Source organism: Sphingopyxis sp. CR5, assembly GCF_059693785.1.
This window is the reverse complement of record NZ_JCATIE010000011.1, coordinates 1-57,671: the sequence shown is the minus strand read 5'-3', so window position 1 is coordinate 57,671 and position 57,671 is coordinate 1. Positions and strand designations below refer to the sequence as shown.

The following is a 57,671-nucleotide window of genomic DNA, read 5'->3' as shown; positions in this document are numbered from 1 at the left end:
CTCGTTCCCTAAGTTCGACTGCGGGCGGAAATATAAATTGGTCTGTCCAATTTTGCTTACAAAATGGTTGACAGAAAATAAGTTGTGTTCGACCATATTGGTCAGAACAGAATCACGGTATTCGAGGGAGAGACGGCGTGAAGGTTCAGGATGAGGCTCGTATTCGTGCGCTCCGTGCGGGGTTGATGGCGGGGGCCGGGCCGCTGCTGTTGCTCGCAATGCCGGCGGCGGCGCAGGAAGCCACCGGTGCTGCCGAAACCGCGATGACCGAAGAGGATGCAATCGTCGTCACCGGTATCCGCGAGACGATCCAGAATTCGATCAATGTGAAGCGCCGCGAAACGGCGATCGTCGATGCGTTGTCGGCGGACGACATCGGCGACCTTCCAGCCCTGTCGGTCGGTCAGGCGATTCAGACGATCACCGGCGCGACGACGCACCGCGAGAAGGGCGATGCGTCCGAAATCGCGCTTCGCGGTCTCGGCCCTTTCCTGTCCAACGCAACCTTTAACGGCCGCGATGCGACCAATGGCAGCGGCGACCGTTCGGTGAACTTCAATCAGTTTCCGTCCGAACTCGTCAACAATATCAAGATCTACAAGACCCAGCAGGCCAATCTGGTCGAAGGCGGGGTTGCGGGTACGATCGAGATCGGCACGCTGCGCCCGCTCGATTTCGGCAAGCGTCGCATTCAGGGCGAGATCAAAGGGCAATATAACCCCTATGGCGACCGGATCGTCGGGTCGGGCGGCACCGGCTGGCGCGGGACGCTGAGCTATGTCGATCAGTTCGCGAACGACACGATCGGCATTTCGATCGGTTTTCAGCGCAACGACACGAACAATCCTGAGGAAACCTATGCCGCGAGCTCGACGTGGAGCGCGTGCCGTGCCGACATCGTGGTTCCGAGCAACAATTGCACCGAACTCGCGCGCGAGGATTATGGTAGCGGCATTCCCTATTATCTGATTCCGAACAGCCGCATCTTTCGCCAGATCAGCGAGACGGACCAGCGCGACGCCGCTTTCGGTGCGATCCAGTGGCGCCCGTCGGACCAGATCAACGTGAACCTCGACGTTCAATATTCGGACCGCACCTATGTCGAGAGCCGTCGCGATCTGACGCTCTCCGAAGCGCGGCGGAGTCTCGTGAATGTCGAATATGATGCGGACGGCATCGTTCGCCATCTGGAAGGCCAGAGTTCGCTCGAATCCAATGGGTCCGAACTTTCGCGGTCGGAAGAATATCTGGGCGGCGGCCTGTCGGTCGAATGGAAGCCGAACGACCGGCTGACGCTGACCGCCGACGGCAGCTATTCGCGGACGATCCGCAAGGAAATCGAGCGCAACTTCCGCCTCCGCACCGATCCGACCGACGTCAACGGCGTGCGCACCGTTTTCAACAATATGCGCATTCCCTACACTTATGATCTTGCGCCGGGCAGCTTCGTCCCGACGATCACGATCGATCCGCGCTTCGATCTCGACAACCACGATCTCTTCTGGGACGATGCCCGCTTCCGCCGCGACGAGGCCAAGCGCCGCAACGAGATTGTCGCCGGGCGCGTCGACGCAATTTATGAAATGGACGGCTTTTTGCGGAGCATTTCGGCGGGTGCGCGCTGGGCGCGGCTGACCTACCGCGACTATGATGTCCGCAACGGCGACTTCAACCAGAATCCGGCGCGGGCCGAGGACCAGCGGATCAACAATCTCTGCCGCCAGGCCTTCCCGCAGCGCGATTATCTGACCTCTGCCAAGGGCAATGACATCCATAGCTGGGCGACTTTCGACGCCGATTGCCTGTTCCGAGAATATCTCGGCACCGAAGATCCCGGGCTTCCCGACGATATTCGATCGGTTGCGAACCGGGACGTCACCGAACATACGCTCGCGGGCTATGTGATGGCCGAATATGAAAGCGATCTCGGCAATCTTCCGATCCGCGGCAATTTCGGCGTTCGCGTGGTCAAGACCGATGTCACGTCGAACGGGCAGCGGAGCGACCTGATCATCATCGACAATGGCGACGGGACCATCCGGCTTGATGACAGCGGCGAGTTCGACACGGTCACGATCAAGAGCAGCACGACGCGTATCCTGCCCAGCGTCAACGCAATCTTTGAAGTCGCGCCCAACACGCTGCTGCGCCTCGCGGGTTACCGCGCGATGTCGCGCCCTGCGCCTAGCGCGCTTGGTGCCGGGCGGACCTTCACGCTCGAGGATGGCGGCAGCTTTACCTCGGTCCAGGACGCGATCGAAAACGCACGAGCGAACGGCAGCCCGCGCCTCAAACCCCTGATGTCGTGGAACGCCGATGCCGCGATAGAATGGTATCCGAACAAGGACAGCCTGTTGTCGGCGACCGTCTATTACAAACAGTTCACGGGTGGCTTCCAGCCGATAGTGTATGACGAAAGCTTCAGCATCGACGGCCAGGACGTGACGGTTCCGGTTATTCAGACCCGCAACAGCCCCGACAAGTCGCGCATCTACGGTCTCGAACTTACCGCAGCGACGCGTTTCAGCTTCCTGCCCAAGCCGCTCGACGGGCTGGGTGCAAAGGTCAGTTACAACTACGCCGACTCCAATTTCGAGAATCAGGATGTTCGCCTAGGCGACGTCTATGATCCCGAAACCGAAACGGTATCGCCGGGGCTGATCGCACCCGCCGGCCTGTCGGGTTACTCGAAGCACGTCCTTTCGGCGCAGGCCTATTATGAAATTGGCCCCGTATCGCTTCAGGCGATCTATAATTACCGGTCGAAATATTATCAGGACTTCGTCGGCGGCAACAGCCAGCTGCGCTATGTCGGGCCCAGCGAAACCTTCGATTTTCGCGCTTCGCTGGCATTGATGCGTGGCGTGTCGCTGCGCTTCGAGGCAATCAATATCTTCAACGAACCGAAGGCGACCTACATGCCCGTCTATGGCAGCAGCCGCCAATATCACTATTACGGGTCGAAATATTTCATCGGCATCCGGGCGCGGATCTAGCTTGTCACGCCGGTTCGCCTTCTGCTGCATCGCCGCGATGGCGGCGCTCGTGGCGCCGGGAGCGTCGGCCACCGGTGAAATCGCACCCGGTCGAATCGTCAAGGACGCCGTCTATCGAATGGCGGACGGCAGGCCGCTGCACCTAGACCTTTATATTCACTCGGCTGCTCGCGAAAGACCGGGGCCGGTCCTTATCCATTTCCATGGCGGCGGCTGGGCGCGTGGCGCGCGCCCCGAAAGCTGGACCGGCTTCCGCCCCTATATCGCCGCCGGCTTTTCGGTGGTTACCGTCGAATATCGCCTCGCCGGCGCGGCGCGGGCGCCGGCGGCGGTCGAGGATGCGCGCTGCGCGCTGCATTGGATCAGCGCCAATGCCGAGCGTTATGGCTTCGACCCCGCCCGGATCGTCGTCTCGGGCACGTCAGCGGGCGCGCATCTGGCTTTGATGGCCGGGCTGTTGCCTGACGAAAATGCCATCGATCCTGCCGAATGTCGCGGCGCCGAACGCGCGGCGGCGATCGTCGATTTCTATGGTCCGACCGATCTGACAGCGACGAAGGGCCCCTCGGGCGCGCCCCACGCCACGGTTGCAAACTGGATCGGGGAGGGGGATGGGGCCGACGCGATGGCGCGCCGCATGTCGCCGATCGCTTGGCTGCGCCGTGAGATTCCACCCATATTCATCGGCCACGGCGATGCCGACTCGGTGGTGCCGGTTGGACAGTCGATCGACCTCAAGCGGCGGCTTGACGAACTCGCGGTTCCGGCCGACCTCTTCATCGTACCCGGCGGCGGTCACGGCAAATTCGATGCGGACAGCCAGCGAATGATGACTGCGCGCGCCTTGGCCTTCCTTTGCGGCCACCGAATCCCCGACCCGCGCGTATGCGGCGAGAAAAACTGAAACGGCGGGCGTGATGGGCTTCAAACTTGTCCTACCTGATTGTATAGACTTCTTGGCATTGGAGCGGGGAGACGATTGAGTATGGCCGAACGCCGCCTTTTTGAAGAGATTGCCGACACGATCCGCAGTCTCATCCACGACGGAACCTATCCGCCCGGAACCCGCCTGCCCGGCGAACGCGAATTGTCCGAACAGTTCGAGGTCAGCCGCGTGACCATTCGTGAAGCCGAGATTGCGCTCCAGGCAACCGGGTGGATTCATATCCGGACCGGCGCCGGCGCCTATGTCGCGACACCGCTTCCCGATGATAATTCGATCTTGCCGAAGGTCAGTGCCTTCGAATTGACCGAAGCACGTTCGCTGTTCGAAGCCGAGGCGGCGGCGCTCGCTGCGCCGACCATCTCGGCCGAAACGCTCGCGAAGCTTGACGAACTGCTCAAGGCGATGGCCGACGATAGCAAGAGCGAAGAGGACGTCAGCGCGATCGATCGCGAATTTCACATGACGATTGCCGCGGCATCGAACAACAAGGCGATCATCCACGTCATCGAACGGCTGTGGCGGATGCGTCTTGAACTGCCGGAGGTGAAACAGAGCCATTCGCTCGTCTGCCGCAAGGACGGCAGCGCGCGCCAGGCCGAACATGCCGACGTCGTCGAAGCGTTGCGCCGCCAGGACGCGGCGGGCGCGCGGCTCGCAATGCGCCGGCACTTCAACCGTCTGCTCGAATCGATGCTAGACGAAACCGAAGAACGTGCGCTCGACGAGTTGCGTCGGCGTGCGGCCGAAAGCCGCGAGCGCTATCTGCTGAGCGCGAAGCTTGCCTGACGATGAGACACCCGCCCGGATGACGGTTCGACCGCGCGCCGACGATGTGGCGGCTTCCATTGTAAATGCCCGCCGACGTGGAACGGCGCTGCCGGCATTCCCGCAGCCGCTCCCGGCGTCCCTCGATGAGGCCTATGGGGTGCAGAAGCAGGTGCGCGAGGCGCTGGGAAAGCCGGTTCTGGGCTGGAAGGTCGGCCGTATCCCGGCACCCCTGGTAGAAAGCTTGGGTGCCGAACGTCTTGCCGGGCCGGTTTTGCGCTGCACCGGGATCGTGGCATCGGAAGGGCAGGCACACGTCTTTCCCTGCGGCGCGGGGGCCATCGAGGCCGAGGTCATGCTGCAGATCGACGCGGTGCCCGGCCATATGCCGTCCGCGGATCGCCTGTTCGATTATATCGGTGAGATCCGCGCCGGATTCGAGGTGGCCAGTTCACCCGCACCCGACGTCCATGATCATGCGCCCTGGTCGATCATCGCCGACTTGGGCATCAATAACGGAATATTATTGGGCCCGCCGCTCGGCCGCGACGACTTCGACCGTCTCGAAGTCGAAACCACGGTCGCGGGAACGTCTGTCGGCAGAGGGCGGGCATGCGACGTGCTCGACGGACCGCTGGGATCGGTGCGTTTCCTGATCGACCTGCATCTTCGAGGACGTATCGCACTCGAGCCGGGTCAATGGCTGTCGGCGGGTGCCATAACCGGCGTTCATCCGATCCGGGTTGGCGAGACCGCAACCGCGACCTTCGGTTCGGCGATCGCAATTGGCTGCACCGCGATAGGCGAAACCGGAATCGATTGATGGCAGCACCACCCTTTACCGTTGCCTGCTTCGGCGAAATCGTGATGCGCGTGTCGGTGCCGGACGGTGAAATGCCGCTCCAGTCGCCACGCTTCGATGCCTTCGTTGGCGGTGCCGAAGCCAATGTCGCCGTTGCGCTTGCATCTCACGGCCTGGCGGTGCGCATGATCAGCGCATTGCCCAGCGGCCCCATCGGCGATGCTGCGATCAACGCGATCCGCGCACACGGCGTCGATGCGACCCGGGTCGAGCGACGCGAGGGACGGATGGGCCTTTATTATCATATTCCGGGGGGAGCGTTTCGACCGGCAGAGGTGCTGTATGACCGCGCCGATTCTGCCTTTGCGACAATGGCGCCAGGCGACTGGAATTGGGACGACCTGCTGGTCGGTGCTGACTGGCTGCATCTGTCGGGTGTGACGCCGGCACTGGGCCCGCAATCGGCGGAGGCCGCCTTGGCGGCCGTGCAGGCGGCCCATGCGGCGGGTATCGGCATTTCCTTCGACGGCAATTGGCGCGGCCGCCTGTGGGAAAGATGGAACGATGATCCGGCTGCGATCCTTCGCCGGATTGTCGGCAAGGCAACTGTCCTGTTCGGCAATCATCGCGATGCATCGGTGCTTTTGGGGCGCGAGTTTTCGGGCGAGGGCGAATCCCGGCGCCGTGCTGCCGCGCTGGCGCTTCTCGATGAATATCCGTCCGTTCAATATGTTGCGTCTACGGCACGACGCATCGTCGGCGCGACCGATCACCGGATCGCGGCCAGGGTGGACGCGCGGGATTCTTTCGCGGCTACCGCTGAAATCAGGATGGAACCGATCAGGGACCGCGTGGGCACGGGCGATGCGTTCGCCGCGGGCGTCCTCGATGCGATCTGGCAGGGTAGCGGGCCGGAAGGCGCGGCGCGGTCGGGTCTTGCACTGTCGGCGCTGAAACATGGGGTGCGGGGCGATTTTGCACCTTTTCCCCGTGCGGTGGCGGGCGCAACGCTTTTCGAGGTGTCCGACGTCGTTCGCTAGGGTCGGCGGGCCCGCTGTCTCGGCGGCCGCACTTGCTGACCGAAGCGCTCGCTCGGTCGAGCCTTGCCGATGACGAAGCAGGTTTGACGGATCTGCCTCACCTTTTCTGGGAGCAGCGCTGCTTGTGCGGGGCGTGCAGGTGTCCGCTTCATATGCATCTTGCGCAGGCTGGCTGCGGGGAACTATCTGCGTGCCGCTGCTGTGGTGCAATCCGGACCAGAGCCGACCGCCATGTATTCGAGGAGGTTCGATGACCCGGTCCATCATCGCGATGTTGCTGACGTCGTTACTGGCTTGTGCAACTGCGGCGTCGGCCCAAACGCCTGGTCTCTTCGTCGATTCCCGAAGCACGACTGTAGAGGCGGCCAATACGCTGGAGGGCCCGGCGAGAGACGACGCACTCCGGCTCGCGAAAATTCCATCTGCATCGTGGCTGGCCTACGGATCGCCGGACGTTGTGGAAGCGAAGGCTCGCGACATCGTCGACCGTGCCGTGGTCGATGGGCGCCTTCCGGTTCTGGTGGCTTATAATATCCCTTATCGCGACTGCGCTCTTTATTCGGCTGGCGGCGCTATCGACAGTGATGCCTACCACGAATGGATCCTCGGACTTGCACGCGGGATCGGGAGGCGCGCCGCGATCGTGATCCTGGAACCCGACGGTCTTGGTGTCATTCCATGGCACCGCACGCTCGGCGGTGAGATCGAAGGCTGCCGGCCTGAAGGAAAGGACGAAGCCGCCGCGGCGCGCCGATATGAGGAATTGCGCGACGCCGTCGAAATTCTTTCGGAGCAGCCGGAGGTTCGCGTCTATCTCGACGGAACCGGTAGCAGTTGGCTCTCGCCCGGCGAGATCGCCAGCCGGCTGATGAGGGCGGACGTCGCCAGAGTGTCGGGTTTCTTTCTCAACGTCTCGAATTTCGAGAGCGACGACCGCGTCATTCCCTATGCGCGATGGGTCAGCGACTGCATCGCGCTCATCACGCGCGGCGGGCTCGATCCTCGCGACTGCCCGAGCCAGTACAGCCCGGCGACCTTCGAAGACGAGGCAACCTGGCACACGACCGACAAGGCCTATGATCGTCTGTTCGTCCGAGCAGGGCTGAAGCGCGACCCGGCACGCCAGAAACATGCGGTGATCGACACAAGTCGCAACGGCCGGGGGTCCTGGAAACCGCCGTTCGGCAAGTATCGCGATGCCGAGGTCTGGTGCAATCCGCCCGGCCGGGGTTTGGGACGGCGTCCTTCGCTGGAAAGCGGTCATCCCTATGTCGATGCCTTTCTCTGGATCAAGGTGCCGGGCGAATCCGACGGAGAATGCCTTCGCGGAAGCGGCGGGGCGGTCGATCCCGAGCGGGGCGTCAGGGCGCCGCCTGCCGGTCGGTGGTTCCCGGCCCAGGCGCGCGAACTGATCGAACTGGCCGAGCCGCCGTTACCCCCGCAGTGAGCGGTCGTCGCGGGCAGCAGATGGCGCCGCGGTTGAAGCCCGAACGAGCAATTCATGGGCATGATCGCGTGGCTCCAACGCCGAGGCCTCGTTCTTCCCGTCGAGCGCTGCAATCAACCGGTCGGCGGCGTCCCAGGACATTTGTCGAACCGGCTGGTTGACGGTCGTCAGCGGCGGCCAGGCGGTGCGCGAAACCTCTGAATTGTCGAATCCGGCCACCGAAAGGTCGCCGGGCACGGTAAGGCCCAGATCGCGGGCTGCCGCGATCGCGGCGACCGCCATATCGTCATTCTGCGCGAGAATCGCCGTCGGACGGGGTGAGTGGGCGAGAAGTGCTCGCGCCACGCGGTAGCCGACGTCGTAGGTGAAATCGCCGGTGACGATCAGATTGTCGTCGATGGCGATCCCCATGTCCCCGAACGCGCGCCGGTACCCTTCCATACGACCCTTGCTCGCCGCATGCGACGGATCGCCGAGGATGATGCCGATGCGTCGATGCCCGAGCGACAGGAGGTGCGCCGCGACCGCATGGCCCGCAGCCGCCTCGTCCATCGTGACGACGATGCCGCGGTCGAGTTCGCTGTGGGGAGTGACTCGCGCGTAGGGAAGCCTGTGCCGTTCGAGCATGTCGAGCAGCGTGGGTTGGTCGCAGGCCGGAGGCGCGAGCAGGACGCCATCGAGCCCGGCGCGGAGCAGGAGTTTCCCCAGTTCCTGGGGCCGGCTCGCGACATGATTGAAAGGAAGCACGACGAGGCGGTAGCGCCCGTCCTCAAGGCGCCCGAGCGCCCCGTTCTGCAATTCGACGACATAGCTCGGGCTCGGCCGCTCATAGGTGAGGCCGATCAGAAAGGATCGGCGGGCGATCAGGCTCTGCGCGGCAAGATTGGGATGATAGTCGAGCTGTGCCGCCGCCTCCTTGACCTTTTGCCGCACCGCCTTGCTCACATGGGGGGCGTCGTTGAGCGCGCGCGAAACAGTCTTGGGCGTGACGCCGGCAATGCGTGCGATGTCGACAATCGTGGCTCGCTTGGAAATCCGCCCCTCCGTCATCATGCAGGCCGCTGAAGCTCGCCCGATACTGCGCGATGTCCTGTCTCTTAGCGGCTCGCTTGACTTGTGTCGATGCATGACAGTAAACGTTGACCGAGAATCGGTAAACGTTGACATAACATTGGGGAGGGGGAATGAGCTTGCCGCGCGTGGATGTCATGGTGCTTGGGGTTATGTCGCTCGCGGCGATGGCTTCTTCCTATTCGATTGCGTCCGCGTCCACGCCGGCGCCCGTTGACCGCTCCGTGGCCAGCGCCGAGGCAAATCCCGGTAATTGGCCCGTGCGCGCTGCGACGCTCGCTCCCGACGCCGAGGTCGAGCGGCGCATCGACGCCCTGATCGCGGCCATGTCGCTCGAACAGAAGGTCGGTCAGATTATCCAGGCCGATATCGCCAGCGTTACCCCTGACGACGTCTATCGTTATCACCTTGGTTCGGTGCTCAACGGCGGCAACTCCGATCCCGGCGGACGCTATAACGCCCCGGCAAAGGACTGGCTGGCAGCGGCTGACGCCTTTTACGCCGCGTCGATGAAGCCGAACGGCAAGCTGCCCCGGATTCCCGTGATATGGGGCAGCGACGCGGTCCACGGCCACAACAATGTCGTCGGCGCCACGCTGTTTCCTCACAACATCGGGCTCGGCGCGGCCCGCAATCCCGATCTCATCCACCGGATCGGCGCCGCGACCGCGATCGAGATGCGCGTCACCGGGCTCGACTGGACCTTCGCCCCGACGCTCGCGGTCGTGCGCGACGATCGCTGGGGCCGCACCTACGAGGGTTTCGGCGAAACGCCGGAGATCGCGACGAGCTACGCTGCGCCGCTGATCGAAGGCCTGCAGGGCAAGGTCGGCGACAGGGAATGGCTTCGCGGTCCGCACATCATTGCCACCGCCAAGCATTTCCTCGGCGATGGCGGAACGCACGGGGGTAAGGATCAGGGCGACGCGCAGATGCCCGAAGCGGAGTTGCGCGATGTCTTCAGCCCGCCTTACCTCCCCGCGCTCGATGCCGGTGTCCAGTCGGTGATGGTGAGCTTTTCGAGCTGGAACGGGATCAAGATGCACGGCAACCGCTCGCTGCTGACCGGCGTCATGAAGGATCGCTGGGACTTCGACGGGTTCCTTGTCGGGGATTGGAACGGCCACGGACAGGTTGCGGGTTGCACGGCCACCGACTGTGCGGACGCCGCCATTGCGGGGCTCGACATGTATATGGCCCCGGACAGCTGGAAGGCGTTGTATCGCACGACGGTGGCTCACGCGCGTGATGGAAGGCTGCCCGTCGCGCGGCTCGATGACGCGGTGCGCCGGATTCTGCGCGTCAAGATTCGGGCCGGACTGTTCGAAGCCGGCAAGCCGTCCGCGCGACCCTATGGCGGAAGGTTCGAATTGCTCGGGAGCAAGGAGCATCGGGCGCTGGCGCGCGAGGCGGTTCGCGAGTCCCTCGTGCTCCTGAAAAATGCGGGCGGCCTTTTGCCGTTAAAGCCGGGTGCGAACATTCTCGTCGCCGGCGACGGCGCAGACAATCTCACCAAGCAGACGGGCGGCTGGACGCTGAGTTGGCAGGGCACCGGAACGAAGCGGAGCGATTTTCCGCATGCGCAATCGATCTGGGAAGGCATCGACGCCGAGGTGAAGGCTGCGGGAGGGTCGGCCACCCTGTCGGCCGACGGGCACTATAGTGGCAAGCCCGATGTCGCGATCGTCGTCTTCGGCGAGGACCCCTATGCCGAGTTTCAAGGCGATCGTCCGGACGTCGGTTATGACGATGCGAAGAATCTGGAACTCCTGCGCTCGTTGAAAGCCGCGGGCATACCCACGGTTTCGGTATTCCTTTCGGGGCGCGCGATGTGGGTGAACCCGTTCCTCAATGCTTCGGATGCCTTCGTGGCGGCCTGGCTTCCCGGCTCCGAAGGAGGCGGCGTCGCCGACGTGCTTTTCGGCAAGTCCGACTTTCGCGGGAAATTGCCCTACAGCTGGCCAAGATCGAGCGACCAGACCGCAGTCAACGTCGGCGATGCGGATTACGATCCGCTTTTCGCTTATGGCTTCGGCTTGACCTTCGCCGACAAGGGCGATCTCGCGCTTTTGCCCGAAACCCGTGCCCGGGTTGTGGCCGCCGATCCCGGCGTCCTGTTCGCGGCCGGAAAGCCGGGGGGCGGGCGGCGGCTTTTGCTGGGGGCGCCCGGCGCGCTTTCTACCAGTCCCGGGCCCGAGCTGATCGAAGTGCGCGGCGCCGATCGCGCCGCGCAGGAGGATTCGGTTCGCCTTCGCTGGACCGGCGCCGGCCCGGCTGTCGCCGCGATCGTTCAGGATACGCCGGCGGATCTGTCGCGCCAGTCGAATGGCGACCTCGCGTTGGAACTCGAGCTCAGGGTCGACGCGCCGCCGTCGGCTGACGTGAGCCTGATCATGGGATGCGGCTCGCGATGTGCGGGCGGCTTTCCGCTGCGGGCGATGTTTGCCGAGGCGGCGAAGACCGGGAAATGGGTGCGGATAGCGATCCCGCTCCGCTGCTTCGAGAAGGCAGGGGTCGATATGACGCGCGTCGAGACGCCGCTCAGCTTCGCCACGTCGGGAACGCTCGATCTGGTCCTTTCGTCGGCGCGAATCGTCTCGCCGTCGGGACCGGTACTGAAATGCAAATAACACTGACTCAAGGGAGGATGACATGAACAGGGACAAATTGACGCGCACCGCGCTCTTGGTGCTGCTTTCGACAACCGCGGCGCTGCCCGCCCATGCGCAAGATGCCGGAACAGGCGCTGGCGACGACCGCGACGAGATCATCGTCACCGCGAACCGCCGCGAGGAAAATATGCAGGACGTCTCAGGCGTCGTTCAGGCCCTGGGCGCCAATCAGTTGCGTCAGGACGGCATCAGCGAGCTGCGTCAGCTACAGGTCGCCGTTCCGGGACTCAGCATTGCGAACCAGGAAGGCAATGTCGAAATCTTCATCCGCGGCGTCGGCTCGGCGAATAACACCGAACTCGGCGATCCCGGAGCCGCACCGCACCTCAACGGCACTTATATCCCGCGTCCGCGGGGGCTGGGCCTGATGTTCTATGACCTCGAGCGGGTCGAAGTGAACAAGGGGCCGCAGGGCACGCTCTACGGGCGCAATGCGCTTGCCGGCACGCTCAACATCATCACTGCCAAGCCGCGGCTGGGCGAGTTTAGCGGCTATGCGCAGGCCGAGATTGCCAACCGCTCGTCCTACGGTGCCGAGGGTGCGATCAATATTCCGCTAGGCGAGGCCTTCGCGCTGCGCGCGGCGGGCTATTATATCAACCGCGACTATGGCTTCAAAAATGTCTCGACCGGCGCGCCGGCGAGCGGGCTCAAGCCCGCCGGCCTCGAAGAAAATTACGCCGGCCGCCTGTCGCTGCTCTGGGAACCGGACGACCGGCTCAGCATTTCGATCGTCGGCGATTACGGCAAGGAAACAGGGACTGGCTATCCGGGCGCCAATATCTTCAGCGCGGTCGTCGGTAGCGGCCTGCGGCCCGACAAGCTCAACCTCAAACATGTCGTCTACCGCGGGTTGCAGGGTGACATGGAGAACGAGCTATGGGGCATCCAGGGCAAGATCAACTATGATTTCGGAAGCTTCGGCGCCGAACTGACCGGCAGCTACCGCTCGGTCGATTTTTACCAGGTCAACGCATCGAGCGACGGCATCGACTATCCCGGCCGTGACCTTTCGGCGGTCCAGTATGACAATTACTCGGGCAATTTCTGGCAGACGAAATCGAAAAGCCAGGTTTACGAAGCGCGGCTGTTTGCCAATGACGACCAGAGCCTGCGCTGGAATCTCGGCGCCTTCTATTTCAAGGAAGACCAGGCGGTCGGCTACCTCGCACTCGCCGATCGCGGCTATTGCTGCTATTCGGCGACCGAGTTCGTGATGCCCGACGTGAACGGCGAAAGCTATGCCTTCTACGCCGACGGAACCTATGACGTGGCCGACCGGCTCCGCTTCCTCGCCGGCATCCGCTATACCAAGGAAAAGAAGTCGCGTTATGGCATTGGCGGCAACTGGGCGCTGACGCTCGGCGGCGAGAACTTCGATTGCTGTTTCGCGACCCGCGTCGGAACGGAAGGATTTCGTCCGGCGCTGCTCGACCGGCCCAATTTCGATGTCAGCGATATCACGACGCCGCAGGGCATGGCGCAGTTCCTGATCGAGGGGGTAAAGACGCCGGGTCTGCGCGACACATTGATCGACCAGATCGGTTCGATCGCCGACGGCACCAATCCCAATGGGACCTGCATCGACCGGCCCGACATCGACAATGGGTTCGTCAATTGCCCCGCGATCAATCCGTCGAACACCAATGGCGGCTTCAGCTATGCGAACCTGACGATCCCCGGCCAGCAGATCGGCAGTTCGAAGTTCGATTTCATCGATTGGCGGCTGGGGATCGAATATGATCTGAGCGACGACAATATGCTCTATGCAAAGGTTTCGACCGGGCACAAATCGGGCGGTTTCAACGACAGCTTCAACGGGTCGCCGATCCCCGAGACTTTCAGTCCTGAAAAACTGCTCGTATATGAAATCGGCAGCCGCAACAGCTTCGACGCTTTCGGCCGCCCCGCCATTTTCAACCTGACCGGCTTCTATTACGACTATACGAACCAGGTCTTTCAGGATCTGACCTGTATCAATCTGGACGAGACGCAGAACCCGCCGGTCTGCAACGGTTATTCGCTGGTCAACCGCAACATCGGCGCGTCGCGCATCTACGGCGCCGAGGCCGAACTGCGCATCAAGCTGCCGGGCAATTTCGGGCTCGATATCAATGCCGCCTACCTCGACACCAAGATCACGCGAGGAATCGTGGCGGATGCGCGCGCCCAGGATTTCGACGCAGGCGGCAATTCGCCGCTTGTCAGCCTTGTCGGCAACCGCCTTCCGCTCGCGTCGAAGATGAACGTCAGTGCGCGGCTGTCGCAATGGTTCGACGCTGGGCCTGGCCGTCTCGACTGGCAGGCGCTGCTGAACTACCGCTCGTCCTATTTCCTGAGCCAGTTCAACGAGGACGATATCGTCTTCCTTGACGGCACGCGCCAGAGCGCGCTGGCAGCCGGTTTCCCCGACCGGCAAAAGGGTTATGCGACACTCAACCTCGGGATCGGCTACACGATCGACAATTTCCGCATCGAGGCTTGGGCCAGCAATTTCCTCAACGAGGAAGTCTCGCAAAAGGCGTTGGTCGGATCGTCGCTCAACATCCGTTTCCTCAACGATGCACGCAGTTACGGCCTGCGCGCGCGGATCAGCTTTTAGGCGAAAAAGGGGGGCAGCCGCCCGTGACCGCAACGCGGCGCGGGCGGTTGTTCAAACGCTTCATGCGGAACTTCAGCGAGCCCCCATATGTCATGGTCGCGACCGCCTCGTCCCAGTCCTGCTTGCGCTCGGTACCTCCTTTGCCTGATCCCGGTCCGCCGGTTACGACGAAGAAGCGATCCATCCCGTCCCTCAGCTTTCCCGCGCTTGCGCGAAGGTAAGGACCAGCGTGTCCCGCCATGCCGGGGCGCCCGGGATCGCAGCGTCGATGGGCGTCGTTCCATGACGGACGTCACGGTCATTCAGCAGCAGGGCTTCGCCGAGACGGCTTAGCCGATGTTCGAGGACGCAAGTGCCGGAATCCTCTTCGACGCGGCTTTCACCGCCTGCATAATCGCTGCCGCCGACGAGCAGGATCAGCACCCAGTCGCGCCCGTCATGATGCATGCCCTCCGGTGTCGGGAGGCCGGGCTGCCCCGGCAGCGCCTCGATGCGAAATTGATGCGCCTCAACCGTCCAGGAGTTCGAACCTTGCGGGGGCGAATCCGCGATAAGAGCGGAGGTTCCCAGCACCAGCGCCTGAAACAGCGGCGATCCGGTTTGCGCTTCGGCCATCGGCGCGAACCAGCGTTCGACCGCCATTCAATGGATTGTGATCGCGTTCCTGATAATGCGGCCGATGCGGCAGGCGCGTGCATTTCCCGCCTGCCACCTCAAAGGCGGCATAGCGTCTGCGGCGATAGGTGCCGCCGTCGGCCATCCATGTGTCGTGCGGCAGATCATCCCAACTCCGCGCAAATGCTCCCCATTCCGGGTTGCCGGGATCAACAAGCTTGCCCGGTGGCAGGAGCAGGGCGGGCGGCGTGGCGATGCACTCGCCGGAGGCGGTGGCGAGCCACCCGGTCATGTCTCGCCGTCCCAGTAGCCGACCGCATCGGCATAGCGCCCGACATGCTCCACCGACCGGCTCGCCTTGTCGCCGCCGGGAGCAGCGCCAGCCATGACCGCGAACTTGCCGCTGTCGGGATAGTCGATCACGTCGGGCTCATTCATCGTGCTGATGGCTAGGTAGCGCAGGTCCGTATCGCCGCTGTTGATGATCTGGTGCGCACTTGCCGCGCCGCTGGCCGGGCACAGCGCGACATCGCCTGCCCGGAGCGCGTGCTCGCCATCGGCGTAGCGCAGGCGACCGCTACCGGAGAGGACCACGAACAGTTCCTCATTCGCGTGATGGCCGTGGAACGGCCACGCCCGTTTGCCCGGCGGCACCATGACCAGCCTTCCGCCCAGCATGTGCGCGCCCAGCGGCGAAGCGAAAGACGCCATACGCGCTTCGTAGAGATCGCCGTGCGCCTGTGTTTGTAGGTCAAGGGTATCGAGATGAAGAACGGGGGTGCGATAAAGGCCATGATTGAACCAATACAATGTTTGATTTGATCGACTCATGATTTGATACAATGATGAGGCCCAAGGAGCAATCAGATGAGCACGAAGACCCCGGCCGATTTCTATTTCGATCCCGTCTCGCCCTTCGCCTTCCTGATGTGGAAGCGCCTGCGTGAAGACGATTTCGGGCTGGAGATACGTCCGGTCCCGGTGCTGCTGGGGGCGCTGCTCAATCACTGGGGCCTGGTCGGCCCGGCGGAAGTGCCGCTCAAGCGGGCGCAGACCTATCGCATGTGCCAATGGCTCGCTGACAGGAACGGTATCGCGCTGCGCTTTCCCGATACGCATCCGTTTCGTTCGGTCGAGGCCCTGCGACTGCTAATTGCGCTCGATGCCCGCGCGGATGCTGTCGATACCGTGTTCGAGGCGGTTTTTGCGCAAGGCCGGGATCTGACCGATGGTGCCGAACTGGAGAGGCTCGGCGCCGAACTTGGTCTTTCCGCTGTGCAGGACAGGATCGCAAGCGCGGATGTAAAGGACGGGCTCCGAGCCAACACCGAGACGGCGATCGCGCGCGGCGTGTTTGGCGTGCCCACGCTTGCGATCGGGGAGGACCTGTTCTGGGGCTTCGATACGCTGGGCATGGTGCGCGATTATCTGGCCGATCCCAAAATGTTCCAGACGGCTGAGATGCAACGCCTCGGTACTCTCGATTATGGCGTGCCCCGGAGGGCAGGATCATGAGCGAGGCCAATGACCCGCTTCTGCTCGAGCGCGTTCGCGAGAGCTTCTCGCGTCAGAGCTTCATGGGGTTGATCGGGGCTGAGGTGATCCACGCCAGCCACGGTAAGGTGGTTCTCGATCTGCCGTTCCGGGCTGATCTTTGTCAGCAGAATGGCTTCCTTCATGGCGGTGTAGTCGGTGCGATTGCCGACGTGGCGGGCGGCTATGCGGCCTATTCGGTCTTCGGCGATGGCGACGATGTCCTGACGGTTGAGTACAAGCTCAATCTTATCCGCCCGGCGGCGGGAGAACGTCTGCGCGCCACGGGTGAAGTGCTGCGCGCCGGCCGCGCCCTGACGGTCTGCGATCTCAAGGTCCATGCAATGCGTGAGGGAGAGGAGGTCCTGTGTGCTTCCGGCCAGCAGACACTCATGCGCATGGAAACGGCACGGCCATGACGCTCCCTGTGCTCTTGCTTCCCGGCATAGGCGGTTCGGGACCGGACCATTGGCAAAGCCATTGGGAGCGGACCGATCCCGACATGACCCGCTTCGCACCGTCCGATTGGGGCCGGCCGGAACTTGCCGACTGGTGCGAGGCGCTGGATCGGGCGGTGAAGTCCCTGAACAGCTCGCCCATTCTGGTCGCGCATAGCCTTGCCTGCCTGCTGGTGGCGCATTGGGCCGCCGCGCGAGGAGCTCCGGTAGCTGGCGCGATGCTGGTCGCCGTGCCAGACCCGTGCGGATGGGCGTTTCCGGATGAAGCGCGGTCCTTCGCGCAAGTGCCGGCGCAGCCCCTGCCATTTCCCAGCCTGATCGTCGCCAGCGCGAACGATCCTTACGGAACAGTCGATTACAGCAAACGGCGCGCCCGGCAATGGGGCTCGCGGCTGATCGCGTTGGGTTCGCTCGGTCATATCAACACGGGCAGCAAGGCCGGAGGGCCGGGATATCCTCACGTCCTTCCGCGCTGAAATCGAAGGGAATGGAGCATGACCATCTGGACTGCACTTGCTGGCTTCATGCTGGCCGCCGGGTTTCTTCTCGTCACGCCCGGCCTCGACATGGCACTGGTCCTGCGCACACTCGCCGTCGAGGGGCCGCGTCAGGCTCTCGCGGCGGCGGCAGGCGTGGTTGCGGGCGTTCTTGCCTGGGGGCTGATTGTGGCGCTGGGGCTTGGCGCGCTGCTCGCGCTGTCAGGAACGCTCTACGTGATCCTGCAATATGCAGGCGCCGCCTATCTACTCTGGCTGGGGCTGGGCATGGTCCGGGCGGCTCTCAAATCGGGTGCGCCCTCCGATGCCGCAAGTCCGGCATTGCCATCTGCTCCATCACGATCGGGCAACTGGTTCATGAAGGGCCTGCTCACCAATCTGCTCAATCCCAAGATGGGTGTCTTCTATGTGAGCTTCCTGCCGCAGTTCATCCCGGTGGGAGCGTCGGTAATGGGCTTCAGCCTGTTGCTGGCGACGCTTCATGCCACGCTCGGCATGGCCTGGTTCGCGCTCCTGATCCTTGGCAGCCGTCCGCTGCGGCACTGGTTCGTGCAAGGGGCCGTAGCGCGCTGGCTCGATGGCCTGACCGGCGGCGTGCTCATCACGCTGGGCCTGCGCATCGCCTTCCATCCGGCGCAGCGATAGCGCCGTTTCCATATCGAGAGAGACATGCAGATAGCCGTTCTGACTTTCGACGGGTTCAACGAACTGGATTCGTTCATCGCGTCGACGACCCTCAATCGCCTCAGGCCGCTGGGCTGGAATGCCTGGATCACGTCGCCTGCGGACGAAGTGGCGTCGATGAACGGTGTCACCATCCGCCGTCAGCGTCCGCTTGAATTTACGGAAGAAGCAGACGCCGTCCTGATCGGCAGCGGTATCCGCACGCGCGACGTGGCTCGCGATGACGCTCTTCTGGCGCGACTTCGGCTCGACCCCGAGCGCCAGTTGATCGGTGCGCAGTGCTCAGGCACCCTGTTGCTGGCGAAGCTCGGTTTGATTGGTGATCTGCCTGCCTGCACCGATCTGACGACAAAGCCATGGGTCATCGAGGCGGGCGTGAACGTGATCGACGCACCATTCGTCGCGCATGGCAATGTCGCGACCGCGGGCGGCTGCCTCGCCTCGCATTATCTCGCGGCCTGGATGATCGCGCGCGGTGGTTCGGTGGAACAGGCGCGCGAAGCGATCCACTATGTCGCGCCGGTCGGCGAAAAGGAGATGTATGTCGAACGGGCGATGGCTGTCATTGCGCCGTTTTTGGTCGAGGCTGCGTCCGCCTGATCCGTCGTCTCAATCGCTTCCGGCCTGCTCGATCACCAGAATGCGCGCTTCGCCAAGGGGGCGGGCGACATGTTCATCGCCCGGTTCGGCGTGAAAGATGTCCCCTGTTTCAAGATGCAGAACCTGTTCGCCGCCAGCGGTCCGGACATGCATGTCGACACGCCCGTCGAGGACAGCGAAGACTTCCGGGCCATCGTTGATGTGCCAGCGGTAGGGCTGGTCGGTCCAGTGCAGCCGCACCGTCGCGTCGTGGATCCGCTCGATCGACAGCGCGTCCCATGCCGATCTGCCGGTGAAGTCGCGGGCGCGGATAACCTGCACGTCTTGCCCTCATGCCGACGCAGAGCCGACGCCCCGTACCAGCATCACGCTGCCGGAGGTCGCTGCGTGCCGATCGACCGCAATTTTGCGATATTCGGGGGATATTTCCCACGCTCGGAAGGCCGCTTCGTCGGGGAACTTGAGCAAGATCACCTTTTGACACGCCAAGGCGCCTTCGATCGCCACGGGCGCTTCGTCTGCGGCGAGAAGCGATCCGCCATATGGCGTCAACGTCGCCGAGAAGGCGGCAGCATACTGGTCGTAACGAGCCCGGTCGTGAATCGAAATCTGGCCGATTGCATAAACCGTCATCAAAATCCTCCCTCTACTGATTTCAGGCGAACCGGCGATCCCGTTGCAGCCCGTTCATTCGCTCAGTGCCATATCCTGCGCGCTGTAGAAGCTCTCGCCTTCGACCTGCCGCTCGTGCACGAAGCGCATCGTTTCGAGCGCCCGCCTGGCCTTGCCGTTGCGCCGGGCCACATAGTGGACGCCGAGCACTTGGCGCTCAGTATCGCAGACGGCAGCGATCAGGGTAAAGTGCAGTTCGGACGAAGCCTCCAGCGCCTTCGACCAATAGGCGCGCAAACTGGCCTTGCCCTCGATGATCGGTGAACCCGTCAGTTCCGCGGCCAATGGGCTGATGAAGCGCGCGTCCTCGGCAAAGTGCGCCAGAATGGCGTCGAGATCGCGCGCGTTCCAGTTGGCGATCCAGTTCGCCGCAAACATCTCCATGTCTTCCCGATTCATTGCGTTGTCCTTCAGATCAGAAACAGCAGGGCAGTGAGCGCGGTCAGAACCGCCATCACGCGCACGAACACGATCATGGCCTTGCGGCTTTCGAGCAGTTCGCGGGCCCCCGCGCCCATCGCCGCCCAGGTTGCGATGGAAGGCAGGCCGACCAGCACGAAGGCCGCGACGATAACGCCGAGCTGCAGGGCGAGCGGCCGGCCGGGCACGGTAAAGCTGGCGATGGCGGGCATGGTGATCGCCCAGGCCTTGGGATTGACGAATTGGAAGGCCGCCGCCTGAAAGAAAGTCAGCGGATGCGCGCCCTCGCGGTGTTCGACGCCTTCCGATTGCCACAGTTTCACCGCCAGCCAGGCAAGATAGACAGCACCGAAGATCCGCACTGCCCAGCGCAGCACGGGCCATGCCTCGAACAGCGCACCCAGACCCAGCCCGCTGAGCACCAGCATGAGCGCGCAACCGAAATTGATCCCGAAGATGTGCGGGATGGTCCGGCGGAATCCGAAAACCAGCCCCGACGAGGCGAGCATGATGTTGTTGGGGCCGGGCGTGGCCGTGCAGACGAAACTGTACAGCGCAAGCGGGGCAAGCAGACTCGTATCCATGATGTTCTCCTGCGAAGCTGGATGATCATCATTGAACTATGAGTCAAATGTAGTATTGAACCGGTTCAATATGGATCGGGGATGGCGATGAAGGACTGGCAGCCGGATATCTCGAAGGGCAGTGCGCCGGTATACGAGCGTCTCGTGTCCGCGCTGGAGGGCGATGTGCGCGATGGTCGCCTTGCGCCCGGCGACCGTTTGCCACCGCAGCGCGATCTGGCACACCGCCTGTCCCTGAGTGTCGGCACGGTCAGCCGGGCCTATGTCGAGGCGGAGCGACGAGGGTTCATTTCCAGCCATGTAGGCCGGGGTTCGTTCGTCGCCGACCGGGCAAGACCGCATGCCGCGCCACATGACACCGGCCCGCTCGACATGGCGCATAATGTGCCGCCGCTCGATCCTGCCGAGCGCTGGATCGGGGAGGGGCTGTCCCGCGTGCGCCAGCGCGCGGATCTTGGCGTAGCGGTGAACTATGCGCCGCCCGAAGGCCTGGCCTCGATCCGCGAGGCCGGGGCATCCTGGCTCAAGCGCCGTCATGGCGTGACTCGCGCGACGGCGGATCGGGTCATTCAGTGCAACGGCGGGCAGCATGGCCTTGCACTTGCCTTCGCGGCGCTGGCGCGGCCCGGCGATACGATTCTGTGCGAAGCCGCGACTTATCCCGGCATCCGGACATTGGCCGACCATGCGGGCTACCGCCTGCAGGGTGTTGCCATGGATGCGCGCGGCATCGATCCCAAAGCGCTAGCGCGCTGTGCCCGCGAAATTGGCGCCAAGGTGCTGGTCATAATCCCGACCTTGCAGAACCCGACCACGATCAGCCTCGATGCCGCGCGCCGCGCTGAAATCATCGAGGTCGCCCGTGCCCATGATCTGATGATCGTGGAGGACGATGCCTATCGCGTCTTCGCCGATGCCGGGGCGGCGGACTGCTTTGCCGATCTCGCGCCCGAAAGGACATTGATGGTCGCGGGCGTTTCCAAGGCGGTCGCGCCCGGCTTGCGGCTCGGTTTCCTGTTGCCGCCCGACAATGAAGACATTCGCGATCGACTGCTGCTGGGCATCCGCGCCTTTGGCTACAGCCCTCCCTCGCTGGGCGGTCTGGTCTTCAGCCAGTGGGAACAGGACGGAACGGCCGACAGGATCGCCGACGATGTAATTGCCGAAAGCGAGGCGAGGACGCAGTTGGCGTCGGCGATCCTCGGCAAGGCGATGGCAGTGCCGGGGGCGGGGCGCAGCCTCCACGTCTGGATGCCGATGCCCATGCTCGACGCCGAACGGCTAAGCGCCCGCGCCTTACGCGCCTCCATCGCGCTGACGCCGCCTGACGGGCCGATCGTCGATGCCGTGGCGCCCTCCGGGGTTCGCCTGTGCCTTGGCGGCCTGCGCTCGCGCGATGATCTTGAACAGGCGCTTCGCGATATCGCTGCCATGCTGACGACTGCCGGGGGCAGCGCCGCACACGGTCTGGTCTGACATGCGAGGCCAGCCATGCATATGAATCGATCCCCGGCGAGCGGTACGGATTTCTGGTCTTATGCCACGCTCTGCATCGTGATCCTGTTCTGGGCGGGCAATTTCATTGTCGGTCGCGCGGTGAACGGTGTCATTCCGCCGTTCACCCTGGCGCTGGTCAGGTGGAGCGGTGCGCTTGCGATCCTTCTGCCTTTTGCGTGGCGGCATTTGCGCGCCGATCGGCAACGGCTCCTGTCGCACTGGAAGGCGGTCCTGCTGCTTGGCCTGACGGGCGTGGCCGCCTTCAATGCCTTCATCTATTCGGGCCTGCAATTCACCACCGCCAGCAACGGGCTTTTGCTTCAGGCGGCGATCCCGGCGCTTGTTCTCCTGTTCAATCACCTCTTTTTCGGCGACCGGGCGTCGGCTTTGCAGATCGTCGGCGTGACCCTCTCCATGCTGGGCGTGGCGGTCATCGTGCTGCGCGGCGATCTTGCTGCACTGGCGCGGCTGACACTCAATTTCGGGGATTTCCTCGTGCTGTGCGGAGTCGTCTGCTGGGCGCTTTACACCGCGTTGCTGCGCCTTCGCCCCGATTGCCACCCGGCCAGTTTCCTTGCGACGACATTTTTTATTGGCGCCTCAGTAATGGCGCCGCTCGCCGCGATGGAAATGGTCGGCGGGGCCGGCATCCCGTTGCGAGCCGATGTGCTTGGCGCCTTTGTCTATGTTGCTTTGTTCCCGTCGCTCTTTGCCTATGTGCTCTACAACGCGGCTGTGAAAAATCTCGGAGCAGCACCCGCAGGCCAGATGATTACACTGATGCCTTTGTTCGGCGCCGGTCTCGCCGCTCTGCTGCTGGGCGAGGCTTTATTCAGGTTTCACATCATCGGAATGGTGCTGATCCTCGGCGGCATCGTTCTGGGCGCGGTCGGCGTGCGCCGCCAATTACGGCGGATCGATGATTTTGGCGCGACCGTGTCACGCGGCCGAGCCAGCTGAGTACGCATGTAATGTGGAATTACCGGCGGGGCGGAGCGATCGAACTGGCGTCGTGCGCAGGACAGTGAGAACCGTCCGCGGCCCAAGCTTGTCGCCGGCCTCGACATAAAATCTTGATGATGAAGCAAGAAAAATGGTTGACGCACTAGCTGTTTGGTCCCGGTGTTTGATGGTGCATTATCCATGCAGGCATGGAAGGATGCGCTATGGGCCAGATTTTACACGGGAGCGCCCACACGACGTAGGCAGTCCGTCGAGCGATACAGCATAGTCAAGAGAGCCTGAGGGTTCTGGCGAAGCGGTACGGGATCAACCAGAAGACGGTTGCCAAGTGGAAGAAGCGCGCGGCAGTCAAGGATTTGCCGACCGGTCCGAAGAATGCCCACTCGACCGTCCTGTCGATTGAAGAAGAGGCGATCATCGTCGCCTTCCGCAAGCATACGCTGCTGCCGCTGGATAACTGCCTCTATACCTACAGGCGACGATTCCGCACCAGACGCGCTCCTCCCTGCATCGCTGCCTTAGGCGCCACGGGATCAGCCGCTTGCCCGAGGTGACGGGCGACAAGGAGCCGAAGCGCAAGTTTCTAGCGGACAATCGGCTTGACCCGAGCGTTTCCCTTTTTGGCCATTTCGGCCGCAGGAGAACGATCATGGGTAGGTCAGAATTCGACTATGCGCGTCTCGTCGACGAATGGGTCACCGCGGTGGGACTCCGAAGCGAAGACGACGGGACGCATTCTCTGCGCTGGACAAAGGCTTCGATCATTTACAAGGCGACGGGGAATTTGCGCGCTGTGCAAATTCTGCTTGGCCACACCAAGATTGAGAATACGGTGCGATACCTCGGCGTCGATGTTGAAGACGCGTTGACCTTGGCGGAAGGCATCGAAGTTTAACCAGTAAATCTCGATATCCTAGAGAGCGAGCGCTCTAGCTCGTGGCGGAACATCCGCTCTCTCTGTTTGCTCCCTAAAAGCGGACCGTCTCTAAGCGGCGATTCTAGACCGCTTTTCCTCTCGTTCGCGGTCCGGCTACCGGTGTTTTAGCTCTTTCATCTTCAGTTTCAGTGCAGCGCCCCGCGATGCGCGAGGCACTGCATACCCCGGATCAAAATCGGAAGCTGAGCGTGCCGCCGATCGTGCGGAAGGCTTCGGGCATGACGATCTTCGCATAGCCACCGGGGTTGATGACGCCCGCCGCATAGGGCGCGTAGAAATGCTTGTTGAACAGGTTCCGCGCATAGAGACCGATGCGCCAGCCGCCGTCTTCGGCACCAAGGCCCAGCGTGCCGTTGAACAGGCCGTAGGCGGCGATCTCGGCATTGGGGTCGCCGATCACAGCCTGAGTTTTTGAGCGCCACGACCAGTTCACCCCCGCATCGACCGCCAGGTCGCTGCCGACCGGCTGCTCATAGTCGGCGCGCAGGATATAGGACCATTTGGGCGCGTTGGGCAGGCGGTACCCGCGATAGTTGGCGACCGTCGTGTCGGTACCCGGCACTACGTAGCAGCCTTCGCCCGCAACCGGGGATATCGGCTGTCCGGGATAGCATTGTCCGTCATAGTCGCGGAACGTCGCATCGTTGAGCGATCCGCTGGCCGACAACCGTAGGGCGGGGGTCACGCGCAGGCTCGTCTCGGCCTCGATCCCGCGCGCGCGCAGCATGCCCGCGTTCGAGAGGTAGAAGGCCGGCGGCGTGATTGTCGTATCGAAGGTCTGCGCCTGGAAATTGCGAAAATTCGACCAATATAGCGATAGGTTGAACGTGCCCTTGCCGTCGAGAAAGCTCGTTTTCGCGCCGACCTCCCAGCTTCTAACGGTTTCGGGCTCGACTTCGCGGATGATACCGCCGGTCCCGTCGATCGCGGGGCCTTTGTAGCCCGTCGACCAAGTCGCATAGAGCATGACGTTGCGGCTCGGTTCGAATTGGATGCCGACCTTACCCGACACATTGTCCGCCTTCACGATCCCGTCATAGTCGGGAAGCGTGCCGAGCGGCACGGCGGGAAAGGGCAAGGGCGTGACCACGAGGGTCCCGTGGTTGCGGTCGTTCGTGTAGCGGAGGCCGCCAATCAGCTTGATCGCATCGGTGAGCGCGAAGGTCGCATTGCCGAAAGCGGCGAGGCTGCGAACCGTGTTGCTGCTGTCGCGGCGACCGCCGCCGACGACCACCGGCACGCCGTAGAGTCCGTAATAATTTCCATACTGCGACGCCCATCCGGCATTTTCGGTATGATAATAATAGAGACCGAGGACATATTCGAGCCGCTGGCCGCCGGGAGAAGTCAGACGCAGTTCCTGTGTGAACTGGTTGCTGTCGACACCGCCGTCGCTGTTGTTGAATACGTCGGCAGGCGAGGCGTCGATATCCGACAATTGCAGCGTCTCAAGGTGGCGATAGGCGGTGATCGAGGTGAGTGTGTGATCGCCGAGGGTGGCATTCATTTCGAGCGATGCCGCGTAGAGCGAGGTGTCGGCGGTCCAGTCGCCGTCCATATAGCTCAGATAGGTGTCCGGTCCGGGCTGAACGGGGAAGGCCGCGAACTGCGAATTATAGAGCGCGCTCGTGCCAAGCGTTTCGATGATCGCACCGTCGCGGGCGAACGCGGTCTGATATTCGCCCGACAGGAGGAAGGAGAGATGGTCCGCCGGCTCCCAGAGCAATTTGGCGCGCACCCCGCTGTTGCGGCGATCGCCGACAGCGCGCGACGGGGCGAGAACGTAAGGGATCGCGCCATCCTGCCCGTTGGCATAGCCCGCGACGCGCAGCGCGAGCGTGTCGCCCAGCGGCACATTGGCGCTCGCTTGCACCGCACGATCGTTGCGCTCGCCATATTTGAGGTCGAGCGACATCGCGGGTGCGTCGAAATCGGGCTTCTTCGTGATGATCTGGATCACCCCGGCACTCGAATTCTTGCCGAACAAGGTGCCCTGCGGCCCGCGCAACACCTCGATCCGCTCGATGTCGGAAAAGCCCGTCGATCCGGGATCGCGCGAGAGGCCGATGACGACGCCGTCGATGACGAGCCCGACCGTCTGCTCGACGCCGCTGTCATAGGTCTGGGTGCCGACGCCGCGGATTTGGTAGCCGCCGCCGTTCGAGACGGGATTGGTGGCCGAGAAGGTGATGTTCGGAGCCAGATACTGGATGTCGCTGACTTCCTTCAGCCCCGATCGGGCAAGGTCGCCCGCCGAAATCGCGGAAACCGACACCGGCACGTCCTGCAATCGTTCGGCGCGCCGCGTCGCGGTGACAATGATCTCGTCGCCATCTTGCGCGGCGTCGGTGCCCTCGGCGCTGTTTTGTGCCGCCGCCGGGACCGCCCAAATCGCCGCGGCCGCGACCGAGCCGAGTAACCATCCGTGTCCCACACGCATCCTTTTCATACTGGCCTCCCCATCGGGCGCTCGCTGCGCCATTATCGTCAGACACGCCATAGGACCGCAACTTACAAGCAGTCAAGACCGCTTGTAAGTTGCGGTAGTGATTGTTAGGTCCGGATCGAGAGGAGAAGAGGCCTAATGAAAACCTGGATTGCAGTGCCGCTGATCGCAGCGGTCTCGCAGGTCGCCGCGGCCGACCCCGCCCCCCGCGTCGGCGTTGTCGCCGACCCTTGCGCGGACCTGCCCCCGGTGCCGGCGGTCGTCGCCGACTATATGGTACGCGCCAAGGCCGCGGTCGCCGCCGGCAAACCGTTGCCACCGCGATCCGAGGAGGGAATGGCCATTTATGCCGCTTGGCAGCAGGCCCTGCTGCTCGCCGACTATCCGGGGCTTTGCCGTTATGCCGCGGCCAATCGCGCGCTGCCGCCGCCAACGTCAGACCGCATCGTCTTCATGGGCGATTCGATCACCGAAGGATGGATCGACAAGCAGCCCGATTTCTTTGGCGGCGGCCGCCTCGATCGCGGCATCAGCGGCCAGACGACGACACAAATGGTCGCGCGCTTTCGCGCCGATGTCATCGCTCTCGAGCCCCGGGTAGTTCACATCATGGCGGGCACCAACGACATAGCAGGCAACGGCGGACCGACCTCGCTCGACCGGATCGAGGCGAATATCCGCACCATGATTGATCTCGCGCAGGCGCATGGTATCAAGGTAGTGCTCGCGTCGGTTTTGCCCGCGCGCCGCTTCGACTGGCGGCCGGAGATCGAACCCGCCGCGACGATCGCGGCGCTCAATGATCGCCTTCGCCGGCTCGCGGACAAAACCGGTGCGGTCTATGCCGATTATTATCGGATGATGGACGACGGTGCCGGCGGGCTGTCGTCGGTGCATGCCAAGGACGGTGTGCATCCCACCGCGGCGGGCTATGAGGTGATGCAGCCGATTACCGAACGCGCGCTAGCTGCGGCGACGGGCAAGGGGTCATAGATCCGACAGGTAGTGCCGCGCGTTGCCGATCGCCGTGATGACGCGATCGGCCGGCGTGTCTTCCTCTTCGATGAAGGCATAGCGGACGCCGGCGCCGGCCATCGTCGCCGCGATCCGGGCGAAGTTGACGACCCCTTCGCCGATCGCCACCGACGGAGGAATGCGATCGACCGCAGGCTCGAAGCCCGGCTTCCAGTCTTTCAGATGTGCAAGCGGCATGCGCGGCCCGAGCCGCTCGATATAGGGCAGCGGATCGACGCCCGCGGCGATGGTGTTGCCGACATCGAGTTCGAAATCGACAAGCGCGGGATCGCAGCGCTCGATCATGTCGTCGAACGCATAGCGCGCGTCAAAGCGTAGAAAGTCGAGCGCGTGGGTGTGATAGGCGAAGCGCATCCCGGACGCCTGTACCGCGCCACCGATCGCGTTGAACCGGTCGGCCGTGCGCAGGAAGTCGTCGCGGGTCAGTGCTGTGATCGCGTCGCGGAACACATTGTCCGACTTGCCCAAGAGTTCGCGATAGGCGGGGACGAGCGGTACTGGCGCGACGACATAGGCCATTCCGATTTCGGCGCATTGCTCGATCGTTCGTGCGATCTCGGCGTCATCCATGTCCGCGCGCACCGCGTGGGCGCCGATGGCTGTCAGCCCATGCGACGCCAGACTGTCGCGCACCGCCACCGCGCTGCGGCCGTAGAAGCCTGCGAACTCCACATCACGCACCCCCGTCTGCGCGATCGCGGCGAGCGTGCCGTCGAAGTCCCTCGCGAGCAGTTCGCGTGCCATATACAGCTGAACGCCGATTGCGGGTTCTGCTGGGGCCGCCCGCACCGCGAACGGTAACGCAAGGCATGCTGCGCCTGCTCCGAGGATCGTGCGCCTTTCGATCATCCCAAAATCCCTCCGTCTGCCTTTTGGCTTGCCATGTTTCTATCGCCGCCATATGTTACGGTCAATCCTGCTTGTAAATGTGGAGGTGGAGGGATGGCAGAGAAACCGCGCCGGCGGACGCAGGCCGAACGAAGCGCCGGCACGCGCGAGGCATTGCTGACGGCGGCGATCGAAGCACTTCACGAACTCGGCTATTCGGCGACCTCGACGATGCTGGTCGCCGAAAGGGCGGGGGTTAGCCGCGGCGCTATGCTCCACCAGTTCCGGACCAAGGCCGACCTGATGACCTTCGTGGTCGAAGCGGTCTTCGAAGAGGAGCTCCAGCGCTACCGCGAATATCTGAAAGGCATTGCCGATCCTCGCCAGCGAATGCTCGCCTATCCCGAATTGGCGTGGGAAGTGCTCAGCCGGCCTTCGGGCGTCGCTGTGCTCGAAATCCTCCAAGGATCGCGCAGCGACCCACAGCTTTGCGAAAAACTGGCGCCGGTGCAGACGCGCATCGAGGAGCAGGCGCTGGCTTTCACGCATCTGGCCGCGCCCGGCGACGAACGCGGCGCGATGGCGGTGATGCGCCTGGTCGTGTGGGCGATCCGCGGCCTGTCGATCGCGCAGGTCCTTGCTCCCGCCCCGGGGAGTGTACGCGATTCGGTGAAATTGCTGCGACGCCTGATGGAAGCGGGGCTTCAGACCGGCGTCCTGTCGGTCGGTGACGACAAGACAGACTGACAGGAGAGAAAAATGGCAAGCGCCCTATCGACCGCCATTCTGGCGGCCAGCACGATTATTGCCACGCCGGCGACGGCAAGACAGGCGGACGAGATGACCAGGCAGCAACAGGCAGCCGACGATCGCGCTGCGACGATCGTCGATGCGATGACTCTCGACGAGCAGATCGCGCTCACCATATCGGTATCTGGGGCAAGCCTCCTAGACCTTGGCATCCCTTTGCCCGACTTCATTCCCGAAGCGATGCGCACACCCAAACCCGAAGGCGCGATCGGGACTGCGGGATTCGTGCCGGCGATCGAACGGGTGGGCTTTCCCGCCCTGCACCTCGGTGACGCCAGCCTCGGTGTCGCGGACATCGGCTATCTGCGCCCCGGCCAGCAATCGACGGCGCTCCCCGCGACCTTGTCGCTTGCCGCGACGTTCGACGCCGAGATGGCGCGCGAAGCGGGGCGCATCATCGGTGCCGAGGCATTCGCAAAGGGGATCAACGTGATGCTCGCCGGCGGAGTCAATCTGGCGCGCGAGCCGCGCGGCGGGCGCAACTTCGAATATCTGGGCGAGGATCCGCTTCTCGCCGGCACCCTGGTCGCGGCGCAGATTGCTGGGATCCAGGAGAATCATGTCGCTTCGACGATCAAGCATTATGCGCTCAATCCGCAGGAAAGCGGGCGCTTCGTCTACGATGCGCGGATCGACGAGGGAGCGCTGCGCGAATCCGACCTTCTCGCCTTTGAAATAGGGATCAAGCGCGGCCATCCCGCCTCGGTCATGTGCGCCTATAACAAGGTAAACGGTGTCTATGCGTGCGAGAATGAATTCCTGATCGGAACCGTTCTCAAGGGCGACTGGGGCTATCGCGGCTGGGTGATGTCGGACTGGGGCGCTGTCCACAGCCTGAAGGCGTCCATCGACGCGGGGCTCGATCAGCAGTCGCCGCAGGACAAGGATTATTTTGCGGGGCTTGGCGATGCGGTGAAGGCCGGCGAGATCGGCGCCGCGCGCGTGCGCGACATGGCGCTGCGCATCGTGCGCTCGATGATTGCGGTCGGCGCGCTCGACCACCGCGCAAAGCCTGGCGGGGCGATCGACCGCGAGTCGAACAGCGCTCGCGCGCAGGCGCTTGCCGAAGCGGGAATGGTGCTGCTCAAAAATGACGGCATGCTGCCGCTCGCCCGCGAGGCGAGGACGATCGCGGTGATCGGCCACCTTGCCGACAAGGGGGTGCCGATCGGGGGTGGGTCGTCGCAGGTCATTCCTTGGGGCGGCGTTTATCGCGACGCGCCCGGTGCCAATCCGCTGTCGGCGCTTCTCGCGCCGAGCTACGGGCTTTCTTCGCCGCTCAAAGCGTTGCAGGCGGCGCTGCCTGCTGCGACGCTCCTCTATGACGATGGCAGCGATGCGGCGCGCGCGGCGCGCGTCGCGAATGCAGCAGATCTCGTCGTCGTCTACGCGGTGAAGCCCGAGATGGAGGGGATCGACCACGCCGACTTCGCGCTTCCCTATGGTCAGGATGCGATGATCGACGCGGTCGCCGACGCCAACCCGAAAACCGTCGTCGTTCTGCAGACCGGCAACCCGGTTGCGATGCCCTGGCTCGACAAGGTCGGCGCGGTGCTTGAAGCCTGGTTTTCGGGTCAGCGCGGCGGCGAGGCGATGGCGGCGATCCTGACCGGCGCGCGCACACCGCAAGGGCGCTTGCCGATCAGCTTCCCCGCCTCGTCCGCACACCTGCCGCACACGCGCGTTGCCGGCTACGAGCCTGCAAAGCAGCGGCCGCTCGGCATCGGCGTGCGCTACGACCCGTTTCCGATCGCTTATGCCGAGGGCAGCGATGTCGGTTATCGCTGGTTCGACCGAAAGGGAGAACGGCCGCTGTTTCCCTTCGGATTCGGGCTCACCTACACGAGCTTCGCCTATAACGGCCTCGAGTTCAGCGGCGGCAGCGCACTGCGCGTCAAGGCGCGGATTACGAACAGCGGGGCGCGCGAGGGCACCGAGGTGGCGCAGCTCTACGTCGCGCCGCCCGGCCGCACGCACCGGCTCGCGGGCTGGGCGAAGGTGACGCTCAAGCCAGGTGAAAGCCGCGAGGTGACGATCGATGCCGATCCCTGGCTCCTTCTTTCCTACGACGAAGCGGCAGGGCAGTGGGTACGGCCGCACGGCGAATATCGCTTCTTCGTCGGCAAATCGGCCGGCGAGCCGATGCTGACCGGCCGCGCGGTGCTGAACGCTGCAACCGAAGACCGGGCGCGCTGAGCGATGCGCGCTCCTCTCGTCATCGCCGCACTCTGGCTCGGTTCGGTTCCGTCGCAGGCGGCACCGCCGGAAGCAAAGACCGAGGCCGGCACGGTGCAGGGTCTCGTCGAGGAGGGTGTAGATGCCTTCAAGGGCATTCCTTTTGCCGCGCCGCCAGTGGGTGCGCTGCGCTGGCGCGCGCCGCAGCCGGTCGCGCCATGGCAGAATGTGCGCGACGCGACGCGGTTCGGCCACGACTGTATGCGGCCGACGTCCGACCCCGCGTTCGAGCCTTCCGAGGATTGCCTCTACCTCAACGTCTGGCGCCCCGCCGGAGGCAAGCAGCGCAAGCTGCCGGTGCTGGTATGGATCCACGGCGGGGCGTTCGTATCGGGTTCGAACGTCCCGGCCGAAGCGTCGGGTGCCGCATTTGCGCGCGACGGACTGGTCTTCGTTGCCCCCAACTACCGGCTGGGACGCTTCGGCTTCTTCGCGCATCCCGCGCTGACTGTCGAACAGGGTGAGGCACCCAAAGGCAATTACGGCTATCTCGACCAGATTGCGGCGCTTCAATGGGTGCAGCGCAATATCGCGGCGTTCGGCGGGGACCCCGATAATGTGACGATCATGGGGGCGTCGGCGGGCGGCGAGTCGGTGCTCGCGCTGATGGGGTCGCCGCTCGCAAGCGGATTGTTCGACCGCGTGATCGCGCAGTCGGGCGGCGGGCGCAAACAGCTTCTCGGTGCGCAATATCTCGATCGCGATTCGCCGAAGCATCCGTCGGCCGAAAAGATCGGTCTCGCCTTTGCAAAGAGTGTCGGCATCGAAGGGGAGGGCGCGACCGCTCTCGCCAGGCTGCGCGACCTTCCCGCCGACAAGGTCGCGGGAAATCTGACCGCACTTGGCATGCTGTTCCTCGGCGAACGCGAACGCTTTTCAGGCCCGATGGTCGACGGGCGTATCGTCGCCGCCCAGCCGGCCGCGGCGCTGGAGACCGCGCCGGCGCTCCCGATCCTTATCGGCGCAGACGAAGCCGATCTTGGTCTTAACACGGCGCCCGACAAGGATACGGCCTTCGCCGCCTTCGGCTCGCTCGCCGATCGGGCGCGTCAGGCCTACGATCCCGCCGGCACCGCGACCATCGGCGCGATCAACGGAATGATCGGCCGCGACCGGCTGATGATCGAGCCCGCGCGGCTGGTGGCGCGCACCATCGCTGCGAACGGCGCTCCCGCCTGGCTGTTCCGCTTCTCCTACGTTGCCGAATCGCAGCGCGGCAAGGAGGTCGCGGGTGCCGAGCATTCGAGCGAGGTCGTCTATGCCTTCGATAGGCTCCCTGCGCTGCTCGGCGACGCGACAACCGCAGGCGATGCGGCGGTGGCGGCGAGGATGCACCGCTATTGGGTGAATTTCGCCGCCACCGGCAATCCCAATGGCGCAGGTCTGCCCGCATGGCCGGTGGTCACAGCGAAAGCCGATCCGCTGATCGACTTCGAGGCCGACGGTGCAGCGGTCGCCAAGCGCGATCCGTGGCAGGCGCGGCTCGATGTGACCGAAGCCAAGTCCGCAGGTGAAGTCGAATGACGGGCAGGGAGGCGCAGATGCATGGACGGATTTTTGGCTTGGCGGCGATACTGCTCCTTTCAACTTCGGCGCATGCAGCACCGGCGCTGATGCCGCTCCCCCGATCGGTCGCCGAAAGCGGAACGGGCGAGTTGATCGTCGCCGGGCCGTTTGCGGCCAGCTGGACCGGCTGCGGGGCTGCCGTGCCGCTCGAGCGCGCAGCGGAGCGGTTGAATGCCGACGTGCTCAAGCAGACGGGGTTGATCCTCAACCCGGACAAGCCGGTGCGAGTTTCTGTCACCTGCAAGGCGGCCGACGCGGGCGCTGATGTGGGCGAAGCCTATCGCCTGACCATCGATACCAGCGACGTTGCGGTCGATGCGGATGGGCCCACGGGTGCGCTGCGCGCGTTTGCGACCCTGCGGCAACTCGTCGGCCTGTCGCCCGACGGGATCGCAATTCCGGCCCAGACGATCCGCGACGCGCCACGTTTTGCGTGGCGCGGGATCATGCTCGATCCGGCGCGTCACTTCCTCACCGTGACGACGCTGAAGCGCCAGATCGACGCGATGGAACGGCTCAAGCTCAACACGCTGCATCTTCATCTGTCCGACGATCAGGGCTTTCGCGTCGAAAGCCGGCGCTATCCCCGGCTCAACGCCGAGGGCCCCTATTATCGGCAGGATGAGATTCGCGCTCTCGTCACCTACGCCGCCGAGCGCGGCGTGCGGATCGTTCCCGAATTCGATGTGCCGGGGCACAGCCGCGCGATCGTCGACGCCTATCCCGCGGTCGGAACCATATCGAAATCGACGTTCCTCGGCCTGCCCGACGTCGCGCTCAATCCCGCATCGGACGAGACCTATGCCTTTCTCGAAGGCCTGTTCGGGGAAATGGCGCCGCTCTTCCCCGACCCGCATTTCCATATCGGAGGCGACGAGGTCAGCCCCACCGTGTGGGGCGATGCCGAAGATGTGAAGGCGCTGATGGCGCGCGAAAATCTGGCCGATGCGAAAGCTGTCGAGGCATATTTTCTGCGCCGCGTCGCGGGTATCGTGCGCGCGCTCGGCAAAACGGCGATCGGCTGGGAAGAGGTGGCCGGCGCAGGGCTGCCCAAAGACACAGTGGTCCAGGCGTGGCAGACGTCGAACGCAATGGCGAATGCGACCGCAAGGGGGCATCCGACGATCATGTCGGCGGGCTATTATCTCAACCTGCTGATGCCGGCGGATTATCATTATGCGATCGATCCGGCGGCGACCTCGGCCGCCGGGCTGACGCCCGATCACGCGGCGGCGCTGCGCCGCCTCAGCCCGCTGCTAGCAAAAATGGTCACCGACGCGCTTGTCGACTTTCCGCATCCCCCGCTGACGAGCGAACAACAAGAATTGCTGATCGGCGCGGAGGCGCCGCTATGGGGCGAAATCGCGTCCGATGCGCTGATCGACCATCAGCTCTGGCCGCGCGCCGCAGCGCTGGCGGAGCGCTTCTGGTCGCCCGCCCACGTGCGCGATGCGGGCGATATGTACCGCCGCCTCGCAGCGGTCGCCGACCAGCTTTCGGTTTCGGGCCTCGACGATCGCGCGTCGCGAACGCGAATGGCGCAGCGGCTCGCTCCGGGTATGTCCGATCCGCTCCTCGTTCTGCTCGACGTCGCGGGCCCTGTACGCAACATGGCGCACGACCACCGGATCAAGGCGATGCTGGCGGGCAAGCGCATTGTTCAGCCGCTTAACGATCTCGCCGACGCGGCACCGGTCGACAGCCTGCTCGCGCGCCTCTTTGCCGCAGAAGCGCGGGCGTATGTCGCGGGTGAGCGGACGAGCGGTCCCGCACTGCGCGCGCAGCTCGCGATCTGGCGCGACAATGATGCACGGTATCGACGGATCGCCGCGGGCAAGCCGCGTCTCGAAGCCGCGCTGCCGACCTCGGCCCAGCTCGCAGCTCTCGCGTCTGCCGGGTTGGAGGCGCTCGACGCGATCGAGGCGGGCCGGCCGCTGCAGCCGGAGCGACTGGCGGCTGCGCGCGCGCTCCTCGATGCGCTCGCGAGGCAGGAATCCGCCTCGTGGCGGCCGTTCGACGCCTTCCTCAACGAACAGCCGCCCGCCGACCTGATCCTCAAGATCGGGCCGGGCATCCGCACGCTGGTGGATGCCGCGGCCAAGTGAGCCACGATCCGTGCGGTTGCGTCAGGCCAGGCCTCCGCGCCGGGCGATCGCGCCAAGGAATTTTGCCGAGGGCTTGGGCAGGCGGCGAAACGTCTTCGGCTCGACCGCCACCAGCCCGAATTTCGGGCGATAGCCTGCGACCCACTCCCAATTGTCGAGCAAGGACCAGTGGATGTAGCCGCGCAGGTCGATGCCGTCGGCGCGGCAGTGCTCGACGCCGGCGATTGCGCCTTCGATATAAGCGATCCGGCGGAGGTCGTCCTCGGTCGCCACGCCGTTTTCGGTGACGTACAGCGGCCGATCGGTGCGGCTCGCGACCAGCCGGATCGCGCCCTCGACCGCGTTCGGGGTGAAGGCATAGCCCATCTGCGTCAGTTCGGTTCCCGCAGGCGGGGGGATGTCGGAATCGGCGCCGACCTCCCCGCCGGTATAGGTCTGGATCCCGACAAAATCGCCCGGCGCGGCGAGCCATCGGTCGAGGACTTCCGCCTGTTTGCGCCGCAGGCCGCGGTCGTCGCTGCCCGCCGCCGCGCGGTCGTCGGGGATCGCGAGCGTCAGCCCGATCGGAAAACGCGCCCCGGCGCCACGCATCGCTGCGATCGCCTGCGCATGCGCCGCGAGAATCCCGTCATATTGTCGCTCGCCGGCGAGCATCGGGCTCGACCAAGCCGGCGCATTCTGCGCCATACCTGCCGCCTTTTGTGCCGCTTCGATGTAGGGCCGATATTTTTCCGACAAGCCGCTCCAACGCACCACCGTTGCCAGATTGGGCTCGTTGAACGTCGCCGCGACGTCGATCATCTCGCCCATCGCCTCGGTCACGCGGCCGCAGTGCGCTGCGAAGGCGTCGACATTGGCCGGATCGGTGAAGCCGCCGCTCGCCGCGACCCAGCGCGGGACGGTGAAGTGGCTCAGCGTGACCACTGCTTTCATGCCGTGGCGACGGCAGGATTGGAGCACACGTCGATAATAGGCGAGGCTCGCGTGCGAGACCTGGCCGCGCTCGGGTTCGATCCGCGCCCATTCGATGCCGAAGCGATGCGTGTTGAAACCGAGCCCTGCCGACATCGCGATATCTTCGTCGAAACGGTGATAGACATCGCAGGCGTCGCCCGACGGATCGGCAAAGAGCGGGGGCCCTACATGCTCCATCACCCAAAGGTCGCTCGCGACATTGCCGCCCTCGACCTGATACGCCGCGCCGGCGGTGCCCCACAGGAAATCCGGGGCCCCGGCGCGCGCCGTCTGCGCCTGCGCCCGAGCAGACATCATCGCGGTTCCCGCCGCACCGCCCACCAGACCGAGGAAATTTCGCCGCTCCATAATCTCTCCACTTACAATCAGAATTGATTGTAAGTTATCTTTCCGGGGAGGGCTAGGCAAGCGGATTAAACAAACATCGCTCGTCAAGTTCGGAACGTCGTTGACGATCGAGCCGCAGGCGAACGACTGCCGTCGGCGAAGCTTGCTCAACCGACCGTGGGATTGAGCTTCGGCTACTGAAACGCACCGAGTGTCCGCTGTAGCACTGGCAAGCTCTGAGAGCCGACCGACCGCAACTGGGCAACTCAACTCCGAAGGCGGTAGCCGACTGCCAGCTCGTTGACGATCAGCGTGGGGCGCGACGGGTCGGTTTCGAGCTTTTGGCGCAGTCCGCGCACCGCTATTCTGAGATATTCGACGCGATCGGCTTGCGCCGGACCCCAAACCGACGTCAGAAGTTGTGCGTGGCTGAGTACGCGGTCGGGGCGCCGTGCGAGTTCGGTGAGAACGGCATATTCCTTTGGAGTCAAATGGACTTCGCTTCCCTCGCGAAAGACGCGCCGGTGTTCGAGGTCGAGGCGCACCGTTCCGGCCTCGATTATGCGCATGTCTCCATCGTTCGTCGCGCGTTGATGGCGCAGTGCTGTCCGGATGCGGGCCAGCAATTCCTCCGTGTCGAACGGTTTGGTGACATAATCGTCGGCGCCAAGGTCGAGCGCCGCGACTTTTTCGGCGCTGTCCTCGCGCGCCGACACCACGATGAGGGTCGCCGTCGAGCGCCGCCGAACGGGCTCGATTAGTTCGAGTCCGTCTCGGTCGGGCAGGCCGAGATCGAGCAGCACGATGTCGGGATGCTCGATGTCGAGCAGCGCGAGGGCCTGCCGCGCGTCGGCGGCCTCGACGACGTCGTGCCCCGCGCGCTGCATCGTCGCTTTCAGCAGCCGCCGAATATGCGCGTCGTCCTCGACGACCAGGATTTTAGCGACCTGTGACATGGCGGCTTTCTACTGCGCCCCCAAACGCGCGTCGAGCGATCGATTGAGCGCGAGCACATTGACGCGCGGTTCGCCGAGAAAGCCGAGCAGCGGGCGTTCGACCGCTTGCTGCACGAGCGAACGGACGCGGCTTTCCGGCACGCCGCGCGCCTTTGCGACGCGCGCGACCTGGAAAAAGGCCGCCTCGGGGCTGATATGGGGGTCGATCCCCGAGGCGGAGGTCGTCACCAGGTCGGGCGGGATAGGGCGGCCCGGTGCCGTTTTGGAAAGCGTCTCGATGTCAGCGCCGACGCGCACGGCGAGCGCTTTGCTTGCGGGGCCGAGGTTCGACCCCGAGGAGGCTGCCGCGTCATAACCCTCGGCGCCCGCGGGCGACGGCCGGCCGTGAAAATAGGCGGCGCTCGCAAAGCGCTGACCGATGAGCGACGATCCGACGATACGGTCACCCTCACGGATCAGGCTGCCGTTCGCCTGCGCGGGAAACAGCGCCTGACCGATGCCGGTCAGCGCGAGCGGGTAGGCGAGGCCGAGCAGCGCCGCGAAGAGCAGGGTGAGCACCAGCGCGGGACGGACGGCGGTTTTGAGATCGGAAAGCATCGGCATGTCCTCAGGCGAGATGGAGGGCGGAAACGGCAAGATCGATCAGCTTGATGCCCGCGAAGGGTGCGACGAGCCCGCCGAGACCATAGATCGACAGGTTGCGCGCGAGCAGCGGCCCGGCGGGCATCGGCCGATAGCGCACCCCCTTGAGCGCGAGCGGCACGAGGCAGGGAATGATCAGCGCGTTGAAGATGATGGCGGAGAGGATCGCGCTTTGCGGGGTCGCCAGCCCCATGATGTTGAGGATTCCGAGCCCCGGATAGAGCGCGACGAAAATCGCGGGGATGATCGCGAAATATTTGGCGACGTCGTTGGCGACCGAGAAGGTCGTCAGCGCGCCGCGCGTCATCAGCAATTGCTTGCCGAGCCCGACGACCTCGATCAGCTTGGTCGGATCGCTGTCGAGGTCGACCATATTGCCCGCCTCGCGCGCCGCCTGCGTCCCGGTGTTCATGGCGACCCCGACGTCGGCCTGCGCGAGCGCCGGAGCGTCATTGGTGCCGTCGCCGCACATGGCGACCAGCCGTCCCTCGGCCTGTTCGCGGCGGATCAGCGCGAGCTTGTCTTCGGGGGTCGCTTCGGCAAGGAAGTCGTCGACCCCTGCCTCCGCCGCGATCGCCGCGGCGGTGAGTGGATTGTCGCCGGTGATCATCACCGTGCGGATGCCCATCTTGCGCAGCTCGCCGAAGCGTTCGCGCACCCCCGCCTTGACGACGTCCTTGAGGTGGATCGCGCCGAGCAGCCGGCCGTCCCGGATCACCGCGAGCGGGGTGCCGCCGGCGCGGGCGATCTCGTCGGTTAAGCGGCGCAATTCCTGTACCGCGGGGGAGCCATCTTCGAGTGGATGCGCCTTCAGCACTGAATCGACCGCGCCCTTGTGGATCGTCACGCCGGCGACGGTGACGCCCGACAGCCGCGTCTGCGCGGTAAAGGGGATGATCTCCGATCCGGCAGGCAGGATTTCGACGCGGATCGCATAGCGTTCGCGCGCCAGTGCGACGATCGAGCGCCCCTCGGGCGTTTCGTCGGCGAGGCTCGCGAGCAGCGCCGCCTCGGCGAGCGTGTCGATGTCGATGCCGGCCAGCGCGCGGAACTCGCTCGCCTGACGGTCGCCGATCGTGATCGTCCCCGTCTTGTCGAGCAGCAGCACGTCGACATCGCCCGCCGCCTCGACCTCGCGGCCCGATTTGGCGAGCACGTTGAAGCGCACGAGCCGGTCCATCCCCGCAATACCGATCGCCGAGAGCAGCGCAGCGATGGTGGTAGGGATTAGCGTGATGAGCAGCGCCGCGAGCAACGCCACCGGGATCGCGCCGCCCACATAGGCGGCGAAGGCGGGGACCGTCGATACCGCGATCAGGAAGATGATCGTCAGCCCGACGAGCAGGATCGTCAGCGCGATCTCGTTCGGGGTCTTGCGCCGCTCGGCGCCCTCGACGAGTGCGATCATACGGTCGAGAAAGCCCTGGCCCGGCTCGGCGGTGACGCGCACCTTGATGCGGTCCGAAATGACGCGCGTGCCTGCGGTCACCGCGCTGCGGTCGCCGCCCGCCTCGCGGATCACTGGCGCGCTCTCGCCGGTAATCGCGGCCTCGTTGACCGAAGCAACGCCCTCGATCACCTCGCCGTCGGCGGGGATCAGGTCGCCCGTTTCGACAAGGACGATCTCGCCCTTTTCGAGCTGGCTCGCGTGGACGAATTCATAGGTATCGCCGACGCCGAGCATCAGCTTTGCCTTGAGCTCGGCCTTCGTCGCGCGCAGCGACGCCGCCTGCGCGCGGCCGCGGCCCTCGGCCAGCGCTTCGGCGAAGGTCCCGAAGAGTACGGTCAGCCAAAGCCAGACGACGAGCTGGAACTGAAAGCCGCGCGCAAGGCCGGGCTCGCCGAGCACGAGGAGCAGGGTGAGGAGCGCGGCGACGCTCGCGGTGACGAACATTACCGGATTGCGGGCCAGTTCGCGCGGTTTGAGCTTGGTCACGGCGTCGCGCATCGCGGGAACGACGAGCGCGGCGCTGAACATCGAGGTTGGTGCGGTCATGACATCAGGCTCCTAGAAGAGCTGGCCGCGGACCATCGCGAGATGATCGGCGATCGGGCCGAGGGCGAGGCTGGGGAGGAAGGTCAGGCCGCCGAGGATCAGGATGATCCCGACGAGCAGGCCGATCCACAGGCCGCCGGTAGTGGGAAAGGAGCCGCTCGACGCCGGGACATGGCGCTTGGCGGCGAGGCTGCCGGCGATCGCGAGCGCGGGGACGATCACGAAATAGCGCCCCAGCCACATCGCGATGCCGAGCAGGCCGTTGTAGAAGGGCGTGCCCGCCGACAGGCCCGCAAAGGCCGAGCCATTGTTGCCCGCGGCCGAACTGAAGCCATAGAGGATTTCGGCAAAGCCGTGCGGCCCCTTGTTGAGCGGTCCGGCGAGCCCCTGCGGCAGCACGCTCGCGAGCGCGGTGAAGCCGAGGATGACGAGCGGCAGCACCGCGATCGCGAGCACTGCGAGCTTGACCTCGCGCGCCTCGATCTTCTTGCCGACATATTCGGGGGTGCGCCCGACCATCAGCCCCGCGACGAACACCGCGAGGATCGCGAACAGCAGGAAGCCGTAAATGCCCGCGCCGACCCCGCCGACGACGACCTCGCCGAGCTGGATATTGAACAGCGGGACGAGCCCGCCCAGCGCGGTGAAGCTGTCGTGCATCGCATTGACCGCGCCGCACGAGGCGGCGGTGGTGATCGTGGCGAACAGCGTCGAGGCGGCGATGCCGAAGCGGAGCTCCTTGCCCTCCATATTGCCGCCCGCGACGCCCAGCCGATGCAGGACGGGGTTGCCCGCGGCCTCCTGCCAATAGGCGAGCGACACGCCGGCGACGAACAGCACGCCCATCGCGGCGAGGATCGCCCAGCCCTGGCGCGTATCGCCGACCGCCTTACCGAAGCACCAGGTCAGTCCGACGCCGATCGAGAAGATCGACAACATCTGAACGAGGTTGGTGAGCGCGGTCGGATTTTCGAACGGATGCGCGCTGTTGGCATTGAAGAATCCACCGCCGTTGGTGCCGAGCATCTTGATCGCTTCCTGGCTCGCGACCGGACCGAGCGCGATCGTCTGCCGCGCGCCTTCGAGCGTCGTCGCATCGACCGATCCGGCGAAGGTCTGCGGCACCCCGCTTGCGATCAGAAAAATCGCATAGACCACGCAAATGGGCAGCAGCAGGTAAAGCGTCACGCGTGTCGTATCGGCCCAGAAATTGCCGATCGTCTTTGCCTCGCGCCGCGCGAAACCGCGGAACAGGGCGAAGGCCACCGCGATGCCGGTCGCCGCCGACAGGAAATTCTGGATCGTGAGGCCCAGCATCTGCGACAGGTTCGACAGCGCCGTCTCGCCGCCATACCATTGCCAGTTGGTGTTGGTCGTAAAGCTGACCGCGGTGTTGAACGCGCCGTCGGCGCCGACCCCGGCAAATCCCTGCGGATTGCCGGGCAGCACCCCCTGCAGCCGCAGCACCGCATAGGTGAAGAGCAGCAGCGCGAGGTTGAACAGCAGCATGCTGAGCGCATAGCGCCGCCAGCCCTGCTCCTCGCTCGGGTCGATCCCCGCGAGTCGATAGAAGCCGCGCTCGACGGGGCCGAGCAGCCGATGGAGCGGGGTCGTGCGCCCCTCGTAGAGCGCGAACAGCCACATCCCCATCGGCTTGGCGAGCGCGGCGGTGAGGGCGATGAACAGCAGGATCAGCGCCCAGCCGGACAAGGTCATCATGCGTCTCCCGTCAGAATCGCTCGGGGCGCAACAGCGCGACGAGCAGGTAGATGAGGAGGGCGGCGGCGGTGAGGCCGGCGAGCAGCATCGGGGTGGTCATCGCGTCACCCCCGTTCGCACAGGCGCGCATAGCCGAGCGTCAGCGCGAACAGCGCGCCGAGCAGGGCAAGCGACAATAGATCGGACATAGCGGGTCTCCGGCAAGGGCCCACGGTTCGCGGGCCGGGATAGGATCTGGCGGCCGCTACGCCCCTTCGCCGTAAAGTTTCGCGGGCGAATTTCGCGGTTCGCATAAAGTTTCCGTAAAGGCGGCGGCTCTGGCGTGGCGTGGCGCCCCGCGCTCGGCTAAGCATCGGCGATGCCATCCGCCGCACCTCGTTCCGGCAAGAGACCGTCTCCCGATGCGCTGCTGCGTCAGGCGAAGCGCGAGGAGCGCGGACGGCTCAAGATTTTCCTCGGCGCCGCGCCCGGGGTCGGCAAAACCTATGCGATGCTCACCGAGGGCGCGGCGCTCGCGCGCGAGGGCGCCGACGTCGTCGTGGCGGTCGCCGAAACGCACGGCCGCGCCGAGACCGAGGCACTGATGAAAGGGCTCAAGGTCGTTCCGCGGCACGAGATCGCCTATCGCGGCCATCGCCTCGCCGAAATGGACCTCGATGCCGTGCTGCGGCGCAAGCCCGCGCTCGCGCTGGTCGACGAATATGCCCACAGCAATGTCGAGGGCAGCCGGCATCCCAAGCGCTGGCAGGACGTCGACGAACTGCTGGTGGCCGGGATCGACGTCTATACGACGCTCAACATCCAGCATGTCGAGAGCCTCAACGACGTCGTTGCGAGCTTCACGCGCGTGCGCGTACGCGAAACCGTCCCCGACAGCGTGTTCGAAGGCGCCGAGATCAAGCTCGTTGACCTGCCCCCCGACGAGCTGATCGCGCGGCTCAAGGACGGCAAGGTCTATGTCCCGCACGAGGCGACCCGCGCGCTCGGTCATTTCTTCTCGAAACCCAACCTCTCGGCGCTGCGCGAAATGGCGCTGCGCCGCGCCGCGCTCAGCGTCGATCGGCAGATGCTCCACGATCTCGACGCGACCGGGCTGGCCGGCACCTATGCCGCGGGCGAACGCATCCTCGTCGCGATCAGCGAGCAGCCGGGCACCGACGCGCTGGTGCGCACGGCGAAGCGCCTTGCCGACGGGCTCAATGCGCCGTGGACCGCGGTGCACATCGAAACCCCACGCAGCGAGGGGTTCGACGACGAGGCGCAGCGCCGCGTCGCCGCCTCGCTGGCCCTCGCCGCGACGCTCGGTGCGACGATCGCCACCGTTCCGTCCGAAAATGTCATCTCCGGGCTACGCGGGCAGATCGAGGCGCTGCGCGCGACGCAGCTCGTCATCGGCCGGTCGCAGCGCAGCTGGTGGTTCGAACTGCGCCACGGGTCGATCGTCGAGGCGCTGATCCGCGAGGGGAAGGGACTCGCGGTGCATGTCATCCCGTCCCCCGACGCCGCGACGACGACGCACCGTCGTGGCGGCTGGATGCGCGGTTGGGGCCGGCCGGGAAGCTATGGCGTCGCGCTGTCGCTGATCGCCGCGACGACGGGCCTCGCCAAGCTCGCCGAGCCGTGGATCGGCACCGGCGCGGTCGATCTGCTCTATCTCGTGCCCGTCATCGTCGCGGCGACGCTTTATGGCCTGCGCCCGGGGCTGTTCGCGAGCATCGCGGCGGCGCTCGCGTTCAATTTCTTCTTCCTGCATCCGCTCTACACCTTCACGATCGCCGAACCGCAGAGCGTGCTGACGGTGCTGATCCTCACCGGGGTCGCCGCGGTGACGAGCAACCTCGCCGGGCGGCTGCGGACGCGCGCGCGGATCGGGGTACGTAGCGCGCAAGAAAATGCGTCGCTCGCCGCCTTTGCGCAGACGCTTGCGCGCGCCTCGGACCGCGAAACCACGGCCACTGCCACCTGCGAGGAAGTCTCGCGCCTGCTGGGGGTGCGCAGCGTCGTGCTCGGCGACCGCGACGGCCTGCTGCTCGCCATCGTCGCGCGGCCGGCCGACGCGCGCATTTCGCCGATCGACCAGGCGGCCGCCGAGTGGGCGTGGACGAGCGGCGAGCCCGCCGGACGCGGCACGAGCACGCTCGTCGCCTCCGACTGGCAATTCCATCCGCTGAAGACCGGGCTCGGCGTCCTCGCGGTGCTCGGCATCGCGAGCGAGGATGGCGGCGATCCGATCGCGCCCGACCGCGCGGCGCTGTTGTCGGCGCTCGTCGGCCAGGCCGCGCTCGCGCACGAAAGGCTGCATCTCGAGGACGAGATGCGCAGCCTTTCGATGCTCGAAGAGCGCGACCGGATGCGCGCGGCGCTGCTGTCGTCGATCGGTCACGATCTGCGCACGCCGCTTACGGGCGTGACCGCGGCGATCGAGGCGATCGCCGACGAGCATCCCGCCGCCGCCGCCTTGCCCGACGCGCGTGCCGAAGTGGCGCGATTGCGCCGCTTTCTCGATAATCTCGTCGAACTGGTCCGGCTCGACGCCGGCGGCGTCCGGCTCGATCTGACGCCGGTCGACCTGACCGACGTCGTCGCCGCGGTCGTCCACGACCTCAAGGAACCGCTGCGCGGGCATCATGTCGATTTTCAGGTTCCCGCCGGTCTGCCGCTCGTCCGCGTCGACGAACGGCTGCTCCATCATATCCTGCTCAACCTGCTGGCGAACGCGATCCAGCACGGGGGGAACGCCGGCCCTGTTGGCATCATCGGCCGGCGAACATCCGATGCCGTCACGCTGACGGTCCGCGACCGGGGCGGCGGGCTGGAGCCGGGAGCGGAACTGACGATTTTCGACACCTTTGCGCAAGGCAAGGGCGGGGACCGGCACGGAGGCAGCGGACTGGGCCTCGCGATCGCAAAGGGCTTTTCGGATGCGCTCGGCATCGACATCGCCGCGGCCAATCATCCCGAAGGCGGCGCCGCCTTTACCCTCAGCTTTCCCGACCGATTGATTGCCGCAGCGACAGGTTAGGCGGTGGCCTGCCAGCGGTCGATTGGGTCGATGCATCGGTCGGGGCATATCTTCGGATAGGAACGATTGCCGACATCGATAGGCGCACAGCTGCTTATGACTATTCTGCAACGCCTTAGCGAACCGGTCAGCAGCTAAACCCTTCTCTCGGCACGGATGGGCGTGAGACGAAGAGCTGCACTTCTTGAAGAAAGAGCCCTCCACGGTCGCGCGGCGCGGACAACTTCACAGCGACTAATGCGACGTCGGGAAGTTTTCGGACCAGCAAGTATTCGACGCCCGGTGCGGGGTTCGCCGCGCGGCGCAGATGGTCGGTCATCCTCGCATCAGCGCGCCGGCGACGCGGGCGTGCCGTAAGATGGATCATGAAAATTCGTCAAAAGTAGACGATAGGCGTGCCATAGTGGAACGAATTTGGAATCTGTTCCAATATCGGAACATTGTGCCCGTATTGCGTTGCACAGATTTGAAATTCTCATAGTCTGAAGCAAATCAATATTCTGTCCGCTTCGTCATGATAGCGGAGAAACATTATATTGTCTTTGCTGTCATCTGTGCAGCGAAGATGCCCTACTGCGTCTTTATGTGGAGAGACAGCGATGCCGGCGGAAATATTCGACAAAAATAGCGGTGAGGTTCAGTCCGTCGCGCTTGATTCCATCGATCTTGATCAACCCAGTGTTGTGCGGCTCCAGCTAAGCCGGACCGATGTCCAAAGCATGCAGCGGCAGGGAAGCGACCTGCTGATCGAGCTGCGCTCCGGTGAAACAATCCGAATTGTCGATTTCTATTCCGCCACGGCTGACGGCATTGGCAGCGACATTGTCTTGCAGGAACCCGATGGTGCGATGTGGTTGGCGCGCCCTGGAGAAGGGGCGCAGTTCTTCGAGCTAACCGATTGGGGTGAACTCGTGCCTGGATCTTCGATCGCGTCGGATGCGGGCGGCGCGGGCGCGGGCGTCCTCCTGCCGGCATTAGGCCTGCTTGGCGCTGCAGGAATTGCAGCAGCAGCTGGCGGTGGAGGATCGGATGATACCGACGCCGACGCCGACGCCGACGCCGACGCCGACGCCGACGCTGATGCCGACGCCGACGCTGATGCCGACGCTGATGCCGATGCCGATGCCGATGCTGATGCTGATGCTGATGCGGACGCTGATGCAGACGCTGATGCTGACGCTGATGCCGACGCTGATGCTGATGCAGACGCCGATGCTGATGCGGACGCTGACGCCGACGCGGATGCCGATGCAGATGCAGACGCTGATGCAGACGCTGATGCTGATGCTGACGCTGATGCCGACGCTGATGCTGATGCGGACGCTGATGCTGACGCCGATGCAGATGCTGACGCTGATGCTGATGCGGATGCAGATGCTGACGCAGATGCAGACGCTGACGCCGACGCAGACGCCGACGCGGATGCAGATGCAGATGCTGATGCTGACGCTGATGCAGACGCTGACGCCGACGCAGACGCCGACGCTGATGCTGATGCTGATGCTGATGCCGATGCAGACGCTGATGCGGATGCGGATGCGGATGCTGATGCTGATGCGGACGCTGATGCAGATGCAGATGCGGATGCTGACGCTGATGCCGATGCAGACGCTGATGCGGATGCTGATGCGGACGCTGATGCTGACGCCGATGCAGATGCTGACGCTGATGCTGATGCTGACGCTGACGCTGATGCTGATGCAGACGCTGATGCAGACGCTGATGCTGACGCAGATGCAGACGCAGATGCAGACGCGGATGCTGACGCCGACGCTGACGCAGACGCAGATGCCGACACCGATGCGCCCGAGGCACCGACGGCGGATGTCGACGATGCCACCGGCACGATTGTGACGGGCGCGGGCGAACCGGATGCCTCGGTGACGGTCTACGACACCGATGGCGTCACCGTCCTTGGTACCGGTACGGTTCAGCCGGACGGGACCTACAGCGTGACCATTCCCGCGCAGGTCAATGGTGAGGAACTAAGCGTTACCCTAACCGACGCGGCGGGCAACGAGTCGCTGCCGACGTCGACGCTTGCCCCCGATCTCACGGCACCCGATGCACCGACTGCCGACGTCGACGACGCGACCGGAACCCAGGTTATCGGCAATGGTGAACCCGGTGCGACCGTCACAGTCTATGATGTCGATGGAACAACCGTTCTTGGTACCGGCACGGTTCAACCGGATGGCAGCTACGGCGTCACGATTCCGGCCCAGACCAACGGCGAAGACCTTACGGTGACGCAGACCGACACCGCTGGAAACGAGTCGCTTCCGGCAACCGCCGAAGCGCCCGATCTAACCGCGCCCGACGCGCCGACGGCGGATGTCGACGATAGCACGGGGACGCTGGTGACCGGCATGGGCGAACCGGGTGCGACCGTCACCGTCTATGATGTCGATGGCACGACCGTGCTCGGAACCGGCTCGGTCGATCCTGACGGCAGCTACAGCGTCACGATCCCGGCGCAGACGAATGGCGAAGATCTCACGGTCACGCAAACGGATGCCGCGGGCAACGAGTCGGATCCGGCGGCAGTCACCGCGCCCGACCAGTTCGATGCCTTCGACAATCTTGCCAGCGCGGCCCTCGACCTCGTGCCCGTGACGAGCGATGTCGATCTCGGGACAGCAAATTACCTGGCGCTGGTCGGGCTCGCCGACGTCGATCTTTCGCTCGATGTCGCCGGACTGCAACTGCTCGGCATCGACGCGCTGACATTTACCGTCGACGACGGTCATTCGCTCGATGCACTGTTCGAATACGGTGGCGTGCTCGATATCGGGGTCGCCGCGGACTATACGGTCGTCGTCCAGCAACTGGTCGACGGCAATTGGGTCGGCGTTGGTGGCGAGGGCGCAGCGACGCTTCTCGAACTCAATCTTCTCGGCGGGGATTTGACCGCCGCCGAAAGCCTGGGTGCCGGGGACTATCGGGCGTTCGTGACCTTCGACGGGCTTGCCGGCGTCGGTGTGCTCGGCACGCTCGATGTGACGGGCACCGACAATGATTTCACGGACATCGCGGACATCGTCGCGGTCACCGCCGAAGGCAATGTGATCACCGATACCAACGCTGCGAGTGAAACCGATCTGGCGCCGGCGGGCACGGTGATCGCGAGTGTGACCTTCGACGGCACTACGACCGACGTCACCGCCGACGGTACAATCGTCTCAGGCGATCACGGCACGCTCGTGATCGATCTCGACGGCAGCTACGTATATACCCCGAGCGAGGACGCTGCGAATATCGGCGCGGCGGACTCTTTCACCTACACGATCGAACGGCCCGACGGAGCGCAGGAAAGCGCGGTGCTGGTCATCGAGATCGGAAGCCCGGATACACAGCTGAGCTGGGGAACGCCTGGCGACGACGCATCCACGGGCCTCGTGGCAGCCGACGATAGCGCCAGCGCGGCGGTCCTGTTCGAAAATACGGTAGATACCGTCGAGACCCCGCTTTTCTCGCTCAGCAACGGTATTATCGGGACCGACAGCGACAGCGCCGGCTTCACGGTGGCGGCGGATACCGAATCCGACGCGACGGTGAATATCGCGGTCAGCAGCGTGATCACCTTGTTCCCCACCTACACGGTGACGCTGACCGATACCGACAGCGGGGCGACCGTCGATACGCGTAATGTGACCGCGGCGCTCGACGTGCTCGGTCTGGTGAGCGCGAGCGTTACCTTCGACGACCTGCCGCCGGGGAATTACACGATCGAGGTGGAGGCCGCGGGGCTCGGCACCGGGTTCGACTCCGACGTCGTGCTCTCGGAAGCGGTGACCGACCTCACCGAGTTCCAGGTCGATGCGGTGACGGCGGCCGACGGCAATCTGCTTGCCAACGACACGACGGGAACCTTGTTCAATGCCATTCTCGTCGATAGCGGCAGCGGGTTCGCCGAGGTCGGCGATACGCCGGTCACGCTGACCGGGAGCCATGGAACGCTTACCGTCGACGAAGCCGGCAACTATCACTACGAGCCCGATCCGGCGCTTGCCTATTCGGCAAGCGACCTGACCGACAGCTTCACCTATCAGGTGCAGCATCCGAACGGTGAAACGGCCACCGCCGAATTGACAATCTCGCTCGACACGATCGATCCGGGCGGCGCGTTGCCGACGATGGCCACCACGGGGGCGCCCGACGGCCTGGTCATGCTCGCCGGCTTCGACGACATGGCGGCGATGAGCGGTGACGTAGCCACAATGCCCGATGCGCTGGCCTATGACCTGTTCGAGGGGCAGGGCGATCTCGTTTCCGTCCTGGAAAACTATCTCGAAAATGAATATTCATCCAAGTCGGATCAATTTTCAGAATTGGTCCAAACAGATACAAATCAAACGGAAATAGTGGAGATCGACCAGAATGTTAGTGATCCACTTAGCTATCTATCTATCAATCCCGATGACGATTTATCTGGCAACCAACATACGTTAATTTAAGAATTTCGTCGTTGATTATACTCGCGGGCATGGAATCGCTTCGACCGCGAAAGTCGGGCGATCCTTGGGAGGTCAATACAACGGCGGAGGATGCATGCCGCAAGGCACGTCGCGCACGCAACGATCGATACGACAGCCGGCCGGCATCGGAGCTTTGGGCGTCTGCGCCGCGATCCTGATGGGAGCATCACCCGCTCCGGCCGACTCCATAAGCTGGTCCGAGGCCGTCCGCGAAGCCGTGCGTTGGCATCCGTCGGTCACGGAAGCGGTCGCTCGGGTCAATCAGGCCCGGGAAGAGATTGAGGTCGCCGAGGCAGGGTATCGGCCACAGCTCAGCGCCAGTCTGGGCTCGGGCTATGACAATCTCGTCGACAGCGGCTGGCGACCGCGGGCTAACCTGTCCGCCTCCCAGATGCTTTTCGACTTCGGCAAGACGAAAGCATCGGTGGAGATTGCTGAAGCCGGCACCCGTAGCGGGCGCGCCGACCTTCTGCTCGCCGTCGACAGCCTGATTCGCGACACGAGCTATGCGGTCATCGAAATTCAGCGCGACCGCGCATTGCTCGAGGTCGCGCGCGACCAGCTCGCGAGCATTGAGGACATCAACGAACTTGTCCATCATCGCTATCGACTCGGCGCAAGCACCAAATCCGATGCGTTGCAGGCGCAGGCCCGGGTCCAGGCCGCAGACGTGTCGCGGCAGGAAATCGAGGCCGAGCAGCGGCGATGGGAAAGCAATCTTGCCTATCTGCTCGGCCGCGAGACAGCGCCGATGCTGACGGCCGACCCGCCGAAACTGTTGCGGGGTGCGTGCGAACGTGGGGCACCCGACTGGTCGCTCGTCCCGGCCATTCTGCAGGCCCGTGCCGAGCGCGACGAGGCTTTCGCATCGCTTGAGCGGAGCCGCGCCGACGGATTGCCGACCGTTTCGGTCGGCGCCAACGGCGGTACCGATCTGTTCGATCCGACTTCGCGGCGAGCGCAATATAGCATCGGTCTCAACGTCTCGACGCCGCTTTACAGCGGCGGAGCGCGGCGGGCGCGGGTGCGCGGCGCTGCCTATGCCCTGGGTGCCGCCGATGCCGCCGTTGCGCGCGTACGCAACGACGTGCTGCGGCAGATCGCGGAAGCGCGGCGGCAGGTCGAGAGCCTTCGCGTCGTCGTCGACACGCTCGCCGCACGGCGCGACAGCATGGACGAGACAGGGCGCCTTTACCGGTTGCAATATCTCGACATGGGGACCCGCACCCTCGTCGACCTCCTCAACGCCGAACAGGAATTGCATCAGGCGCGTTTCGATCTGGTCAACACACGCTTCGATCTCCGTCGGCTCGAGACCTCCTGTATCTTTCATGCCGGCTCGGGCCGCGCGCTCTTTGGATTGACCGGAACGACGGTGCGGGGGATCACGCTGTGACGGCCGCAAACGCACCCGCGGCTGAATTTCGTACCGATGCCTGGGCCGAGGCGCTGCGGCTCGTGGCGCATCATTACCGGCTTCCCGGGCCCGCGGAGGCGTCGCGGCTGGCCAGTCTCTGGCAAGAGGGCGACGACCCCGACCGACGCCTTGCTGCTCTCGCGCGCGGTGCGGGCCTCCGCTTGCGGTTCGAGCCCGTCGATCCTGCAAGTCTCGCGCCGGGCCGCCTGCCGATGATCGCCGAGTTCGCCGACGGGCGTCTCGCGGTGGTTGGGGCGATCGATGCCGCGGGCCGCGCGATCCTCGCGATCGACGGGCGCGAGGCGCTGACCAATGAAATGCCTGTCGAGGCGCTGTGCCAGGCTGCGGTGCGTTTCGTCGCGGCACGACCGGTCCGCGCGCTTCGCGATGCGCGGGTCGATACCTATATCCGGCCCTTCGAAGAGCATTGGCTGCGCCGCCTGATCCTGCGCGATGCGCGCGCCTATTCGCACATTCTCATCGCGTCGCTCGTGGCGAACAGCCTTGCGCTCGCCGGAGTGCTCTTCTCGATGCAGGTCTACGACCGCGTCATTCCCGCCCAATCCTTTCCGACTCTTTACATCCTGTTCGTCGGCGTGCTGCTCGCCATCGGTTTCGACTTCCTGTTTCGCCGGCTGCGCATGCGGATTATCGACCTGCTCGGCAAGCGCGCCGACCTGCGCATGTCCGATCAGGTGTTCGGGCACGCGCTGCGCGTACGCAACCGCGACCGGCCCTCGTCGACGGGGGCCTTCATCGCCCAGCTGCGCGACCTTGAGCAGGTCCGCGAACTACTTACCTCCACCACCGTGGCGGCGATCGCAGACATACCTTTTTTCCTGCTTTTCCTTCTGATCTTCTGGTTTATCGCCGGCCCCCTTGCCATCGTGCCGCTCGGCGCCCTCGTGCTGCTCGTGCTGCCTGGCCTGCTCGCGCAGCGCCGTCTGCGCGCCTATGCGAACGAGGCGATGCGCGAGGCGTCGCTGCGCAACGCGATGCTCGTCGAGGCGGTGCAGGGGCTCGAGGACATCAAGACCCTCCAGGCGGAATCGCGCTTCCAGCAGCAATGGAATCATTTCAATTCTGCCGCGGCCGAAGCGCAGCTCAAGCTTCGCGGTCTGACCAACAGTCTCACTGTGTGGACGCACAATGTCCAGAATGCCGTCTACGCCTCGACGATTTTCGTCGGCGCCCCGCTCGTGATGGAAGGCGAAATCACAACCGGTGTCCTCGTCGCGGCGTCGATCCTCGGTTCGCGCATGATCGCCCCGGTATCGCATGTCGCTCAGCTGCTTAACCGGCTCCAGCAGGCGAAGGTGGGCATCGGCAGCCTCGATCAGATCATGGCACTTCCCGTCGACGACCCCGACGACGAGCACCGGATCCAGATTTCCGCCGTCGCCGGGACTTACCAGTTTCGTTCGGCCGTTTTTCGCTACTCGGACCCCAAGTCGCCGCCGGCGCTCTCGGTCGCCAACCTTGGCATCGAGCCGGGCGAGAAGATCGCCATCCTCGGCCGCAATGGTGCCGGAAAGTCGACGCTCCTCCAGGCCTGTTCGGGCCTCCTCCAGCCGATCTCCGGCGAGGTGCTGCTCGACGGCTTCGCGCTTCACCAGCTCGATCCTGCCGATGTCCGCCGCGACGTGGGTCTGCTCGGGCAGGGCAGCCGGCTTTTTCACGGCACCATCCGCGATAATTTGCGACTCGGACGGCCGCAAGCGAGCGACGATGACATTATGGCGATGCTGGCAATGGTCGGGGCCGATGGTTTCATCCGTCGCTCACGGGCGGGGCTCGAGCAGATGATCCTCGAGGGCGGTGTCGGCCTGTCGGGCGGACAGGTGCAGGCGCTTCTTCTCGCGCGGTTGCTGCTTCGCGAGCCGCAGGTGCTCCTTCTCGACGAACCGACGGCATCGATGGACGAGGCGGCCGAGCGGCTTTTCATCGAGCGCTTTGGTGAATGGAGCCGCGAGCGGACCCTGTTGGTGGCAACGCACCGCATGCGCGTGCTGGAACTGGTGGACCGTATCATCGTGATTCACGAGGGGCAGGTCGTGCTCGACGACAGGAAGACGGCGGCGCTGCAACGGATGCGGGCGAAGGGCGGGCCGGCATGAAGATCGGCGCGGTCCCCGAGCCCTGGCTCGCCGCCGACGGCGATGGGCAGCTGGGTACGGCCGCAAGGCTCGTCTGGCTGCTTGCCGCGCTCTTCGCTGCCGGCTTGCTCTGGGCCTGGTCCGCCGAACTGGACGAGGTGGCGACCGGAGGCGGTCGCGTCGTACCGACATCCCGCGAGCAGATCATCCAGTCGCTCGAAGGCGGCATCCTGTCGCGCCTGCTGGTGCGCCAGGACCAGATCGTGAAGCCGGGGCAGATCCTCGCTCAGCTCGACCCGACGCAGGCCGGGTCGACCGTGGAGGAAAGTGCGGCCAAATATCGCGCTGCGCTCGCGGCATCGGCTCGGCTGCGCGCCGAGGTCAACCAGACGGCGCTCGAATTTCCCGATGCCCTTGCCGATTACGGCGACCTCAAGGCCGAAGAGCGGCGCCTGTACGATGCGCGGCGATCGAGCCTTTCGTCGTCGCTCGGCCTTATCGACCAGTCGATTGCGCTCATCCGCAAGGAACTTGCGATTGGAGAGTCGCTGATCGAAGTCGGCGCAGCCAGCAATGTCGAGGTCCTGCGGCTCAAGCGTCAGCTCGCCGAACTGCAACTCAAAAAGGCCGATCTGCGCTCGCAATATGTGGTCGAGGCGCGGCAGGAACTGGCCAAGGCAGACGAGGAGGTCAAGGCGCTCGCGCCCGTGGTTCGCGGACGATCCGACACGCTCGAAAGGCTGACGCTTCGCTCGCCGGTGCGCGGCATCGTGAAAAGCATCGAGGTGTCGACCAGGGGCGGGGTGATTCCGCCGAATGGCAAGCTGATGGAGATCGTGCCGCTCGACGACCGGCTGATGATCGAGGCGCGCATGTCGCCGCGCGACATTGCGTTCATACACCCCGGGCAGCGGGCCACCGTCAAGATCACCGCCTATGACTATTCGATCTACGGCGGGCTCGACGGGGTCGTTACGACGATCTCGCCCGACACCATTCGCGACGAAGTGCAGCCCGAGATATTCTATTATCGCGTATTCGTGCGCACACAGGCCGACGCGCTGCGCAACAAGCAGGGCAAACGCTTCCCCATTGTCCCGGGGATGATCGCGACGGTCGATATCCACACGGGGACGAAAACCGTCCTGCAATATCTGATGAAGCCGCTCAACCGCGCCGGGGAGGCGCTGCGCGAGCGGTGAGCTTGGTATCCGCCTCCCGGCTCGCCGAGCTGCGTGCCGCCCTTGGCGGTATCGCGCCGGTGGTGACGGGTGGAGCGAAACGGGTGATCCTCTTCCTCTCGTGGACCGATGGCTCGCATCGAGCGGAGGTTCGCACCATCGTGGGCTGCGATGCGGACGACGCGTGGACGCGCGCGACGGCATTGCTGGAGGCGACGGGCGGCGAAGCGCGCTGGCTGCGGGCGGAATGGGTCGATGCGGTCGAACGCACCAGCTGGGGCGCTCTGCGCGCCCGGCTCGGCGACGTGAAGCGCAATTATTTCCGGCTCGGAATTTCTCTCGATGCGGGCTTCGAGCAGGCATTCCTCGAAACCGAGATCAACGCCAATGCGATGCTCTACGGCGGTCCGCGCGAGCCGGCAGCGACGATCAACGAGCGCAATTTTCGGCGCTATGCCGAGCGGCGCCACGGGCTGCGGGATATTTCATTCGGCGACGAACGCCCGCTATGGCTGTTCACCACCCGCGGTGCCTTTTCCGGCGACGAGGGCATCCATGCGATCGATGGCAAGGGCGCGTCGAGCGGCCGGCGCAGCTTGCCGCCGCTCGACGCCGAAGCGGTCACCGGCCTGATCGGGCGAGGGAGCGCCTACCTTGCCTCGCAGGTAGGCGAAGACGGGCGGTTCGCCTATGGCTGGCACCCCTGTTTCGATCGCCCCATCGCCGCCTATAACAGCCTTCGCCACGCGAGTACGCTCTACGCGATGATCGAGGCGTGGGAGGTTACTCGCGACTGCGATCTCGGTGCAGCGATCGAGCGCTCGCTCGCCTATCTGACCGGCGAACTGATCGCCGATCGCCCCCTCCCGGGCGGCGACGCGGCGGCCTGCCTCGTCGATGCGGGCGAGGAGGTGAAACTCGGCGGAAACGCGGTGGCGATACTGGCGCTGGTGAAATATCGCGACCTGACCGGCGATACGCGCCACGATGCCCTGTGCGAGCGGCTCGCGCGCACGATTGTTTATATGCAGAACGATGTGAGCGGCCGCTTCGTGCACGTCCTCCACTATCCCTCGCTTGCGGTGAAGCAGCCGTTCCGGACCATCTACTATGACGGCGAGGCCGCCTTCGCCCTCGTGCGCCTGTTCGGGATCACGGGCAATATCCGCTGGCTCGAAGCCGTCGAGCGCGCCTTTTTGCACTTCGTGCGGGAGCGACACTGGATCGCGCATGACCATTGGCTCAGCTACTGTGTCAACGAACTGACGATCCACGACCCGTCGGAGGTCTATTTCCGCTTCGGTCTCGACAATGTCCGTGACTATCTCGAATTCGTTGCCGAACGCATCACCACCTTTCCGACGCTGCTCGAACTGATGATGGCGACCGAGCGAATGATCGCGCGCCTGCGCGGTGACCCCGCGCTCGCGTACCTTCTCGACGGCTTCGACATCGCGCGCTTCTACGAGGCGCTCCACCTGCGCGCCAACTATCTGGTCAACGGTCATTTCTGGCCCGAGCTTGCGATGTTCTATGCTCGCCCCGACCGGATCGCCGGCAGCTTCTTCATCCGGCACCACGGCTTTCGCGTCCGGATCGACGACGTCGAACATTATCTGTCGGGTCTCGTGGCGTACCGCCGCTATCTCATGGCCTGCGAAGCCGGGGGTGGTTTCGCGCACGAGAAACCCATCCCCGTGCGCGAGGACATCGGCTGGACAGCCGATCATCTCGTCCGCGCGACCGGAGGCGAATGGGTTCGGCCCCCGTCCAGCGGATGGACGGCAGCCGGCCTGTGCATCGCGCCGGTGACGATGCGCAAGGGCGACATGATCGCCGTGCGGCTTCGCGAGGGCGAGGTCGGGGTCGACGTGCGCCGGATCGCACGATTGCCAGAAGCGCCGGCGGCGCTGATCGCGGCCGGCGGGGCAGAGGCGGTACCGGACGGTACGCCGCTGCTGCGGGTCGGCGACGTCGGCGGCGCGATCCTGGACCTCGGCCGCTATGCGCGCCAGAAGCTCTCGGCACAGGTCCTCGCGGTCACGGGCAGCGCGGGCAAGACGACCGCGGTCGCGATGCTCGCGCATGCGCTCGCGCCCTATGGCGAGGTTGGCCAGACACGGCATAATGCGAATCTGCCGCACGGCATCGCCTGGAATCTTGCCTCGATCCGCTGGGATGTGCCGCACGTCGTGCTCGAGCTCGCGATCGGCCGGATGGCGCGCAACGCACGGCTGGCGCGGCCCGATGTCGCGATCTTCACGAACATCCTGCCCGCGCATCTTGAGTATCATCGCGACCTGGACACTGTGGCGGCGCGGAAAAGTGCAATATTCGGGGGCATGATGCCGGGCGGCACCGCCGTCCTCAATCGCGACATGGCCCAATGGGAACAGGTGCATATGGCCGCGACGATCCGTGGACTTCGTATCGTCCATTACGGCCGATCGCCCGACTGTCATTTTCGCCTCCTCGCCTACGACCCGGCAAGCGGCGAGGTTCACGCGTCGATTTTCGGGTCGGAACGGCGCTTCCGGCTGGGTGCTGCGGGCGAACATATGGCGCTCAACAGCCTTGCGGTGCTCGCCGCGGTGGCGGCTGCGGGCCAAGATATCGACGCGGCGATCGCCTCGCTGGCCAGCTTCGTGCCCGTCGCGGGCCGGGGCGATGTCCACCGCCTGACTCTTGGCGGCCGACGCGTCACGCTGCTTGACGACAGCTACAATGCCAATCCCGGCTCGATGGCGACGGCATTTGCGCTGCTGCGTGACATGGACGCGGCGGGCCGCAAGGTCGCGCTACTCGGCGAAATGCGCGAGCTCGGTCCCGATGCCGCCGCCTATCATGCCGCGCTCGCACCGCTCGTTACGGCGGCCGGAATCGCGCGCGTCCACGCGGTCGGCGACCTTTATGATGATTTCTGGAGCGCGCTTGCCGCCAATCAGCGCGGGCTACGCGCGCGAGCGCCCGAGGACATCGAGACCTTGCTGCTCGCCGATCTGCGCGACGGCGATGTGCTGCTCGTCAAGGGCTCGCACGGCAGCCGGGTTCACGAACTGGCCGAAAGACTGAGGCATCGCGGCGCCATGCCGCAGCAGGGGGACCGGAAGGCACACGAGGCGGTCGCGGGCGTGGGGGCGTCGCGGTCTACCGACGTGCCTGTGTGAAGAAGGGGCAGACGATGTACCGCGAGGACGAAGCCAAGACCGACGATCCACCCGTCCGGAGCATGCGCAGAACGCTCGACGCGCTGTCGCGTGCGGCGCAGCGCGAGGAGAGCGTGGCGGAACGCGGGCTGGTCGAAGGCGCACGCCACCTGCTTCAGGCCCGCAACCGAATGGCCGGGATGCTGCCGAAAGGGCTGCTGCGCGATTCGGCGTGGGACATGATCCTCGAGCTGTTCATTTCCTACGAGGAAGGCGGCGTCCTGTACGTCAAGCAGCTCATCCTGAGTTCCGGGGAGTCGGCGGCCGCGGCGATCCGCCGCATCGACCGGCTCGAGGAGGCGCGGCTGATCGAGCGCTTCGCCGATCCGCTTGACGGTCGCCGCGTTATTGTGCGGATATCCGAACGCGGTCGCACCGCCATGCTGTCGATGCTGCAGCAGGTTTTTCCTGCGGAGGGCAGTGCGAGGGGCTGATCGAACTGTTCCAGGGCATCGACCGGGACGCGGAGGCCATCGTGTCCCCGCAGCGGATACGGTTCGGGATCACGCCCGAGTGGATCGACGAGCACGTCGCCCTGATGGAGGCGGAGATGCAGCAGGCGGCGCAGGGCGCAGCGAGCTGATCCGCACCCGTTTGGTGTCTATTCGGTTCTTGCCGCTCAGTCGCAGCGAAACGAGGCCAGAAAATGCCGTCGAAGCAAATGAAAATGAAGTAGAAAAGTGGTGGACGCACTAGGGCTCGAACCTAGGCTTCGTGGACAAAGCTTGACTGTGGACTCGGACCTTGATTCAAGGCTGGCTTTTGGAGGCTGCCTTGGGCGAGCGGATTGGCGTTACAGACGAAGAATGGGAAGTGATCGGGCCGCTACT

The 57,671-nt window shown here is 64.6% G+C and carries 44 protein-coding genes and 4 pseudogenes (1 of these 48 running past the window's edge); 32 read left to right on the top strand and 16 right to left on the bottom strand.

Annotation, left to right across the window (positions count from 1 at the left end):
• From AC58D2_RS16500 to AC58D2_RS16470, 7 genes are all read left to right on the top strand, one after another.
• Positions 1-12, top strand: the final stretch of a protein-coding gene (locus AC58D2_RS16500; RefSeq protein WP_497392108.1) for a rhamnogalacturonan acetylesterase. Its footprint begins 828 nt before the window's first position; only the last 12 of its 840 coding nucleotides appear in the window; the start codon falls outside the window, past its left edge; its stop codon occupies positions 10-12.
• A 125-nt stretch (positions 13-137) separates the two neighbouring features.
• The gene (locus AC58D2_RS16495) at positions 138-2,996 is read left to right on the top strand and encodes a TonB-dependent receptor (RefSeq protein ID WP_497392106.1); all 2,859 of its coding nucleotides are present in this window, start codon (positions 138-140) and stop codon (positions 2,994-2,996) included.
• Position 2,997: 1 nt separating this feature from the next.
• Entirely contained in the window at positions 2,998-3,900 is a 903-nt protein-coding gene (locus AC58D2_RS16490) for an alpha/beta hydrolase fold domain-containing protein (RefSeq protein ID WP_497392104.1), read from the top strand.
• 81 nt (positions 3,901-3,981) lie between these two features.
• Positions 3,982-4,728, top strand: coding sequence for a FadR/GntR family transcriptional regulator (locus AC58D2_RS16485; protein ID WP_497392102.1), 747 nt, complete (start codon positions 3,982-3,984; stop codon positions 4,726-4,728).
• A gap of 19 nt (positions 4,729-4,747) precedes the next feature.
• Positions 4,748-5,530, top strand: coding sequence for a 2-keto-4-pentenoate hydratase (locus AC58D2_RS16480; protein ID WP_497392100.1), 783 nt, complete (start codon positions 4,748-4,750; stop codon positions 5,528-5,530).
• The gene (locus AC58D2_RS16475; RefSeq protein ID WP_497392099.1) at positions 5,530-6,549 is read left to right on the top strand and encodes a sugar kinase; all 1,020 of its coding nucleotides are present in this window, start codon (positions 5,530-5,532) and stop codon (positions 6,547-6,549) included. The genes AC58D2_RS16480 and AC58D2_RS16475 overlap by 1 nt, the downstream gene beginning before the upstream one ends.
• Positions 6,550-6,739: 190 nt before the next feature.
• On the top strand, positions 6,740-7,996 hold the full coding sequence (locus tag AC58D2_RS16470) for a glycoside hydrolase family 6 protein (protein WP_497392097.1): 1,257 nt from the start codon (positions 6,740-6,742) through the stop codon (positions 7,994-7,996).
• On the opposite strand, the gene AC58D2_RS16465 is transcribed toward AC58D2_RS16470, so the two are convergent.
• Positions 7,982-9,163 (bottom strand): LacI family DNA-binding transcriptional regulator, encoded by a 1,182-nt coding sequence (locus tag AC58D2_RS16465; RefSeq protein WP_497392095.1) that lies wholly within the window; start codon positions 9,161-9,163, stop codon positions 7,982-7,984. The genes AC58D2_RS16470 and AC58D2_RS16465 overlap by 15 nt on opposite strands.
• 17 nt (positions 9,164-9,180) lie before the next feature.
• On the opposite strand from AC58D2_RS16465, the gene AC58D2_RS16460 reads away from it, so the two are divergent.
• On the top strand, positions 9,181-11,697 hold the full coding sequence (locus tag AC58D2_RS16460) for a glycoside hydrolase family 3 protein (RefSeq protein WP_497392093.1): 2,517 nt from the start codon (positions 9,181-9,183) through the stop codon (positions 11,695-11,697).
• Between the two features lie 22 nt (positions 11,698-11,719).
• Entirely contained in the window at positions 11,720-14,341 is a 2,622-nt protein-coding gene (locus AC58D2_RS16455) for a TonB-dependent receptor (protein WP_497392091.1), read from the top strand.
• Positions 14,342-14,533: 192 nt separating this feature from the next.
• Here the strand turns inward: AC58D2_RS16455 and AC58D2_RS16450 are convergent.
• Positions 14,534-15,101 (bottom strand): annotated as a pseudogene (locus AC58D2_RS16450) (2OG-Fe dioxygenase family protein).
• A 143-nt stretch (positions 15,102-15,244) separates the two neighbouring features.
• Positions 15,245-15,667, bottom strand: a complete 423-nt coding sequence (locus AC58D2_RS16445; protein ID WP_497392089.1) for a cupin domain-containing protein — start codon at positions 15,665-15,667, stop codon at positions 15,245-15,247.
• 156 nt (positions 15,668-15,823) lie between these two features.
• Here AC58D2_RS16445 and AC58D2_RS16440 point away from each other — a divergent pair, with 156 nt between their 5' ends.
• Genes AC58D2_RS16440 through AC58D2_RS16420 form a run of 5 tightly spaced genes read left to right on the top strand, consistent with a single transcriptional unit; the run spans position 15,824 to position 18,728 of the window.
• Positions 15,824-16,471 carry a 2-hydroxychromene-2-carboxylate isomerase gene (locus AC58D2_RS16440; protein ID WP_497392087.1) on the top strand — a complete coding sequence of 216 codons (648 nt, stop codon included), beginning with the start codon at positions 15,824-15,826 and terminating at the stop codon, positions 16,469-16,471.
• Positions 16,468-16,908 (top strand): PaaI family thioesterase, encoded by a 441-nt coding sequence (locus AC58D2_RS16435; RefSeq protein ID WP_497392085.1) that lies wholly within the window; start codon positions 16,468-16,470, stop codon positions 16,906-16,908. Before AC58D2_RS16440 ends, AC58D2_RS16435 begins: the two co-directional genes overlap by 4 nt.
• Positions 16,905-17,423, top strand: coding sequence for an RBBP9/YdeN family alpha/beta hydrolase (locus AC58D2_RS16430; protein WP_497392083.1), 519 nt, complete (start codon positions 16,905-16,907; stop codon positions 17,421-17,423). The genes AC58D2_RS16435 and AC58D2_RS16430 overlap by 4 nt, the downstream gene beginning before the upstream one ends.
• An 18-nt stretch (positions 17,424-17,441) precedes the next feature.
• Complete coding sequence (locus AC58D2_RS16425; RefSeq protein WP_497392081.1) at positions 17,442-18,089, top strand: LysE family translocator; 648 nt, start codon at positions 17,442-17,444, stop codon at positions 18,087-18,089.
• Between the two features lie 24 nt (positions 18,090-18,113).
• Complete coding sequence (locus AC58D2_RS16420) at positions 18,114-18,728, top strand: DJ-1/PfpI family protein (RefSeq protein ID WP_497392079.1); 615 nt, start codon at positions 18,114-18,116, stop codon at positions 18,726-18,728.
• Between the two features lie 9 nt (positions 18,729-18,737).
• On the opposite strand, the gene AC58D2_RS16415 is transcribed toward AC58D2_RS16420, so the two are convergent.
• From AC58D2_RS16415 to AC58D2_RS16400, 4 genes are read right to left on the bottom strand one after another with little or no spacing between them, the layout of a single operon-like run.
• Complete coding sequence (locus AC58D2_RS16415) at positions 18,738-19,049, bottom strand: cupin domain-containing protein (RefSeq protein ID WP_497392077.1); 312 nt, start codon at positions 19,047-19,049, stop codon at positions 18,738-18,740.
• A 9-nt stretch (positions 19,050-19,058) separates the two neighbouring features.
• Positions 19,059-19,361, bottom strand: a complete 303-nt coding sequence (locus AC58D2_RS16410; RefSeq protein ID WP_497392075.1) for a DUF1330 domain-containing protein — start codon at positions 19,359-19,361, stop codon at positions 19,059-19,061.
• A 54-nt stretch (positions 19,362-19,415) separates the two neighbouring features.
• Positions 19,416-19,799: a nuclear transport factor 2 family protein gene (locus AC58D2_RS16405; protein ID WP_497392073.1), complete on the bottom strand. Its 384-nt coding sequence runs from the start codon at positions 19,797-19,799 to the stop codon at positions 19,416-19,418.
• Positions 19,800-19,810: 11 nt separating this feature from the next.
• The gene (locus tag AC58D2_RS16400) at positions 19,811-20,404 is read right to left on the bottom strand and encodes a LysE family translocator (RefSeq protein WP_497392072.1); all 594 of its coding nucleotides are present in this window, start codon (positions 20,402-20,404) and stop codon (positions 19,811-19,813) included.
• Positions 20,405-20,485: 81 nt separating this feature from the next.
• Between AC58D2_RS16400 and AC58D2_RS16395 the strand changes: the two genes are divergently transcribed.
• The 4 genes and pseudogenes from AC58D2_RS16395 to AC58D2_RS16380 form a co-directional block, all read left to right on the top strand.
• The gene (locus AC58D2_RS16395; protein WP_497392071.1) at positions 20,486-21,880 is read left to right on the top strand and encodes an aminotransferase-like domain-containing protein; all 1,395 of its coding nucleotides are present in this window, start codon (positions 20,486-20,488) and stop codon (positions 21,878-21,880) included.
• 15 nt (positions 21,881-21,895) lie between these two features.
• Positions 21,896-22,861: a DMT family transporter gene (locus AC58D2_RS16390; RefSeq protein WP_497392070.1), complete on the top strand. Its 966-nt coding sequence runs from the start codon at positions 21,896-21,898 to the stop codon at positions 22,859-22,861.
• A gap of 260 nt (positions 22,862-23,121) precedes the next feature.
• Positions 23,122-23,447, top strand: a pseudogene (locus AC58D2_RS16385) (transposase family protein); the annotation flags it as partial.
• Positions 23,448-23,534: 87 nt separating this feature from the next.
• Positions 23,535-23,759: pseudogene (locus tag AC58D2_RS16380) on the top strand (tyrosine-type recombinase/integrase); the annotation flags it as partial.
• A gap of 211 nt (positions 23,760-23,970) precedes the next feature.
• Here the strand turns inward: AC58D2_RS16380 and AC58D2_RS16375 are convergent.
• Positions 23,971-26,250, bottom strand: a complete 2,280-nt coding sequence (locus AC58D2_RS16375) for a TonB-dependent receptor (RefSeq protein WP_497392068.1) — start codon at positions 26,248-26,250, stop codon at positions 23,971-23,973.
• A 135-nt stretch (positions 26,251-26,385) separates the two neighbouring features.
• On the opposite strand from AC58D2_RS16375, the gene AC58D2_RS16370 reads away from it, so the two are divergent.
• Entirely contained in the window at positions 26,386-27,240 is an 855-nt protein-coding gene (locus AC58D2_RS16370) for an SGNH/GDSL hydrolase family protein (RefSeq protein WP_497392066.1), read from the top strand.
• Here the strand turns inward: AC58D2_RS16370 and AC58D2_RS16365 are convergent.
• Entirely contained in the window at positions 27,235-28,026 is a 792-nt protein-coding gene (locus AC58D2_RS16365; protein ID WP_497392064.1) for a sugar phosphate isomerase/epimerase family protein, read from the bottom strand. The genes AC58D2_RS16370 and AC58D2_RS16365 overlap by 6 nt on opposite strands.
• A 198-nt stretch (positions 28,027-28,224) precedes the next feature.
• Between AC58D2_RS16365 and AC58D2_RS16360 the strand changes: the two genes are divergently transcribed.
• The 4 genes from AC58D2_RS16360 (at position 28,225) to AC58D2_RS16345 (ending at position 34,826) form a co-directional block, all read left to right on the top strand.
• The gene (locus tag AC58D2_RS16360) at positions 28,225-28,857 is read left to right on the top strand and encodes a TetR/AcrR family transcriptional regulator (protein WP_497392062.1); all 633 of its coding nucleotides are present in this window, start codon (positions 28,225-28,227) and stop codon (positions 28,855-28,857) included.
• A 12-nt stretch (positions 28,858-28,869) separates the two neighbouring features.
• A complete protein-coding gene (locus AC58D2_RS16355) occupies positions 28,870-31,116 on the top strand; it encodes a beta-glucosidase (RefSeq protein WP_497392060.1) in 2,247 nt (748 codons plus the stop codon).
• A 3-nt stretch (positions 31,117-31,119) separates the two neighbouring features.
• Positions 31,120-32,679, top strand: coding sequence for a carboxylesterase/lipase family protein (locus AC58D2_RS16350; protein WP_497392058.1), 1,560 nt, complete (start codon positions 31,120-31,122; stop codon positions 32,677-32,679).
• Positions 32,680-32,768: 89 nt separating this feature from the next.
• The gene (locus AC58D2_RS16345) at positions 32,769-34,826 is read left to right on the top strand and encodes a beta-N-acetylhexosaminidase (RefSeq protein WP_497392056.1); all 2,058 of its coding nucleotides are present in this window, start codon (positions 32,769-32,771) and stop codon (positions 34,824-34,826) included.
• 21 nt (positions 34,827-34,847) lie between these two features.
• On the opposite strand, the gene AC58D2_RS16340 is transcribed toward AC58D2_RS16345, so the two are convergent.
• The 6 genes from AC58D2_RS16340 to kdpF all read right to left on the bottom strand — a co-directional run bounded on the left by AC58D2_RS16340 (position 34,848) and on the right by kdpF (position 41,541).
• On the bottom strand, positions 34,848-36,149 hold the full coding sequence (locus AC58D2_RS16340; protein ID WP_497392054.1) for a family 1 glycosylhydrolase: 1,302 nt from the start codon (positions 36,147-36,149) through the stop codon (positions 34,848-34,850).
• A gap of 245 nt (positions 36,150-36,394) precedes the next feature.
• Entirely contained in the window at positions 36,395-37,084 is a 690-nt protein-coding gene (locus AC58D2_RS16335; RefSeq protein WP_497392052.1) for a response regulator, read from the bottom strand.
• 9 nt (positions 37,085-37,093) lie between these two features.
• The gene (kdpC, locus tag AC58D2_RS16330) at positions 37,094-37,681 is read right to left on the bottom strand and encodes a potassium-transporting ATPase subunit KdpC (protein WP_497392050.1); all 588 of its coding nucleotides are present in this window, start codon (positions 37,679-37,681) and stop codon (positions 37,094-37,096) included.
• 10 nt (positions 37,682-37,691) lie between these two features.
• Positions 37,692-39,722, bottom strand: coding sequence for a potassium-transporting ATPase subunit KdpB (kdpB, locus tag AC58D2_RS16325; RefSeq protein ID WP_497392048.1), 2,031 nt, complete (start codon positions 39,720-39,722; stop codon positions 37,692-37,694).
• Positions 39,723-39,734: 12 nt separating this feature from the next.
• The gene (gene kdpA, locus AC58D2_RS16320) at positions 39,735-41,438 is read right to left on the bottom strand and encodes a potassium-transporting ATPase subunit KdpA (RefSeq protein WP_497392238.1); all 1,704 of its coding nucleotides are present in this window, start codon (positions 41,436-41,438) and stop codon (positions 39,735-39,737) included.
• A 13-nt stretch (positions 41,439-41,451) separates the two neighbouring features.
• Entirely contained in the window at positions 41,452-41,541 is a 90-nt protein-coding gene (kdpF, locus tag AC58D2_RS16315; RefSeq protein WP_497392046.1) for a K(+)-transporting ATPase subunit F, read from the bottom strand.
• Between the two features lie 258 nt (positions 41,542-41,799).
• Here kdpF and AC58D2_RS16310 point away from each other — a divergent pair, with 258 nt between their 5' ends.
• Entirely contained in the window at positions 41,800-44,463 is a 2,664-nt protein-coding gene (locus tag AC58D2_RS16310; protein WP_497392044.1) for a DUF4118 domain-containing protein, read from the top strand.
• Between the two features lie 127 nt (positions 44,464-44,590).
• Here AC58D2_RS16310 and AC58D2_RS16305 read toward each other — a convergent pair whose 3' ends face one another.
• Complete coding sequence (locus AC58D2_RS16305; protein WP_497392042.1) at positions 44,591-44,782, bottom strand: hypothetical protein; 192 nt, start codon at positions 44,780-44,782, stop codon at positions 44,591-44,593.
• Positions 44,783-45,062: 280 nt separating this feature from the next.
• On the opposite strand from AC58D2_RS16305, the pseudogene AC58D2_RS16300 reads away from it, so the two are divergent.
• From AC58D2_RS16300 to AC58D2_RS16265, 8 genes and pseudogenes are all read left to right on the top strand, one after another.
• Positions 45,063-45,371 (top strand): annotated as a pseudogene (locus AC58D2_RS16300) (BapA/Bap/LapF family prefix-like domain-containing protein); the annotation flags it as partial.
• A gap of 121 nt (positions 45,372-45,492) precedes the next feature.
• The gene (locus tag AC58D2_RS16295) at positions 45,493-46,317 is read left to right on the top strand and encodes a hypothetical protein (RefSeq protein ID WP_497392246.1); all 825 of its coding nucleotides are present in this window, start codon (positions 45,493-45,495) and stop codon (positions 46,315-46,317) included.
• A complete protein-coding gene (locus AC58D2_RS16290; protein WP_497392236.1) occupies positions 46,314-48,920 on the top strand; it encodes a beta strand repeat-containing protein in 2,607 nt (868 codons plus the stop codon). Before AC58D2_RS16295 ends, AC58D2_RS16290 begins: the two co-directional genes overlap by 4 nt.
• 178 nt (positions 48,921-49,098) lie before the next feature.
• Complete coding sequence (locus AC58D2_RS16285) at positions 49,099-50,337, top strand: TolC family outer membrane protein (RefSeq protein ID WP_497392040.1); 1,239 nt, start codon at positions 49,099-49,101, stop codon at positions 50,335-50,337.
• Positions 50,334-52,475, top strand: a complete 2,142-nt coding sequence (locus tag AC58D2_RS16280) for a type I secretion system permease/ATPase (RefSeq protein ID WP_497392038.1) — start codon at positions 50,334-50,336, stop codon at positions 52,473-52,475. The genes AC58D2_RS16285 and AC58D2_RS16280 overlap by 4 nt, the downstream gene beginning before the upstream one ends.
• Positions 52,472-53,656, top strand: coding sequence for an HlyD family type I secretion periplasmic adaptor subunit (locus tag AC58D2_RS16275; protein WP_497392036.1), 1,185 nt, complete (start codon positions 52,472-52,474; stop codon positions 53,654-53,656). The genes AC58D2_RS16280 and AC58D2_RS16275 overlap by 4 nt, the downstream gene beginning before the upstream one ends.
• A complete protein-coding gene (locus tag AC58D2_RS16270; RefSeq protein WP_497392034.1) occupies positions 53,653-56,802 on the top strand; it encodes a UDP-N-acetylmuramoyl-tripeptide--D-alanyl-D-alanine ligase in 3,150 nt (1,049 codons plus the stop codon). The genes AC58D2_RS16275 and AC58D2_RS16270 overlap by 4 nt, the downstream gene beginning before the upstream one ends.
• A gap of 14 nt (positions 56,803-56,816) precedes the next feature.
• Complete coding sequence (locus AC58D2_RS16265) at positions 56,817-57,275, top strand: MarR family transcriptional regulator (RefSeq protein ID WP_497392032.1); 459 nt, start codon at positions 56,817-56,819, stop codon at positions 57,273-57,275.
• Positions 57,276-57,671 lie beyond the last annotated feature (396 nt).

Coding starts and splice junctions, on each gene's coding strand:
- AC58D2_RS16430 (WP_497392083.1), top strand. CDS start 16,905: ATGACGCTCCCTGTGCTCTTGCTTCCCGGCATAGGCGGTTCGGGACCG.
- AC58D2_RS16475 (WP_497392099.1), top strand. CDS start 5,530: ATGGCAGCACCACCCTTTACCGTTGCCTGCTTCGGCGAAATCGTGATG.
- AC58D2_RS16435 (WP_497392085.1), top strand. CDS start 16,468: ATGAGCGAGGCCAATGACCCGCTTCTGCTCGAGCGCGTTCGCGAGAGC.
- AC58D2_RS16355 (WP_497392060.1), top strand. CDS start 28,870: ATGGCAAGCGCCCTATCGACCGCCATTCTGGCGGCCAGCACGATTATT.
- AC58D2_RS16405 (WP_497392073.1), bottom strand. CDS start 19,799: ATGAATCGGGAAGACATGGAGATGTTTGCGGCGAACTGGATCGCCAAC.
- AC58D2_RS16345 (WP_497392056.1), top strand. CDS start 32,769: ATGCCGCTCCCCCGATCGGTCGCCGAAAGCGGAACGGGCGAGTTGATC.
- AC58D2_RS16370 (WP_497392066.1), top strand. CDS start 26,386: ATGAAAACCTGGATTGCAGTGCCGCTGATCGCAGCGGTCTCGCAGGTC.
- AC58D2_RS16485 (WP_497392102.1), top strand. CDS start 3,982: ATGGCCGAACGCCGCCTTTTTGAAGAGATTGCCGACACGATCCGCAGT.
- AC58D2_RS16480 (WP_497392100.1), top strand. CDS start 4,748: ATGACGGTTCGACCGCGCGCCGACGATGTGGCGGCTTCCATTGTAAAT.
- AC58D2_RS16310 (WP_497392044.1), top strand. CDS start 41,800: ATGCCATCCGCCGCACCTCGTTCCGGCAAGAGACCGTCTCCCGATGCG.
- AC58D2_RS16295 (WP_497392246.1), top strand. CDS start 45,493: ATGATACCGACGCCGACGCCGACGCCGACGCCGACGCCGACGCCGACG.
- AC58D2_RS16420 (WP_497392079.1), top strand. CDS start 18,114: ATGCAGATAGCCGTTCTGACTTTCGACGGGTTCAACGAACTGGATTCG.
- AC58D2_RS16340 (WP_497392054.1), bottom strand. CDS start 36,149: ATGGAGCGGCGAAATTTCCTCGGTCTGGTGGGCGGTGCGGCGGGAACC.
- AC58D2_RS16375 (WP_497392068.1), bottom strand. CDS start 26,250: ATGAAAAGGATGCGTGTGGGACACGGATGGTTACTCGGCTCGGTCGCG.
- AC58D2_RS16305 (WP_497392042.1), bottom strand. CDS start 44,782: ATGACCGACCATCTGCGCCGCGCGGCGAACCCCGCACCGGGCGTCGAA.
- AC58D2_RS16275 (WP_497392036.1), top strand. CDS start 52,472: ATGAAGATCGGCGCGGTCCCCGAGCCCTGGCTCGCCGCCGACGGCGAT.
- kdpC (WP_497392050.1), bottom strand. CDS start 37,681: ATGCTTTCCGATCTCAAAACCGCCGTCCGTCCCGCGCTGGTGCTCACC.
- AC58D2_RS16460 (WP_497392093.1), top strand. CDS start 9,181: ATGAGCTTGCCGCGCGTGGATGTCATGGTGCTTGGGGTTATGTCGCTC.
- kdpA (WP_497392238.1), bottom strand. CDS start 41,438: ATGACCTTGTCCGGCTGGGCGCTGATCCTGCTGTTCATCGCCCTCACC.
- AC58D2_RS16465 (WP_497392095.1), bottom strand. CDS start 9,163: ATGTCAACGTTTACCGATTCTCGGTCAACGTTTACTGTCATGCATCGA.
- kdpF (WP_497392046.1), bottom strand. CDS start 41,541: ATGACCACCCCGATGCTGCTCGCCGGCCTCACCGCCGCCGCCCTCCTC.
- AC58D2_RS16425 (WP_497392081.1), top strand. CDS start 17,442: ATGACCATCTGGACTGCACTTGCTGGCTTCATGCTGGCCGCCGGGTTT.
- AC58D2_RS16350 (WP_497392058.1), top strand. CDS start 31,120: ATGCGCGCTCCTCTCGTCATCGCCGCACTCTGGCTCGGTTCGGTTCCG.
- AC58D2_RS16285 (WP_497392040.1), top strand. CDS start 49,099: ATGGGAGCATCACCCGCTCCGGCCGACTCCATAAGCTGGTCCGAGGCC.
- AC58D2_RS16365 (WP_497392064.1), bottom strand. CDS start 28,026: ATGGCACGCGAACTGCTCGCGAGGGACTTCGACGGCACGCTCGCCGCG.
- AC58D2_RS16265 (WP_497392032.1), top strand. CDS start 56,817: ATGTACCGCGAGGACGAAGCCAAGACCGACGATCCACCCGTCCGGAGC.
- AC58D2_RS16410 (WP_497392075.1), bottom strand. CDS start 19,361: ATGACGGTTTATGCAATCGGCCAGATTTCGATTCACGACCGGGCTCGT.
- kdpB (WP_497392048.1), bottom strand. CDS start 39,722: ATGACCGCACCAACCTCGATGTTCAGCGCCGCGCTCGTCGTTCCCGCG.
- AC58D2_RS16445 (WP_497392089.1), bottom strand. CDS start 15,667: ATGGCGTCTTTCGCTTCGCCGCTGGGCGCGCACATGCTGGGCGGAAGG.
- AC58D2_RS16455 (WP_497392091.1), top strand. CDS start 11,720: ATGAACAGGGACAAATTGACGCGCACCGCGCTCTTGGTGCTGCTTTCG.
- AC58D2_RS16335 (WP_497392052.1), bottom strand. CDS start 37,084: ATGTCACAGGTCGCTAAAATCCTGGTCGTCGAGGACGACGCGCATATT.
- AC58D2_RS16400 (WP_497392072.1), bottom strand. CDS start 20,404: ATGGATACGAGTCTGCTTGCCCCGCTTGCGCTGTACAGTTTCGTCTGC.
- AC58D2_RS16360 (WP_497392062.1), top strand. CDS start 28,225: ATGGCAGAGAAACCGCGCCGGCGGACGCAGGCCGAACGAAGCGCCGGC.
- AC58D2_RS16395 (WP_497392071.1), top strand. CDS start 20,486: ATGGCGATGAAGGACTGGCAGCCGGATATCTCGAAGGGCAGTGCGCCG.
- AC58D2_RS16390 (WP_497392070.1), top strand. CDS start 21,896: ATGCATATGAATCGATCCCCGGCGAGCGGTACGGATTTCTGGTCTTAT.
- AC58D2_RS16440 (WP_497392087.1), top strand. CDS start 15,824: ATGAGCACGAAGACCCCGGCCGATTTCTATTTCGATCCCGTCTCGCCC.